This window comes from Blautia sp. MCC283 (assembly GCF_018785565.1).
Taxonomy (GTDB): Bacteria; Bacillota; Clostridia; order Lachnospirales; family Lachnospiraceae; genus Blautia_A.
The window spans coordinates 1-57,671 of sequence record NZ_WQQB01000004.1 but is presented as its reverse complement, the minus strand read 5'-3'; the positions used below and the strand labels follow the sequence as shown (position 1 = coordinate 57,671).

The following is a 57,671-nucleotide window of genomic DNA, read 5'->3' as shown; positions in this document are numbered from 1 at the left end:
AGAATAAACTTTAGCAGTCTCTGTAAGGATCTTTACTGTTTCCGGGTCACGTCTGGTAAATACTGCAACCAGCTCTGTATCCGGATTGTGTTTGATCGCGCACTCTACACCGCGTCCAAGATTTCCATAACCTAAGATACCAATTCTTATACTCATAACGATTTCCTCCTCTTTTTCCCGGCAGATACATTGATGCAAAACATTCTGCTCCGCTGCACGCTCATGAGCGCAGCCACTTCGCGGTTTGCCTTACAAACATGTTCTGCCCTATCTATCGCAAAACGGATCTGCAGGATCCGCCTTACAAACATACTCAAAACGGATAGTTATCCTCCGCATCAGCAGCAGAAAATACCACCCGGCCAGCACATGGCACAGGCCATAGTCCGGCAGCAGGCATCACACATATCTCCACCTGCTGTCGGCATTCCTCCAAAAGGATCCTGTTGCTGCTGGTACCAGCCACCGCCGCCCTCCATTCTCTGAAGGATCATGCGGTACTGCACATTATCAGGCTCCTGTCGGACTGCTTCCCGGATCTGATCTAGAGCCGTCACATTATTGCCAAGTCCCATATTGGCCATGGCAGCCAGATAATACCACTCGCCATTTTTCTGGCCAAGAGAATTCAGGACATTCATAGCCTCCTGATAATGGCCGCTCTGCACATAATTGGAAGCAGCACGTCTTCGCATGCTCTCTTCATCCTGATAGGTACTGGAACCTGCACTTCCATAGCCGCCAAAACCGCCGTAATTTCCATAGCTGCCATACCCATTTCCCGAAGCACTTCCGCCATACTCCCGCTCTTTCATGATCTGTTCGTACGCCTGCTGTACTTCCTTGAATTTCTCTTCTGCCTGATCTTTATTCGGATTATTGATATTGGCATCCGGATGATATTTTCGGCTGAGCTTCCGGTATGCCTTCTTTATTTCATCATCAGATGCGTTTCTGGGAACTCCCAGCACACTGTATGGATCTAACATTTCTTTTCTTTCTCCCGTTCTTCCCTGCGTTTCTGTCCGATGGCTGTGAAGCGGCACCAGACGCCGGAATATAAAATATTTCGAAGGATATCACCATATCGGATCACGGGCATTCTTTCAAATTCCCTGCAGCTTTCTGCCAGCATCATTGTAAGCATCCGGCGTATCTCTTCCTCGAACCCTTCCATCTTATATTTTTTAAGGAACGGATTGTAATTTCCGTTTTCTGCATCTTTTTCCACATCGTCATAAGCATCCAGGATATAAATAAACTTCCCGAGATAAAATCCCATCCGCCGCAGTGAAGATTCCCACACATCCTTACGGAACGCAAAGACCTCCTCCATGATCCTTCCGGAACACCCGGCAACACGGTCCACATCGGTTTCTCCCTGTTTTTCCAGACTGGAAAGTTCCATAAGAGCTTCCTTTATCCTGCGGATCTTCTCCGGATAATGAGCCATATGTTTCTCTCCGCCGGTCTTAAGAAGTCTGGCGTATGCGTAACGCAAAGGTTTATGCTCATCCTGCCAGTCATCCATGCATTTATAATATGAAAGGATCACATTCATATCCGCACAGTATTCCGTAATTGCATTCCGGCGCACAGGCTGTGGTTTCAGAGGATGGACCGCACACCTTGAAGTTCCCTTCTGTGTAGGTGGTTCATATACTCCACTCAGCAGAAGGACCACAAAGGTCATATCATAAGTCAGTGAGATCTGTCCTGGTATGCCATATCTTTCCCTCAGTTCTCTGCAAAGTCCGCAGTAAAAAGAACGGTACATATCAAAATCTTTAAATTTGATCTCCGGTTTATTAACTGTCACATATCCGAACATTTCAGCTCCTCTTTACGAATTTCGTGTGGCATTTCGGACATTCGATCTCTATCTTGCCTTTCCCCCTGGGAATACGGACCTTCTGTCCACAGCCCGGGCAACTGTAAATATGGTGCGTTTTTCTTTGTTTCATCAGATTTTTTTCTTTATTGAAACGAAGCCGGAACTTCGATGTCATCTGAAGATATTTCTGGTTCTCCGCATAACGCTGCTGAATATTTCTGGAAAAAATACGAAAATACGCATACACGATCGCCGCAATTCCCAGAAAATCAAAAATACTGCCCAGATTTCTGTTGAACATGGTGATAAACATAGTCAGAATGATCAGCACCAGTGCGGCTCCCATGGTAAACCTGGAAAGTTCATCCACTCCGTAGCGTCCCTGCATAAACTTGTTAAATTTGTCTCTCATAGAATCTGCATCTCCTTTTTACTGCCGGTATTACTGTTTCCGCCTCTTCAAAAAGAATGCGCCGAAGCTGTTACCGGTCATTACATACCTGGAAAATGTAGAATTTAAGATAATAGGACTCATCTGCCGACCAGAGGATCGGATGATCCGGTGCCTGTGTACGATACTCTACCTGGCGAAGTCTCTTGTGTACATTCTTCGCAGCCTGACCGATCGTCTGTGTAAACAGCTCATAGGTCATGAAGTGAGAGCAGGAACAGGTTGCAAGAAAACCGCCATCTTTTACAAGACGCATAGCTCTTAAGTTGATCTCACGATAACCTTTTACCGCATTTTTTACGGAACTTCTGGATTTCGTAAATGCCGGAGGATCCAGGATCACCACATCAAATTTCTCTCCCTTCTCCTCAAGTTCCGGGAGAAGTTCAAATACATCTTCACAGAGAAACTTCACAGTTCCGTCCAGTCCGTTAAGTTCTGCATTGCGTCTTGCCTGATTTACCGCAGTTTCAGATGCATCCACACCCAGAACACTCTGTGCTCCTGCAATTCCCGCATTCAGTGCAAATGATCCGGTATGTGTAAAGCAGTCCAGCACTTTCGCATTTTTGCAAAGTCGCTGGATTGCCAGACGGTTGTATTTCTGATCCAGGAAAAATCCGGTCTTCTGTCCGTCCTTGATGTCCACTTCATATTTTACACCATTCTCTTCAATCTGAACGATCGTCGGAAATTCTTCTCCGATAAATCCCTTGGTAAGTTCCATTCCTTCCTGGCGGCGGACCTTTGCATCACTTCTCTCATAGACACCCCGGATCTGGATCCCGTCCTCTGCAAGAATATCCTTCAGCGCCTCAATGATCGTTCCCTTAAGGCGGTCGATTCCAAGTGCCAGAGACTGTACTACCAGCACGTCAGAAAACTTATCCACAACAAGGCCAGGAAGAAAATCTGCCTCCCCGAAGATCACGCGGCAGCTTCCGGTGTCTACGACTTTTTTGCGGTATTCCCAGGCATCACGGACACGTTGCCTCAAAAAGTCCTCATTGATCTCTCTGTGCTCATCTCTGGTGAGCATACGCACAGCAATCTTGGAATTGGTGTTGATAAACCCTCTTCCCATCGGATAACCGTCAAAATCGTGGACCAGCACAATATCTCCGTTCACGAAGCTTCCCATGATCGTTGCGATCTCATTATCATATACCCAGAGGCCTCCTGATTTCAGGAATCTGCCTTCGCCTTTTTTCAATGTTACTACTGCCAGGCTCATAAATTCTACCTTTTCCCTTTCTCATTTCCCTGTAACGGTTTCCAGTGTATGAATTCCATAAAACCGATTTATGGTCAATTTTAGCACAGAAGAAAATATTTTTCCAGTGCTTCCCCAAATCCTTCATATAAAACACACAAAAAGCCGCCGCAGAAACTGAAATTCCAGTCTCTGCGGCGGCAGGCTTTATTTCCTGATCATGGAAACTGTTCAAAAATCTCTTTACTGTGCTGACTCTTCCTCAGAAGTATCGGTATTCTCACCGTAAAGTCCTGCAAGATATTTCATCGTCTCCTTATAAAGAGTCTGTTTATCTTCTTCTGTTACATCTGCAAGAAGAGCAGCAGCCTCATCTGTAGTATCTGAATTTTCTTCCGTGATCTCAATTCCAAAAAGTTTCTTGAGGTTCTGATCCATCATGTTCAGCTCCGGTGTGAGATATGTCTCAGTTCCGTCTGCCACATAAGATCCTGTACCGTCTTTCAGGATATCATAATACTGCTTCTCAACAGTCTCGGCAACGCTCTTCGCTGTCTGCTGGTCCAGAGTTACTGTTGCCACAGCTTCCGTATTCTCAGTTGCTGCCAGAAGGGCATCCGCATCACCTTCATACTCTCCTTTTACAAAGAGTTCAAACTTGTCGTAGTATGTCTTATTCTCTTCGCTGAGTACGGAAGTGTCAATCTGGGAAGCATCCGCTTCTGCACCTGAAGTCTCTGACTGATCAGAGGACTCCTCAGAAGAATCCGTATTCTCCTCTGTTGCCTCCGGGATTCCCGTTTCATCTGCTGAAGTTCCCTCTGCTGTATCCTCTGTGGAATCTTCCTCTGTGTAAGTTCCGTCCTCGGTCGCATCCGGGATTTCTGTCTCACTGCTATCTGCAGAATCCTCCGCCGGCGCTTCTTCCTGATCGTTCTCCTCTGTGGAGCTTTCGATCACATTATCTCCCAGCACATCGGAATTTACGTTATTCATAATATCGTCATCATCTTCGGTACTCTGATCCACGTCTACGGTATCATCCGGGTTCTCTTCATCCATGGAATCCCCTGTCTCTGCCGCAGAAGTTGTACTTGCGCCTGTTGTATTGGCATCTACCTGTTCCAGTGTCTGTTTCACGTCATCATAGTTATAACCCTGCTGAGCGATCTGCTGAAGCAGAGAAACAATTTTATCAATGTCATCCTGGCTTACTGAAATATTATTCTGGTTCGCCACATTGATAACAATATTCTGGATCTCATCCGCATTCTGCACATCGTTCTGGATCACGTCCATCTTGGACTGGTTCACTACTGTTGTCGCCTGGTCTTTACCAACCTTATCCGCAAGCTCTCCGGTTGTCACGATCTCCTGGTTGGCAAGTTTGGTCTTGGTCGCATCCAGTTTCTCTCCACTGGCTTTCTCATAGGCCATCTGAATACCTGTCAGTGCACCGGTTCCGGATACTTCCATCGGGCATGCGGCAATGACTTCACAGTTCTTGACACCGGATGTGGAAAGAGAAGTGGCGATCATATTACCGGTTACCCAGTTAAGGTTGGCAGTACGGACTTTAATTCCGCCGGACTGGGTTGGTTTTACATAAGCACAGCTTAATGTATGGGAACCGATCTGCTCCTGTGGTGCAATATTATCCAGATGATTGTGCTCATCCTGGTTGGTAACAGTTAAAATCTGAACCTGATCTGCACTTACATTAAAATATTTCATCATTGTCTGTTTCTGGGCATCGGAAAGATCTGCTCCAAGTGTTACAACCTTGGTTGCATCCGCAAATACAAGATTTACGCTTCCTGCCACAAGGCATGCGCTGCAAAGCAGGGCTGCGATCATATTTCTTTTTTTCATTGAACTTTCCCTCCTGATATATTTCTTATAAATTGGCTGTATCTGTTTACATTTTTACAGTGTAAAGCGAACATTCACCTTCTGCTTTACCATGTGTTCATGAACATGACCGTTTCATGATTTGTCGTTCATATTATATCACAGATACGATCATATTTGTAATTTATATTATATGAAAAAGCCGCTTTTGACAGCGGCTTTCTGTTTAGACCTGTTTTAATTTTCCGGATTTTTCTGCTTTTTTAAATAATTCCAGATTTTTTTTATTCATGGTCCCGAAATCTTTCAGCGGGCAGTAAACTTCTCTGCATTTTTCCATGATTTCCAATGCTCCCTGAAAAGACTCCTGGGAAATGCATTCAAATGGTTTCTCCGTGATCACTCTGGCGGCCAGTTCTTTTGCCACCTGATAATCTGCGTCGTTGGTATGGAGAACTCCCGTTGCAAAAGGAATTCCCTGGCGCTGCAGTTTCCGGTACACCGGAATTCCGCTTCCGTTTCCACCGATCACAAACACCCGAGGTTCTCCTGCCGGCGGTTCCATTTCCACGCAGCCAAATTCCGCGTTATAACTTCCCCGGGTAATTCCATAAAGCTTTCGAATATAATCGGAGGTAAAAATCTCCTCCGGTGCACCGTATTTTTCGATATGATCTCCATGAACACAGATTACCTGGTCAGAAATTTTCTGTGCAAGATCCAGCTCATGAAGGGACATGATCACAGTCATCTGTTTTTCCAGCACCATTTTTTTCAGAATGGCAAGCAATTCCAGTTTATGACGGATATCCAGAAAAGATGTCGGTTCATCCAGGATGATAATCTCCGGTTCCTGGCAGATGGCGCGCGCCAGAAGAATACGCTGACGCTGTCCGTCACTGATAGCTGTGAAATCCCGATCTTTCAGATCCCAGGCATGAACCATCTCCATGGCATTTTTCACTTTTTTCTTATCCTCCGGGGAAAGGATTCCCAGAGTTCCGGTATACGGATAACGTCCGGTGGATACCACATCTTCACAGGTCATAAGTTCCGGACGCATGCGCTCAGTAAGCACTACAGCCAGCTTCCTGGAAACTTCTTTGTTTGTCATGCGGCTCATCTGTTCCTGTTCCAGATATACGGTTCCACTGATCAGGGAAAGCTGTCTTGTGATACTCTTCAGGATTGTGGATTTTCCGGCACCGTTGGGACCGATCAGAGTCAGGATCTCTCCTTTGTTCAGCTGAATATTAATCTCTTTGATCAGCGGTTTTCCGTCATAGCCTACGGTCAGCTGATCCGTATAAAAAAAATATGATTTCATCGTTTATATCCTCTGCTGTCTGCGAATCATGATATAGATAACTACCGGTGCTCCGAAAACTGCCGTCACAGAACTGATGCTCAGCTCCGTCGGTGCAAATACGGTTCTTGCGATCAGGTCACAGAACAGGCAGAACACCGCACCACCCAGGAAGCAGGCCGGAATCACAAGCAGTGGCTTTGCAGTCTTTAAGAGACTTTTTGCAATGTGAGGTACGGCAATTCCCACGAAGGAGATCGGTCCGGCAAATGCAGTGACACAGGCAGAAAGAATACTGGAAAGCAGGATCAAAAGTATGCGGAATACTTTGATATTGACGCCCATATTCTGTGCGTAAGTCTCACCCAGCTGATAGGCACTGATGGGTTTTGACATAAAAAATACGATCACCATGGTAAGTAATACCACCACAGCCATAGTCCGCACATTCCCCCAGGTCATACCGGAGAAACTTCCCAGTGACCAGTTGTGAAGATTCACAATATTGGAATCATCTGCAAAAGTTACCACAAAGTCTGTGATGGCCGAACAGATATAGCCGATCATAACTCCACTGATGACCAGCATGGACATGTTGTGGACTTTTTTTGCCACAAGAAGCACAAAGCCCATGGAGATCATGGAACCGGCAAAAGCAGCCAGGATCATGGCTCCGGAACCGATGGATACCGATCTGCTCAAAAGAAAGATCATCAGAAAAGCCACAATCAGCTTGGCTCCGGAAGAAATTCCCAACACGAAAGGTCCCGCGATAGGGTTATTAAAAAAGGTCTGCAGCAGAAATCCGGAAACAGAAAGTGCTCCGCCGAGGATGATAACTGCCAGAATTCTTGGAAGACGGATCTCCCAGACAATATTATAAGAAGTTTCATCTCCCTGATGCCGGAATATGATATTCAGGATCTCCTGCACAGAGAGGTGGATACTTCCGGAATTTACATTCCATATAAATAAAAAGATCAAAAGTACCGCAAGGATCACAAAAGAGATCCCATATCGGACCGCGCGTTTTCTGTCATTCATTTTTTCTGGTACACTCCTCTTCTGTGGTGTAATTCGTGTAAAGTCGTATTTTCGTTTATTTCAGTTTGTGCATGTAAGTCAGGTTATCTAGGGAATCATCATCCGTGGTCAGCATGGTATGGATATCCTCGATCATGGTTCCAAGTCCTGTGGTCTCCTGGAAAAGGTTTTTGCCTGTGCACCAGACATTTCCGTTCTTCACTGCCTTGAAATCCGCAAGGAGCTCGCTTTTGGAAAGAAGTTCATCGATGGTCTGAAGCTCTCCGTCAATGGTACTGTTGTAGATGATATAATCCGCATCTTTTGCCTTGGCATAGAATTCTTCCATCTGCATGTTCATGGTGGAAAGGGCATTGTCACTCTCTCCCGTATCTTCCGGAACGTAATTTCCACCTGCAAGGGAGATCATCTCTGAAACATAGTCGCCGCTTTTTCTTACATTTACCGCGCCTACAGAGTTGATATAAAAGAACGCTACGGTCTTATCTGTTTTATCTGCTGTAAGCACGTTATCCAGTTTGTCTGTCTGCTCTTTGAAAACTTTTTCTGCCACATCTTCTTTTCCAAGAAGGACTGCGTAAAGTTTCATCCACTCAGTTCTTCCAAGGGGATGGCTTTCATAGCTGGAACGTTCCACCATTACAGGGATCCCGAACTGTTCCAGTTTCTCCTGGACTTCCGGATTGTGATGGATCATGGTGGATTCAATGGCAAGGTCACAGCCTTCGTTCAGAATCAGCTCATAATCCGGCGCACTGTACTTGCCGGCATAGATCATCTTTTTCTGCTCCATGGCGTCTTTCGCTTCCTGGATATACCATCCGTCTTCTTTGGTTCCGGAAAGCTTGATACTGTCGATCCCGTCAATGGCCCGGAAAAGATCCATGGCTGAGGTTGCCACCAGATAAATATTGTTTAACGGCTGTTTTAAGACCGCAATATCAGAGTCCAGCCCTTCCGGAGCTTCTTTTCCCTCGGGGACTACAAGAAACTGTCCCTCCTGATCGATGGTGATCAGCGCATAGCCATCGTTGTAATAATCCACATTGAATTCCTTCGCATAGGATAGTTCCATGCTGTGGTCGAAAGTAAGGCCCGGAATATCCGCAGGCTTATGTTCTGTCTCCGCTGCCTGCACGGCAAACGCGCAGCCCAGAACAAGCGTCAATGTCAGAAATATGTATGAAATTATTTTTTTCATTTTTCTGCCTTTTTCATGCTTGAAGAATCAAAATTTAATGTGTAGTCGATCTCATGAGGTGTACTCATGGCTACGGTATCTGCAGTCACTTCCATCTCTGCGTCAAAAACTGTCACCGGGATCTCAAATGTGGAGTTTCCGTCTTTGTTCACCGGCTCGTATTTTTCGCCGTCCACGATCATGTAATCATAATTCGGACTGCTCCAGATGATGGTTGCAGTAGCTTTTTTGTCCTTGATCTCTACTTTTGCCGGGGATTCTACCGTTGCTCTTCCGGTTCCGCCTGTGAGGGTTACATCAAATTCGTAAGTTCCGTCTTCCAGTTTCAGATCTTCCAGCTTTTTTCCCTCATATTTCTTGTCATCGGAAGTTTTCTCATCTTTGGAAGCATCTGCTTTTTCTGCAGTCTCCTTGTCGGAGGAGTCTTCTTTTTTGTCTGTATCATCAGTTGTTTCTTCCACATCACCTGTCTTTACAGGATCTTTGACGCTGACTTTATGGTCATACCATTTACCTTTTTCTCCCAGAAGTGCCACATCAAATTCCTCATCAATGGCAGGTACCGGGATATCAAACCCGTAAACTTCCTCTGTATAACCGTCGCTGTATTTTACTGTATCTGTGGTAGGTTCAATGATCTCGGCGCCATCCTTCTGTGCATCTTCTGCAGTTCCTGCAAACAGATTTACGATCTTCTTGGAAACCAGGCTTACATGGATGGTCATCTTGCCATCTTTGACCGTAAGCTCTCCTTTTTCGTCATTGGCCTCATTTACATGGAACATACTGCTGTCTGTGTCAAACTCTGCTGTATAAACACCATCTTCCAGGGTATCTGTCTTGGCTGCATCTGCCTCTTTCTCATTGGAAGCTTCCGCATCCTCTTTGGAATCGTTTTTGGCAGATTCGGTTTTTGCGGAATCTGTTGCAGCCATCGCAGGCACAGAGCCAAGGGCCATAGCTGATGCACTTACCATTGCAAGGATTAAGTTTACATAACGTTTTTTCATAATAATCTTCTCCCTTCCATAGATACAGCAATCTGCCCGGAAGACAGTCTTCCTGATCTTTCCGGGCAGTTACATGGATTTCTTATAGGTATCTGAGCTCACTCAGATCGTTTCATATTTATTATTCTGCGGAATCCTCAGCGGAATCAGCCTCTGTATCTGCTGCTGCGTCAGAATCTGCGGACTCATCTGTGCTTCCGATGGAGTCGATAGCTGCTTTTGTATGATCTACATAAAGCTGCTCAACAGCCTCGATACGTCCAAGACCTGCGATCTGTGTATCAACATTCTCGAAGTTTCCGGATGCTACAAACTGGCTCTTCCAGGAATCCTCATCATCACCGGCCATATCGTTGTTTGCATGGTCTCCGGCAACAACCATCAGCGGACGAAGAACAACGTTCTTGTATCCTGCCTCTTTTACCTTCTCGATAACCTTGTCGCAGGCTGTATCTTCCGGTTTACCCTCTACAGTACCGATGAATGCGTTCTTGAATCCAAGGTTTTCCATCTGTGTCTGCATCTGATCGTATGTAATGTTAGCTGTATGAGATGTTCCATGTCCCATGAATACGAATGCTGTGCCAGCCTCAGCTGCTGCATCCATGCTGTCAAATCCGGCTTCTTTGCAAGCCTCATCTGTGATTGCCTGAGCAACGGCTTTCTTGTCATCGTTGATCACGGTTGCATCGTCTCCAACCTCACCGAGCATTGGCTCTGCGATAGCTACAGACTCGAATTTATCTTTATAGCCATTGATCGCTTCTGTCATCTCATCGTACTCAGCACCATGCATCAGATGAGTAGGCTGTACAACCAGATTCTTAACACCATTCTCTACTGCACGGTCAAGAGCCTGCTGCATGTTATCGATCACTTCATCATCTCTTGCCTCTACATGGTTGATGATGATCTGTGCTGTAAATGCTCTTCTTACAGACCAGTCCGGATAAGCTTCTGCAAGAGCATCCTCGATTCCTTTGACATCCTCTGCACGGCTGTCATTGAAGGAAGTACCAAAGCTTACTACCAGAAGCTCGTTCTCACCGATCTCATCCTGGTTACGTGGATCGTCTTTGGAAGCGTCTCCTGTGTCACGTCCGAAGTAATCCGGATCAGCGTTCTCGCCCTCTACCAGTTCTTTCTGAGCGTCTGTCAGAGCATCCCATGCTTCTTTAGCTGCCTTGCAGTCCTCATCTGTTGTGTCAGTTCTCTCCTGAACATAGATCTTGTCGATCAGAGCTGCTACATTGTCAGCTGCTTTCTGGTCTTCATCAGAAGCCTCTGTGGTATCAGCTGCCTCAGTACTCTCATCTGCGCTCTCTTCTGTAGCGGAATCATCTGCTGCCATTGCTGTTGTAGCTGCACCCATAGAGCATGTCATGGAAACTGCGAGCATCAGAGCTAACATTGTTTTTCTTTTCATTTCTTATCGTCCTCTTTTCATGTATTTCCAGAATACTGATATGTACAAAAAAACGGCTGCTTTCTGCGGCCGCCTGCTCACACACGATTCTCTCGCAATACACATAAAAAGAAGTTCTGTATTGTTATTGAGAATACAGATTCGTAGACCGCGAATCCTGGATCTCACAATAAGGCAGTTCTCCTGACTTGGTTCCACACTGCTTTCCCTTCCCGGTTTCCCAGTGGTATTTAAAAACAGCTCCCCGTTCACAGTGACGGTATCGTTCCGGATTCTCACCGGATTCTCTTTTGCACATCCGACTGGACGCAACCTTATTGCCATAACATTTGTACATATTCGATTTTACCTGGTTACTTATTCTTTTACCACAAAATCACAAAATTGTCAAGATTGCTGTCGGACGAATCATGGTGCTTCCCCTGCATCTGTCAGTTATTTTCAACATACTCCTTTCAATATTCATGCACATTATGCATGGTTTTATATGATTTATGTTTTTTATTTATGGTACAGTGATTTCCTACAACATAAAAGCAGCCCCTTTCCGCCATCACTGTGACAGCAGAAAAGGGCCGCTCATATTATTTACTGAAGTACTCCTGCTCAAGGTATCTGGCTACATAGATACCGCTGGCGGATGCATGGGAAAGAGAATGTGTCACACCGCTGCAGTCTCCGATAACAAAGAGACCTTTGTGGCAGGTTTCCAGATTCTCATCGATCTCAACTTCCATGTTGTAGAATTTAACCTCAACACCATAAAGCAGAGTATCGTCATCTGCTGTTCCAGGTGCGATCTTATCCAGAGCATAGATCATCTCGATGATTCCATCCAGGATACGCTTCGGCATAACAAGGCTTAAGTCTCCCGGTGTTGCGGAAAGAGTCGGTGTTACGAAGCTCTCCTCAATACGTGCTTTTGTGCTTCGTCTTCCACGGATCAGATCTCCGAAACGCTGTACCATAACACCACCGCCAAGCATGTTGGAAAGTCTTGCGATGCTCTCACCATATCCGTTGCTGTCATGGAACGGCTCTGAGAAATGTTTGGATACCAGAAGCGCAAAATTTGTATTGTTGGTGTGTTTTGCAGGATCTTCATAGCTGTGGCCGTTTACTGTGATGATTCCATTGGTGTTCTCATTAACCACAACACCTCTCGGGTTCATACAGAAAGTACGGACCATATCCTCAAACTTCTCGGTTCTGTAAACGATCTTGCTCTCGTAAAGCTCATCGGTCAGACGGCTGAACACCTCTGCCGGAAGCTCCACACGGACACCGATATCCACACGGTTGGAAAGTGTGGGGATCTTAAGATCTGTACATACAGTCTCCATCCATTTACTTCCGCTTCGTCCCGCGGAGATGATGCAGTAAGTTCCCTCGTAACGCTCATCACCTACAACAACTGCATAGCCGTCTTCTGTTTTCTCCACTTTGTCAACGGACGCGTCAAAATAGAAATCTACATGGGCTTTCATCTTGTCATAGAGATTCTGAAGTACTACATAGTTGATATCCGTTCCCAGGTGGCGGACAGATGCATCCAGAAGATGCAGGCCGTTCTGAAGACAAAGCTTACGGATCTCACTGTTTGTGGTGGAATAAAGCTTGGTTCCCTCTCCACCATGCATCAGATTCAGTTTATCTACATATTCCATCAGTTCTGTGGCTGTATCCTTGCCAATATGCTGATACAGCGTTCCGCCAAACTGATTGGTGATATTATATTTTCCATCGGAGAAAGCGCCTGCACCGCCAAATCCTTTCATGATCGCACATGTTTTACAGTGGATACAAGATTTTACTTTCTTTCCGTCAATAGGACATTTTCTTTTTTCCAGAGGATGGCCGGCTTCAAAAACCGCGATCTTTTTCTCCGGATCATTATTCATCAGCTCATAGGCTGCAAAGATTCCTCCAGGACCTGCTCCTACGATCAGTACGTCATATTTCATAAATAAAAACTCCTTATCTTGTGTTGCCTGTTTTCAATGTTTCGTTTTCGCACAAACCCTGTCTATTCTACAACAAGTGTTTGTAAAAGTCACCTGTTTTTTCGGTTTTGAAAAAAATTTTTCAGTCCTTCCGGAACCTGTGGATCTTAAGCTTTTTCCCATCTGTTTCCACAGTAATGGCACCGCTTTCCATGGTATATTCCACCTGGCTTCCGGCCGCTTCCAGACGCTCTACGGTTTCCGGCGACGGATGCCCGTAAGTGTTGGTGGAAGAACAGGAAATGATCGCCAGTTCCGGCTTTATTTTTTCAAGAAACGCTTCCGTGGTAGAATAACGGGAACCATGATGTCCCACTTTCAGACAGTCCACATCCTTTAATATCCCGGACGCCAGAAGCTTTTTCTCCGTGTCTGCTCCGATATCCCCGGTAAAAAGCATCTGAAATTCTCCAAACGAGAGTTCCATCACCATTGCCTCCTCATTCACATCTTTTCCTGTGGCGTTTTTCTCCGGCCACAAGATGGAAAAAGATACCAGACCACAATGCAGCTCATCTCCCTTTTTTCCTGTCACAATTTTTATTCCGGCTTTTTGTGCCGCATCCGAGAGTTCCTCCCAGGCCTCCGGCTTTTCCGCCCATGAAGGAAGCACCAGATATCCTGCCCGGATGGTCGTGAGTCCATTTCCCATATATTCCAGAAGTTCCTTCGCCCCGCTGATATGATCCTTGTCTGTATGGGAAATAAAAAGCCCGTCCAAATAAGAAATCCCCTGACTTTTCAGAGCCGGCAGAAGGCAGTATCTTCCAAGGTCCGACTGGCTGCTGCTTCCTCCGTCAATAAGAAAATGGTGATTATCCGGAGTCTCTACAAGGATGCCATCTCCCTGCCCCACATCCAGGCAGGTCACTTTCAGGTCTCCTGCCGGATGAAACCCGAGGATCAGAATTCCTGTTATCATCAATGCGCCGGCTGCTGCCCGGACTGTCCGGAGTTTCCTTTGGATCTTTCCCGGGATTCTTTTATCCCGGCTGGATAACTCTGATTTCATACCCGCTTCCTGTTCCCGCCTCATCGGTTCTTTTATATACTGTCCCATAAACAGGATTGTAATCAAAAAAACATAATATACCAGAATCTGCCAGATTTCCGGTTCCCCTCCGATCCAGGTGCTCCACCTTAATTTTCCTGCAAGGCTACATAGATATTCATAAAAAAGCAGCAATCCTCTTGCCGGCAAAATTACCAGTTTTGCAGCAGAAATACTGAAAATTCCAAGCAACAGTGCCGCCATTCCTCCCATCAGCACAAAGCCCACACTTGGAAGCACCAGAAGATTCAGAAAAAATCCGGCAAGGGATACTTCTCCAAAAAATTTCAGCATCACAGGCAGTGTCACCAGCTGAAGGGCCATGGAACTTACCAGTGCCTTCGTCCATTTTTTCTCCGCACCTGCAAGAGCACAGATTTTTTCCGCTGCAACACCGATCCCAAGAACACAGCCAAAGGACAGAAGAAAACCGCTGTCCAGAAGATACGCCGGGGATTCCAGAAGAATCATCATAGCTGTTACCGAAAGAGCAGTCATCATGTCATAAATCCGGCCGGTGATCCTGGCGCCCATGGCAATGAGAAACATGGTCACCGCCCGCATGGTGGAAATACTCCCTCCGGTCATGATCCCGTACTGCAGCATTACCCCCAGCGAAAAAATTCCCGCAGGCCAGATTCCAAGACCGATTTTTTTCAGAAGGTTATAAAGCCCCATTCCCAGAATGCTGATATGAAGCCCGCTGATGGCAAGGATATGGACAATCCCGGCCAGCTGATAACGCATCCTCATTTCCGGCTCCAGATCCTGTTTGTCCCCAAGCACCATAGCGCAGAAAAGTGGTGCGTCTTCTCCTGCCGATGCCGTAAGAATCTGCCTGCATTTTTCTTTTACCTTAAAAAGCTGCTGTCTGTATCCGGAATAAGATTCTGTTTTTTTCCGGACCACAGCTTTCTTCATAAAATAATAGATATGACGGCAGGCATAGTAATGCTGACTGTCAAAGCCACCGGGATTTGAGGGTTCCTCCACTCTTTTTAAGGTTCCTTTTACCAGAATTTTCATTCCCGGTTTCAGGTCTTCTTCTTTTTTCAAAAATACTCTTACATTTTCAATGGAAAATTTTTTTGACTGATAAATCAGATATGTTTTTTTCAGATAAACAGACTGGGAGAATTCTGTATTTTCATACTGCTCCACCTCCCCGCAGATCACAGAGCCAGGATGTGCTTCGATCCAGTCCTGTACGGTTACAGGAAGGGGATTCCCCCCAAGAAGAGGAATCCCCGCAAAATTCATAATACCTAAACCAAGCACCATGAGAAAACACAGAAAACATAATGGCCGTTTTGTCATACATGTTCTCCCGTTTATGTAGATATTTTATTATGATTCAGTTTTGTTCTTTTTTGGCTTTTGTGCTGGCCAGCAGACTGTCATTCCATTCATAGAACTTATAAAGCTGCATATTCTGGCCAAAAGTGACTTCTTTGTTTCCCTCAATGGAAATCTCCACTTTATCCACATCCGTTGCCGCAATCAGTGTATTTACAACAGAATAAATCGGAATCTGTTCGGAAACATTTAACGCATAGTCCTGAAATACAGAGTTGTAATCCACATAGCAGATTCCGTTGGCTTTTGTCAGAGAAAGCACTTCGGAATTTTCCGGAATGGTCGGATAATGATCTTTTTCCAGAGGTCCCCTTGCCAGCTGTTCCAGTACTACGGTTGCCTTTGGAAGATTCCGCCTGTAACGGACACTTCTCTGTTCTTCTACCAGCTTGTCACCGTTCTTATTTGTAAAATACAGGGTAAAAGTGTCATAGCTGTAGACGTCCCCGTCAGATCCGGAAAACTCCACAAAAGTATCACTGTTCATGGCTCCGACTTCTTCTCCTTTGGAATTCGTGAGAGGCTTTTTTCCCACATAGATTTCCACAGAATCAATTCCCGGGATCTGGATGAAAATCTTCACCACGCCGGTACGGACCAGAAGTTCCCTGGTGCGGGACATCTTACTGTAGGCCTCGTTAAATTCCAGACGCAGAATTCCATCCTTTATAGAATAGGAAGAAATTTTTACGCCTTCCGGAAACAGTGAAATTCCATCTTCCCTTGTCTCGCAGTTGTTCAGGCTCTCCGAAAAATCCCGGAGCATCACCTCTGCAGTTTCTTTTTCCGGTGTATACTTCTCTTCTTTCAGTTTTGTTTCTTCACTGTTGATATAGTAAAAGCTGTACTGCTGTTCTGCATTTTTCTCTTTTCTTCCCGCAAAACCGATATAGGCAATCAGCCCAAGAAAGATACAGGCAGCAGTCACGCAGATAATCTTTATCGTTTTTTTCATGCTGTACCTCCTAGGACGGAATATAGGACAGAGGAATCTTCACGGTAAATGTGGTTCCCTCTCCTTCTTTGCTGGATACTTTGATAATTCCGTGATGCATGGCTATGGAACTTCTGGTAATGGCAAGTCCGAGACCGGTTCCTCCAATTTCCCTGGAATGAGATTTGTCCACACGGTAAAAACGCTCAAAAATCCTTTCTATGGATTCTTCAGGAATTCCAAGGCCGGAATCTTCAACAGTTACAAAGAAATCTTTATGATCCGCATCCAGTGTTACACGGACCCATCCTTCATCTACATTATATTTAATTCCATTCTCTACCAGATTACTGATGGCAAGCGTAAACTTCACTTCGTCCACATCTGCATTGACTGGACGGAAAGAATCCAGGATCAGGGAAATACTTCTCTGATCTGCAATCGGCCGCAGACGTTTCAGGATATTTTCCAGCAGTTCATTGATATTCATATTGGTAATATTCATATCTGCTGCCTTTTTGTCCATTTTCACAAGGGAGAGCAGATCTGTGATAATCTTGTTCTCTCTGTCAATCTCTTCTGTAATATCCGAAAGGAATTCCTGATACAGTTCCTCCGGAACCCCCTGCTGTCCTACAAGAGAGTCTGCCAGAACTTTCATGGAAGTCATCGGTGTTTTCAGCTCATGAGACACATTGGATACAAATTCCTGTCTGGATTCATCCAGGGTTTTCATTCTGGAAAGCATCTTATTAAATGCATCCGTAATCAGCGCTGTCTCTGTATAATCCGGTACGGAGATTTCTTCGTTCTGATATCCGTCTGTCAGATCTTCGATGGCTTTTGTTACCCTGGCAAAAGGTTTTACCAGTACTGTGGAAAGAATATATCCCAGGAATATGGCCAGAACTACAATAATTCCAATAATCAGGATTCCTTTCTGCTCCAGTTCCCGGATGGTTGACGTCACTTCACTGGAAGAAGCCATAATCATCATGGCACCCTGCACCTGATTTACTTCCGGGCTTTTTACCGGAACAGCCAGGATCAGCTTCTGGCTGTCGGAATCATAACGGTAGGCATCTTCCCCTTTAAAACAGTTTACTACTTTCTGGGATACCAGAGTTTTTCCCTCATCCACGCCATAGGTATCCTTAATAATCCTGAAATCCCTGTCTACAATGAGAATTCTTCCTCCATAGATATTAGACAACAACTCCAGCTTGCTGTTTACTGTCTGCGAGCTGGAGTCATTCAGATAATTCTCTTTGATAAGCAGGTCGCACATGATGTCACAGATATTTTCCATGCTCTGCACACGGTTGGCAATGGCACGGTCTTCATAGTTGGCAATGACCATTTCCGTTACAATGACACTTGGTACGATTCCCAGTATGATCAGGATGATCAGAATACGAAAGCGGAGACTTTTAAAAAACTTGCCGCTTTTTTTGATCTTCACAGCTTATGCCTGGAAATAGTAGCCCACACCCCATTTGGTGTGTACATATTTCGGCTCACTGGGATTGGCCTCAATTTTTTCTCTTAAACGACGGATATGTACGTCTACTGTACGGACATCTCCCGGATACTCATATCCCCATACGATATTCAGAAGATTTTCTCTGCTGTATACCTTGTTCGGATTGAATACCAGAAGTTCCAGCACATCAAATTCCTTGGCTGTAAGGTTAATCTCTTTTCCGGAAATAAATACACGGCGTCCTTCGCAGTCCAGCTTCAGTTCTCCGACTTCCACGGTCTTGGCTTTCTCCTGTTTGTTCTGGTTGCTGCCTGCACGGCGGATGATCGCCTTGATACGGGCCTTGACTTCCAGAATATTAAACGGTTTGGTCACATAATCGTCTGCTCCGTATTCCAGGCCCAGAATCTTATCCATATCCTCACCTTTTGCTGTAAGCATGATAATCGGGACATTGGAAAATTCACGGATCTGCTGGCATACCTCAAGACCATCCATCTTTGGAAGCATCAGGTCCAGAAGAATTATATCGTACTCTCCTGCCTTGGCTTTTTCCAGAGCTTCCTCTCCGTCATAGGCACAGTCCACTTCCATTCCATCCTGCTCCAGACTGAAACGAAGTCCCTTGACAATCAGTTTCTCATCATCTACTACCAATACTTTCCTGCTCATTTAACGCTCCTTACTTTATTGCTATTTTATCCTTTATCTTCTCATAGGTTCCTTCCTTGATACCAGGCACGCTCATAATGTCTTCTGTGGAAGTAAAAGGGCCGTTTTCTTCCCTGTAAGCGATGATCGCCAGGGCTTTGGACTCCCCTACACCTGTGAGAGTGGTAAGCTGGGATACATCAGCGGTGTTCAGATTGATTTTCTGGTCTGTACCGGTATTTTCTCCGGCAGATTCCTCTCCGTTGTTATTTCCGGGGACGGTTTCTGATGTGGCTTCCTGTCCATTCTCAGTAACCTGGATCATCTGGCTGTCCACTTCTGCCTGGGTGGGCACATAGATCTGCTGTCCGTCGGAAAGTCCCTTCGCACGGTTGAGATAACTTGCCGCAGCTTCCGGAAGATATCCGCCGGCTTTCTCAATAGCTTGGAAAACACGGCTGCCGGATGGAAGTTCATAGACTCCGGGGCTGGTTACTGCTCCGCAGATGTCTACGTAGATCGTTTCTGGAATCTCTGAGGTCTCCGGCTGCTGTTTCGCAGCTGCCGTTTCCTGTCCTGTATCCACTTGCATCTGTGCAGACTTCTTCTCAGATACTCCATTTTCCGTGTCCGTAGGATCTTCTTGTTCCGCATCCCTCCCGGATGTCTCCACACTTTCTTCCTGCACCAGTTCTTTTTCCAGAAACTCTGCTCCATCATCCTTACAACCTGTCAGTCCTGCAAAGATCAGAAACATAAATATGGAAAAAATAAGCTGAACACTTCTGATATGTGATTTTATTTTCATGGGTCAGGGGTTCACTCCTTTTTGCCGATGTGATGGCAGGTGCCCCGTTACTCATACAAAACCATACCTTATTTTAACGAAGTATTACAAATATTACAATACTTTTATTTCTATTTCCATTTGAAAATGACCACGCCTGCAATGCAGATCAGCATTCCAAACAGCTTTCTCCACTGAAAATCCGCTCTTTCCACTCCAAAAAGTCCCATCAGTTCTATGAGATAAGCCACTGCAAGCTGGGAGATCACAATGAGCATAACTGACCGCGCTGGCCCCAAACTGCCCATACTCTGGATCACGGTAATGGTAATGAACGCACCGATCACGCCTCCAAGCAGCGTATATTTATTCTCCACCTGCCACAGTGCACCGATACTTTCCCTACCTGTAAAAAGCCATGCAGCCACACAGACCAGAAATGCGGAAAACTGCACCCATCCGGTGGAAACCCACAGACTTGTCTGTTTTGTTACATTTGTGTTAAATACTCCCTGAATGCTCATCAGTGCGCCCGAGATCAGCGCCGACAGAAATCCCCACATAAAAATCCCTCCATATAAGATCCGTTCACCAGTTTTACCGTCATAAAAAGGCGCTGCTATTTCTGCAACGCCTTTCCGGTTTCTTATAGTTTATGTGGTTTTTCTGAAATTATACAAATTTTTGAGATAGATTCTTCCGGAGAATGCAATATGCGGCATCTCATAAAAAGTGGCACTTTCCGGGCAGATCGGGCGGTAGAGAGGATCTGCCACAATGATCCTGGCAGTTTTCAGTTTTTCTTCCATGGCTTCTTCCCCGCGGATGGCTTCATCTCCCCGGCGGAGGAGTCCTTCTGTGATCTCCAGCGGGCAGAGAAGCTGAACTTTTTTTCCACACTTCTGCTCTATGGCTGCTCCCAGGGAGCCCATGGTAACCGGTTCCCCGATGAGGGTGATGTCCGGAGTGGGGATAAATCCTGACAATGGGCTGTCTTTTTTTCTCAGATAGATCACCTGGTCCGGAGTTACTTTCCACAGCTCTTCCTGTCTGCCAGAAATCTGCGTTCCATTTTTCTCCGCAGGATTTTCTTTTTTATACTCAAACGCTTCATAAAAGCTCTCCGCTGCCTTCTCAAGTGCGTCCGAAATCTCTCCCTCATAGCCTTCCACCGGAGTTCCCACAAGAAATGGTGTCCCGAATTTCTCTCTCAGAACATTGGCAGCCGGGATTCCCACGGAAGATACCACAAGGTTTACCTCCGCCTCACCGGCATGGGACAGATCTTCCAGCGTATCGCCCATAGCCCAGGTGGAAAGGATCTCCCACCCATATTTTTCCAGACGTCTTTTCATGGCATCTACCATCGGCTGGGGGCCAAAATCCAGGGGTGTTACTCCAAGAAGATTTAATTTCCGTTTTCTCTTCTCTGCAGCGCCGGTAAAATGTCTGGCAATCTCAGAGAGTGCCAGCCCTGCTCCATACACATAATCATGCATACCACTGGTTGGAACCGAAAACGCCGGAATCCCTGTCTCGGCCGTAAGTGCACGGGCAAGTCCAGGAAAATCTGTTCCGTTCATAAAGGGAATCGGGGAACTTGCAAGAGCAATAAATTTCGGTTTCAGTTCCTCCGCCACATCTTCGATATCCCGGAGAAATTTCTCATCATTTCCCATGATCGCATCGATATCCGTAAGGCCTGAGATAAAAATCAGGCTGTCCTGGTCATACCAACGGATCTCATCGTGGGTATTATAGGTAGAATTACAGCCAGAAGGATCATGCATCACCGTCATTCCTCCAAGCTCATACAAAGCGGAACAGACACCGGACACGTCTGCCGTATAAATCGGTATAATTCGATATGCCTGTCTCATATGCAGCTTTCGCACCCCCATCCTTTTCGAACGATCAGATCTTCCGGATCTTTTTCTTCATGAAATGCTTCCACCATCAGCTGCGCGGTATGTCTGATTCCGTCGAATCCCCAGAGCCCGCCGCCCTGTACCATATTGACAAAATTTCGGCTTCCGGTAAACCAGGCTGCTTTCTGGCCGATGGCAAGGATTTTTTCGGACTGCTGCCGTGTCCGCACCCTCATCTCCGGACGGACAGTGGAAATCAACTTCAGCTCCGGATAATTCTCCTTCAGCCAGAAAAATACCTCTTTTTCTTCCGGGCTGATACTGTCCAGAAAAACGGACTGTACCTGAAATCCATGGGTAAGGAGAAGTTTTGTAAGTCCCAGGGGCCTTGGATGAAAAAGATAATCCACTGCTATGGGAGTGTCACCGATGATCTGGTGTGCATGAGAAAGAGCCTCCTCACATTCCCGGATCTCTTTTTCGATATCCAGGCCGTTGATTTTTCCTGTTTTCCTGTTGTTTTGCTGTCCCAGCATTCCCAGCAGCTTCTCTTCCTGTTCCTGTATCTCCCCATAATCAAAACTTCCCGGCAGATACAAAAAAGGCCTTCCCAGTCTTTCGGCCTGTTTTTCTGCCCCGAATTTTCCGGCAGGGTAACAGTTCAGAATCAGACTTCCCTCTCCCAGGTTCTGATAATCCTCCCAGGTTTCACAGGTCGGTATCTCTCGGAGCAGGATTTCGTTTTTCTTCAGGATCCGGCAGATATCCGAACCTTCATCCAGCGCAAAATCACTGCCCAGAACCGTCACGCATTTTGGATCTGCCTTTCTCTCCTGCACGGCATCATACATGGCCAGGCGAAGCTTCTGATCCGGTGTGGGGCCTGTTTTCTGCATGATGGGATCCATGAAGCACCGCATAAAAAAGATCTCCGGAAATCTTTTTTCCAGCTCTCCATAGATCCGGTCCAGATCACTGCCCAGAAAATGATGGAGACATACGGTAAAAAGCAGCACTGCCTTTGGCTTCTTATCCAGACGCTTCAGGACATCTGTCACCCCTTCAATGGTCACATCCTCCAGATTTCCACTCAGAAGATCTTTTTCCTCCACGATCACAAAGGAAAAACGGTCTGCTGCATTCATTTCCGCCGCAGTCAGCACAACGCCTCGCATACAGTTGTCTGCACAGACGTAGATCTGCTGCGCTTCCGGAACCAGCATTCCCGTATGTACGATATTCCAGTTTCCGTGGGCCGGGGAATTAAATTCCAGCCCCGGCTGAAAGGGCACCGGAAAAGAAGCTTCTTTTATAAATACTTCTGTTTTTCCCGGAAACTCCCGATCGCCAACTCTTTTTAACATGTGCCATCCTCCCTGCATGCATTCAGGATCTGTTCTGCCAGCGTCCGGTATTCTCCTGCCATCTCGCTTTCCGGATAAGCTTCCAGAAGCGTTTTTCCCTGCTCCTCTGCCGCAAGAACCAGGTCACTTCTGGAAAGAGTTCCTACTACCTGGGTGTGAAAATCCTCTGCCAGCTCCCGGACTTTTTCTTCTTCTCTTGGCACATTCCGCCGGTTCAGGATCAGCCCTCCCAGAGATGCATAGCCTCTGTTTCTGAAATTTTCCACCGCCATGGCAATATTCGCCCCTGCATGGATGGCCATGTTTTCTCCGGAGGTGATGATAAATACTTTATCTGCATACCCTTTTCGCATGGGCATGGAAAAACCGCCGCAGACAACATCTCCCAGTACATCGTAGAGAACAATGTCCGGTTTATAGGTCTCATAGGCTCCGGTTTCTTTCAGTTTTTCCAGCGCAGTGATAATACCTCTTCCCGCACATCCAAGTCCAGGTGTAGGGCCGCCGGCTTCTACACAGACTACACCCCCGTATCCGATCTGCACCATATCTGCAAGTTTCAGGTCCTGGCGCTTTTCGTTGTAAAGATCCAGCACTGTGGGGACTTTTTTCCCATGCCGGAGAAGAATGGTGGAATCTGCCTTGGGATCACAGCCGATCTGCATCACTTTCATTCCTTTTTCCGCAAGGGCGGCTGCCACATTGGAAACTGTGGTGGATTTTCCGATGCCGCCCTTTCCGTATACCGCAACTCTTATCATTTCCTGTCCTCCGCTTTTGTGATCACATTGGAATATGCCGTTTTTGCGGAAACTCCCCTGAGACGGCCAATCTTTCCGGATAAAGAGCTGATCACATCCTGTGGCGCATCAATGGCAATGCTGATAATGTTGATACCTTTTTCCCGGTAGGGGATTCCCATTCTCCCGATAATATATTTTCCCGCTTCGTGAAGAAAACGGTTGATGTCATCGATCACCTCATTGTTTTCCACAATGATCGAGATCAGTGCCACTCTTGTATCCATAAGATCCGCCTCTCCTTTCCAGTGTCTGTTTTACTGCCCGTTTTATCGGACTCTGTTTTGTTACTGATAATTTTCCAGGCTGAAATCGTTTTTTCTTTCCGCTCACCTTCTGTTTCCTATGCTGTCTGTATCTGTCAGCAGATCCTCGGCAGAAGTTCCCCGCCTGGCTGCGGAAGTAATGCCTGAGTTCCGATTTCCGTAGTCATGACAACTTTTCCAGGCTGGTCCTCGGTAACCTCACCAATAATGGCAGCGTCTTTGGAATACGGACATTTACGCAGTGCTTCCACGATCTTTTCCGCCTCTTCTTTTGGCGCCATGATCACCATACGTCCCTCACATGCCAGATAAAGTGGCTCCAGGCCCAGCATACCGCAGACACCTTTTACTTCCGGAGCTACCGGAACAGACGACGCATCCAGACGGATTCCCACGTTACTCTGGCCTGCAATCTCATAGAGAACGGTTCCCACGCCGCCTCTTGTGGCATCGCGGATCACATGAAGGTTATGGGTGGCATCCATCACTTCTTTTACAGTTCCCCAAAGCGGTGCACAGTCACTTGTCACATCCGCATCGATGCCAAAATCCTCTCTTGCCAGAAGAATGGTGCATCCATGTCTTCCCACATCACCGGTCACAATGATGGCATCTCCCGGTTTTGCCAGCTCACCGCCTACCTTCACGCCATCCTGGATCTCACCCATTCCGGTTGTTGTGATAAACACACCGTCAACCTGTCCTTTTCCTGCCACCTTGGTATCTCCGGAAACAATACGCACGCCGGCTTCTTTCGCTGTTTTTTCCATGGCTGCGGCAATTTCTTCCAGCTTCTCCATGGGAAAACCTTCCTCGATCACAAAAGCACAGGTGAGATACATCGGTTTCGCTCCCATGCAGGCAAGGTCATTAACTGTTCCACAGATGGAAAGCTTGCCGATATTTCCTCCCGGGAAAAATGCCGGAGAAACAATAAATCCATCGGTGGATACGGCCATTTTTCCTGCCGGCGGGACCAGCACTGCCGCATCATCGGCTGTAAGATCCGGGTTTGCAAAATGTGCTTTAAATACTTCATCGATCAGTTCTGAGGTCTGACGGCCTCCGGCACCGTGTGCCATGGTTACTGTTTTATTATCCATAATTTTCATCTTCTTTCTACGATCGTTCAAACGGATATCAGATCTGTATCATATAGTCCGATCTTCCAGATGTGATCCTTCGTTTGTATGACATGTATTCCTGTATTATAGTCCATTAAACCGGACAGTTGATCAATCAGTTCCCATACATAAAATATGCGGAACAGGCTCCTTCATTGGATACCATACAGGCTCCTACCGGATGCTGCGGGGTACAGACTTTTCCAAATACCCTGCAGTCCGACGGTTTGCATTTTCCCTGAAGCACATCGCCACAGCGACAGGCCGGATTTGGTTTGCCTTTGATCGGCGGCACCGCATATTTTTTTCTGGCATCAAAAGCTTCCCATTCTTTCCGGAGCACCAGGCCGGATCCCGGGATCACACCCAGTCCACGCCATTCGGAATCGCAGGGTTCCATCAGTTCCTCGATCAGTGTCTGTGCCTCCGGGCTTCCTTCGCTTTTTACCACGCGCGGATAACAGTTTACAAAGAAAGGTTTTCCCTCCTGGAAACGGACCAGTGCAACTGCCAGCGCCGTAAGCAGCTCCTTCGCTGTAAATCCTGCCACTACACCACTGACGCCTTGCTCTGCCAGACGTTCGCAGAGTGCAGTCCCTGTAATGGCGTTGACATGTCCCGGGTAAAGGAACACATCCGCACTGCCTTTTAATGCCTGATAAGCCTGTGGCATGGTCTTGTTTGCCACAAGGAGAGAGTAGTTGGAAAGGCCATCTTCTCTGGCTTTTTTCACGGAAAGACAGCCTGCAGGTGTCGTCGTCTCAAAACCAACAGAAAGAAATACCACCTGCTCCTTTGGATGTTCTTTCGCATATTTTTCCGCATCTGCCGGTGAATAGACGATACGTATCCTGGCTCCTTCTGCCCTGGCATCTGCAAGGCTTTTCTTTGTCCCCGGTACACGGACAAGGTCACCGAAGGTACAGATGGTCGCCTGTTTTTCCAGAGCCAGATAAACCGCCTCGTCAATAAAGCCTACCGGTGTTACACAGACCGGGCAGCCCGGGCCTGAAATCAGCTCCACCTGCGGTGGCAGAAGCTTGCGGATCCCCAGACGGAAAATCTCGTGAGTATGGGTTCCGCAGACTTCCATGATCCGCACCGGCGGCCCCTGATATCCTTCTATGATCTCTCTTGCTGTTTTTTTCTTCTCTTCCATCACAGCAGTTCCTCCATCAGCTGGTCTGTCTCTTCCTCGTCATCGTCAGTGATCTTTGCAATGGCAACACCAGCATGTACCATCACATAATCTCCCGGCTCCAGATCTCCCAGAAGCTGGGCGGAAACTTCTCTCTTTGCGCCGCCAGCATCTACCACTGCGGTTCCGTCACTGATCTTTACTACTTTTGCTGATAATCCTACACACATATCTATGCCTCCATCCCGCATTTCTGCTGTATACTCCATACATCGTAAAATATTTCATCAGGCGGATATCTGCGATCCGCATCTGCATGATCTATCACCTTTATACTTGTCTGTGCCGCTGCACATAAGCCATTCCATATGCTGCCTGACCCAGCGCGATCCCTCCGTCATTTGGCGGGATCAGACTATGTTTCAGAACTTCAAAGCCTTTTTCTGCAAGCCCGTCATCTACCAGTTCCAGAAGAAGCCGGTTCTGGAATACACCGCCGCTTAATGCCACTTTCCGGATACCAGTTTCCTGCTCTGCTTCCTCACAGGCTGCAAGGATCTCATCCGCCAGCGCCCGGTGGAATTCGTAAGCCAGTTTCCCGGAATCTTCTCCTTCCAGCTTTTCCCGGACCAGATGTGCAACGATGTCACCTGTATTTAAAATAATCTTCCTGTTCCCGGTTTCCGGCTTTTCATCTGCACCGGTTGTTTCTACATTTCTTTTTATATCTGTTCTTTCTCCAGAAACAGTATCCACATTTTTCTTCTGTATCTCCTGCGCTCTCCACGCTTCCGCAGCAAACTCCAGCGCCGTGGAAGCTTCCCCTTCAAAAGTAGACGCCCTTCGGATTCCCAGGATCGCACTGACTCCGTCAAAAAGCCGTCCAGCACTGGTGGAAGTCACTGCATTGAGCTTTCTCTGAGCCATGGTCACCAGCACTTTTGCTTCCTGCTCTGTGCAAAGTCCCAGTTTTTGGACAGTATCAAGAGTTTTCTCCAAATCTCCTGTATTCTGCCAGATCAGGGAAACGGCGATCCGCCAGCCTTCTTTTGCGGAAACATCTCCTCCCACCTGTACAAAAGGTTGGATACTTCCAAGCCTTGTAAATCCCTGATAATCTGCGATCAGGATCTCACCGCCCCAGATCGTCCCGTCTGTTCCATATCCGGTTCCGTCAAAGGAAACACCGATCACTTTTTCCTCGCAGTCATTTTCTGCCATGCAGGATAAAATATGTGCGTAATGATGCTGCACTTTCAGAACGGGAAGCCCCAGTTCCTGGGCCACCACTGTGGAATTATATTTTGGATGAAGGTCACAGACCACCACTTCCGGCTGTACTTCCAGAAGTGTTTCCAGCCGGCCTATGGTTTCCTTCAGGGCTTTTACCGTTCGAAGATCCTCCAGATCACCCACATAAGGGGACGGATAAAAACGGTTATCCACACCAATGCAGAATGTATTCTTAAGCTCTCCACCTGCCGCGATCACCTGTCCCTTCCAGGGTGTGGAAACCATAAACGGAAGAGGTGCATATCCACGGGAGCGCCGGATCATATATGGCTCTCCCTTATAAAAATCCATCACCGAATCATCGGCCCGGATGCGGATCTTCCTGTCATGGGAAAGAATGCAGTCACATAAATAAGAAAGTTCTTCCACAGCTTCATGATCGTCTCTGCAGATCGGTGCGCCGGATGTGTTTCCACTGGTCATCACCAGAAGCTTCGGCATCTCAATTCCATCGTCATAATGAAAAAGAAGAAGCTGCACCGGTGCGTAGGGAAGCATCACACCGACTTTTGGATTCCCGGGAGCGATACTCTCACAGAGTTCCGCTGGTTTTCCGCATTCTGCCTCTGATCTGCCCTGGTCTTTCCCGATGTTCTTTCCATATTTTATGAGTTTCGCATCTGTTTTCTGTCCACAGGACATCTCAGTAAGCTTATCCAGCAACAGGATCGGTTTCTGATGCCCGGTAAGGATCTTCTCCTGCTCCTCACTGACCTGACAGACTTCTTTCACGGTTTCCAGATCCTGTGCCATCACCGCAAAAGGCTTCACCGGACGCCGTTTCAGTTTCCGGAGCCGCTGTACGGCCTCCTCACTGGTGGCATTACAACAGAGATGAAAACCACCGATTCCCTTGATGGCCACTATCCCGCCGGAAGCAATGGTCTTCCTCGTATAAGTGATCGCCTCCCGGCCACGTTCCTCTCTTCCAATGAGATAGACCTCCGGCCCGCAGTCATTGCAGCACACCGGCTGGGCGTCATAACGTCTGGTATCCGGATTATGGTACTCATCCGCACAGGACGGACACATGGGAAATTCTTTCATGCTGGTACGCTCCCGGTCATAGGGAAGGGAATCGAGGATCGTCAGCCTCGGGCCACAACAGGTACAGTTGATAAACGGATGCAGATACCGCCTGTTTTTCGGATCAAACATCTCTTCCTTACATTCGTCGCAGATGGCAATATCCGGAGAAACAAAGATCTCACCCTTTGTCTTCTCGCTTTCAATGATATCAAACTGCGTAAATTCCTCCGGCTCCTCCACCGGTTCCACCAGAAGCTTCAGGATGGCCGCACGCTTCGGCGGCCTGTTCTCGATATCTCCGATAAAACCGTCCACATCCTGCTGCCTGCCCTGGGCAAAAATCTCCACATAGGGTCCTTTATTGGACACACTGCCACGGATTCCCCTTGCCATGGCATGACGGCTGACCGTAGGGCGGAAGCCCACACCCTGGACGATTCCGTAAACACGGATCATTTTTGTAATTTCGCACTCCATATGTTCTCCATTCCCTGTAACCAGCTCCCCTGATCCGGTTACAGTATGTATGTAACTTTATGCCCTGCTCTTAAGTCTACCTGCACTTTCCGGATACCGCAAAATGCACCGCATCCACAAACACACCGGAAAACGTCTTTGCCATCCGCTTCATACAGGGATCTGCAAAGATCACATCATATCTGCCTTTTTCCACCAGATCCATGTAATCTTCCTCATCTTTCAATGGCACATCCCCCTCTTCCAGGAGATCTTTTTCCATGGAAAACCAGCTTGCCACTGTGATCTCTCCATCTGCGCCACGTTTCTGAAGTTCCTCTCTTATGGAACCGGCCATTACCTGCTGCTGCACGATGAGAATTTTTTTCCCTGCATACTCCATATCCGGCACCAGTTCCTCCACCAGCGGATATCCCACCTCATAAGGCGTTCCGAAAGTTTTCTCAAGATATCTGGCACATTCCAGTGCCGCTGGAGAAACCACGATATTTTTTTCCACAGAGGAGGCTTTTTTTACTTCATCAAGCCCATCTCCCATTCCGTAGCAGACTGCCTGGTGCCCCTGAGACTTAAATTTTTCCCGGAGCTTATCTGCCGCCTTCAGGTCACTGACATCCTGTGGCGTCATTCCAAGGATGCCCACCCTGCCCGTCTCCACCGGCAGTTTTTCCCGGGCAAAAACTTTAAAAAGTTCCAGATAAGCCTTCCGTTCTCCCCCGTCATAAAGCTCCATTCCATCGGTATTTACCGCAAGTACCGGAAGGTCTGTTTTTTTCTCGCACATCCGCTTCAGTGCCTGATAATCCGTTCCGATCACGGCGGGCACCGGCGTTCCGATCACTGCCGCAAAGCCTGCCTCCACCTTTTCTGCCGCATCCACAAGTTTGGCAACCAGGCGGTCATCCCGTCCCAGGATGGCATCCATGTCCCGAAGTCCCGCACTGAACACGGCACTTTTGCGCTCAAACCATCTTGGCTCATCAAAGCCGCAGACATTTCCCGTACAGCCTCCGGCATCACAGATCACGATGATCCCGCCCAGCTCATACAGAACCGACACTGCTCCTGACTGATCCGGGGCAAAGGGTGTCAGATATTTCCGAAGTCCTCTCATGCTCTCTCCCCCTTCCTCTTATCCTGCTCCGCCGCAGTCTCAAGGAGTGCCTCAAATAATCTACGTACCCCTGCATACCCATAAGGCTGACGGTCCTGATTCCAGACTACATTAGGCTGATCCGGATGATAATATCCCGCATCCTTACCAATCGTAAGATTTACGCCACTCTCTGCTGGATCATAATACAGCATGGTAGGTTCCATATTGGAAAAAATCTTCGTGCCCGGGCTCAACTTAGCCAAATGTCGTATGTATACAAAATTCTCAGCTGTAATAGTTCCATAGATCTCCGGCACCTGAAATCCATAGCGCACCAGCGCAAGTGCCAGCTCAAAAGGATCTCCGTTCATGCACTCCCCTACTGCAAAGGAGGCATCCGGACAGACTTTTCGGAACTGTTCCACCGCCCTGGAAGCCTCATCCTTATACTGCTCCTGGTCAAAAGCCACCCCAAGGACCTGTCCCAGAGCCCGATACTGATTTTCGATCTTATCCATCTGATAGAGCCTTCGAAGCTCAATAAACGGGATCTTCAGCCGGTTATGAAAATCCTCTGCCGCAAACCTTGCTTCCGGATGAAGCACCAGATTGAAATTAGCCTGGGACATGGTCCGGTATTCCTCATAATCCTTACATCTGGAAATCTCATGGATGGTTTTTACACCAGCCTGATGTAGCAGATCATAAAGCTCACAGTCATCCACCAGCGGCGAAAAAAATCCCAGAAGATTGACCACATTTCCTTTTTTCTTCTGTGGTTCCAGAAGAGAATATAAGGACTGGCGCACATGGACCATGGGCGGCTTCCTGCCCTCACGTGTCAGCGCATACATGTAACAGGGACGCACCGGAATGTCCACTTTTTCCTCTGCTTTCCGACAGACACGTTCCATATCCGTTCCCAGAAGCGCATCCACACAGGTGATGCAGATCATCACCACCGACGGCTTCTTCTCACAGCAGTCGCAGATCTCTTTTACCGCTTTGGGGATCTTTTTCAGATGACGGCCTGTGACAATATCTGTCTCGTCCATCATCAGGTAAAAAAAACGGTCATTATACTCCGGCATGGAACTGATAAGAGAAGTATTTCTTCCACAGCATCCGGGCGCCACGATCAGCATAATGGAATCCGGCACTGCAAGCCCCGCACGTTTTACCCCGAAGCCTTCCGCTCCCGGAGAATTAAATGCCAGCGTTGCCGGAGAACTGTAGATCAGATGTTTCCCGGAGATCATCTGCGGCGGGATCGCTTCCGGTCCAAGCCGTTCCAGTTCTTCTGCTGTTGCAAAATATGCTTTCTTTTTCATACGTCCTCCTTCTCCTGCACAGTCCCTTCACTCTCCAGCAGCTTCCGCGCCAGCGCAAAAAATTTCTCACTGATCTCAGAATTCTCATCACCCTCGATCACCGTTTTTCCCTGGTCTTCCCAGCGGATGATCTCATCACTCCTGGGAATCTCACCAACAATAGGAATATTACTTTTTTCTGCAAAAGCCTGCACCTTCTCGGTCTCATTCTCCACATTCCTGTGGTTCAGCACGATTCCAAAGATCCTCGCATAGCTGCGGTCCTCAAAATTCCGAACAGCACTGGAAATATTATTGGCTGCATAGAGCGCCATCTTCTCCCCGGATGTGACAATGAGGACTTTTTCCGCATAGCCCTCCCGGATCGGCGCCGCAAAACCACCGCACACCACATCTCCAAGCACATCGTAAAGTACTACATCCGGCTTCCAGGTCTCAAAAAGCTTCAGATCCTCCAGAAGCTGAAACGTTGCGATAATTCCTCTTCCCGCACAGCCAAGTCCCGGTGTGGGACCTCCGGTCTCAATACAGAGAACGCCGCCAAAACCCTCTTTCGATATATCTTCCAGTTTCTCCGGCTCCTCATCTTCTTCCCTCATATAATTCATCACCGGCCGGAGAGGTTCTCCACCAAGAAGATTGATGGTGGAATCCGCTTTTGGATCGCACCCGATCTGGATCACTCTTTTTCCCATGGCCGCAAACGCCGCCGCCAGGTTGGAAGTCACTGTGGACTTTCCGATACCGCCCTTTCCATATACTGCTACCTTCAGCATAAAATCCTCCCTTACTGAATGCGCCTGCTCCTGCAGGCATTTTACATAAAAAAAGCTCCTTCACCACACAAGGTGAAAGAGTCCCGTATTCCGCTCACAAAGCAGCTAAAGCCACGCTAAATGAACAACAATTCCCGCTCGGATCATACCTTGCTGTCAAAGTCTGTTACCTCTCTATTTGGCTTTCATGACACATCATTCGGATAGAAAGAAAATTTGTAATAATATTTTTCATTCCGTCTGATTTTTCTGTTTTTATTATACAATAGCAGCTATTAGTGAGTCAATTGCAACTCTGACTTCTTACACAAAAAAAGACTTCTTATCGAAATATTTTTAAGCATTTCGACGAGAAGTCTTTTCTCTGCTCTGCCGGATGGGAAGCTCCGGCAAACGTATTATTCTGATGGATCCTTACTGAATAGAAACTACGTGATATCCACGATCTTCAACAACTTTTTTCAGTTCTTCGTTGGAAATCTCTCTGTCATAGGAAACCACTGCCTCACCTTTTTTCAGGCTGACTTTGGCTGCCGCTCCGTCAATACGGTTGATGGCTCTAGTGACGCTGGCTACACAGTTCTCACAGTGCATTCCTGTGATCTTCATAGTTTTCTCACCAAGCTTCGTTCCGTCCAGTTTCTTCTTCGGGATTTCCGGTTTGCTGCCGCCTCCACAGCAGGCACCCTCACCTTTCAGATGTTTATATGCGCCTTTTCCGGCAAACAACATAATGATGATAACAACGATGACAACGATTGCATTTGCCATAATGATCTACCTCCTGGTTACTTCTGCATTCCGCTGCATCCTGAGCATCCGGAGCAATGACCGGAGCATCCGCCGCCACAGCCGTTGGTACGTGTATTACCGGCACAGCCAACACAGCTGAGCCCCTGTTTCTTTCTTGAATAAAGATAACTGATCACAAATATACCATATGCGATCACAAGCGCCAGTACAATAATATCCGCTACTATACTCATATCTGTCACCCTTTCTTTCGCTGCACAGCAGTTAAGACGCTGTCAGCTTCTGATGAATAATTTTGTAAAAAATTCCTATGTTTCTTCAGGCTTATTATAACACAGAAGACCAGGTATTTACATACCCGGCCTCCTTATGTTTCTTATCATTTCCGCTGTTTTCACAGCATCATTTCAAAGTTATCATATGTACCGGATCTTAACTGTATGACCGGTTTACGATTACTCTGCTGCCTGAACAGATTTCTTTGTAACATCGTTCTGGTTCTTGTACGGATCTGGTCTGAACAGAAGGAAGAGAATGATTGCCACAAGGATCAGAGCAACGATCGTTCCAATTCCGAAGGATCCGGCACCTGTAACAACAAGACCAATCTGGTATACACAAAGTGTTACAACATAAGCAAAGATGTTCTGGAAGAGAATTGCAAACCAGAACCATTTTCTGGACTGCATCTCATGTGCCATTGTAGAAATAGCTGCAAGACACGGAGAGTCAAGCAGGTTGAACAGCAGGAAGGAGAATGCTGCTACTGCTGACGGGAACCATGCTTTGATCGCTGCACCAACGATCATGGTATCTTCTGCATCATCACCAGCTACGTTTGCAAGAACACCCATTGTACTAACGATGGACTCTTTTGCGGAAAATCCGGAGATGGATGCTGCAACCGGCTGCCATTTACCGAATCCAAGAGGAGCAAAGATCGGAGCAAGGATACCACCAAGGATAGCCATGATACTGTCGTTGCTGTCCTCAACAAATCCGATTCCGCTTCCTGTGCTGCCAATGCTGGAAAGAACCCACATGATAACAGTTGCAAGGAAAAGAATTGTTCCGGCTTTGATGATGAAGCCTTTCAGTCTCTCCCAAACGTGAAGCAGAACTGTCTTTGCAGACGGAATATGGTACTGTGGAAGCTCCATTACAAACGGAGCAGGTTTACCGGAGAACGGTTTTGTTTTCTTCAGGATGATGGCAGATACAAGAACTGCTACAACACCGATGAAGTACATCAGTGGTGTGATGAAACCAGCTGCTACATAGTCACCAGTTACATATGCTGTCATGATACCACCCATAAGAGCGATAACAGGAAGCTTAGCACCACAAGGAATAAATGTTGCTGTCATGATTGTTAATCGACGGTCGTTATCAGCCTCGATTGTTTTGGAAGCCATGATTCCAGGGATTCCACAACCAGAGGAGATAAGGAGCGGGATAAAGCTCTTTCCGGAAAGTCCGAAATGACGGAATACACGGTCCATGACGAATGCGATACGAACCATGTAACCGCAGTCCTCAAGGATGGACAGGAACAGGAACAGGATCGCCATCTGCGGAACGAATCCAAGTACTGCACCAAGACCACCGATGATACCATCAGATACAAGGCTTACCAGCCAGTCAGCAACGCCGACACCGCTGAGGCCATCAGCTACAACACCCTGGATAGTTCCGACGAAGCTGTCGTTTGTCCAGTCTGTTACCATGGTACCAACTGTTGTTACAGATACATAATAAACGATGAACATGGTAAGGATAAAGATCGGAAGACCGAGGATACGGTTTGTTACGATACGGTCGATCTTATCGGAAACAGTCATCTTATTTCCGCTTCTCTTAACGTTTGCGGAAACAACTTTCTGGATGTACTGATATCTTCCATCTGTTACGATACTCTCTGTATCATCATCTTCTGCCTTCTCAAGGTTGGAAGCGATCTCCTCGATCTTGGACTGAGCAGAAGCCGGAAGGTTAAGACCTTCTTTTACCTTGCTGTCTCTCTCGAGAAGTTTTACTGCATACCATCTCTTGTTCTCCTCAGAGATGTTTGCAGGAACAAGGCTCTCGATCTCGTTTACAGCTTTCTCAACTGCCTTCGGGAACTCCATCTGTTTGGATGGTACTCTGTGCTGGTTTGCACATTTGATTGCCTCATCAACAACCTCTTTAAGTCCTGTTCCCTTAAGGGCGGATGTCTCAACGATCGGGCATCCAAGTGCGGAGCTTAAACCTTTTACATTGATGTGGATGTTGTTCTTCTTCAGAAGATCCACCATGTTAAGAGCGATAACAACCGGGATACCGATCTCAAGAAGCTGTGTTGCAAGATACAGGTTTCTCTCGATGTTTGTTGCATCCACAAGGTCGATAATCACATCCGGTTTTTCTTTCAGAAGGTAATCACGGCTGACAACCTCCTCAAGTGTATACGGGGAAAGTGAATAGATACCTGGAAGGTCTGTTACAGTTACATCCTTCTGGTTTTTCAGTTTACCCTCTTTTTTCTCTACAGTAACACCTGGCCAGTTACCAACGTACTGATTAGCGCCTGTAAGAGCGTTGAACATTGTAGTCTTACCACAGTTCGGGTTTCCGGCAAGAGCTATTGTTACAGACATTTTTCATCCTCCTTTTTTCAGATCAGAGCCTTATGCTCTGTCATTTTTTCGAAGTTTATTTCTGCTTTACTTCCACACATGCTGCGTCATGCTTACGCAGGGAAAGCTCATAGCCTCTGATGGTGATCTCAACCGGATCTCCAAGAGGAGCTACCTTGCGGATATAAACCTCGCTGCCTTTTGTGATTCCCATGTCCATGATACGGCGCTTGTAAGCCGGGTCGCCGGTGATCTTGGAAACAACTACTGTAGAACCTACTGCTGCATCACGTAAAGTCATTTCTCTTTTCCTCCCTGTTTATATTCCAAATCCATATGATGATCTCCGTCTGCTTTCGCTTCCAGAGACCATAAAAACTGCTCATCTCCCGGAGCAGTTACAGTAAAACAGGCCCCTCCGGTCTGTCTGCTGTTCATTTTACGGAACGTGCCGCGTTCATCTTACGGCACTTCACATCCATAATCTATCCTCAACTGTACTTCATACAGTCTTGGGCAAATCTATTACCGGGCGCTGCCGCACACAGTCCGGTTACACCATTATGTGTCTGGCCATTTCCTTATTAACCGCAACTCTGGAATCCTTGATATTTACGATCAGATTGCCGTCAAACTGGGAAATAACGGTTACTTCCGCGTTCTCAACAAAGCCAAGACCTGCAAGAAATCTTCTTGTGTCTTCCGCTCCGGAAATACGCTTGATTGTACCGGTATCGCCTGACTGCAAAAATAAAATCGGCTGCATGGAATCCCCTCCGTTTCCTTCTATTAATTAACTCAGTCTAATTAGTTAACCCTAACTCATAGGTTAGTGTATACTAAGTTTTTTCGAATGTCAATCCCCAAAATGAAAAAAGTTAATCAAGATTAAATTTTTTATAAAAAAAGCATAAAAAGAATTCCTGTATTTTGAGATATTTCTACCTGCCGGACAGGCACTTCTCTTTTTACAGGAATTCTTTTATAATTTTCTGATATTATCTTTTAATGGATCTGATCATCCAGCAGCTTCAGGATCAGATTTTCTGTCTCATTGATTCCATAACTTGCACTGTTGATACACAGGTCATAGTTATCCGGCTTGCCCCAGTGGGCTCCACCATAGAAGTTATAATACTTTCTGTGCTGGCTGTCCATCTTCTTTAGGAAGCGGACCGCCTGCTTCATATTCATCTTTCTTACATCCATGACATGCTGGACACGGATGGCAAAAGGCGCCGTGATAAACAGGCTGATATGTGGAATGTGATTGTTCTTCAGGATCGCATCCGCACATCGTCCCATGATGATGCAGTCCTCTTTTGATGCCAGGTCACAGATCAGGTCACTCATGTTAAAAAATACTGCGTCCTGTTTCGGAAGTCCGTGATATCTGTTAAATTCCCGGAACCATTCCCGTGGATCAAACTTATGCTTCTTCTCATATTTATTGAAATCCGCAAAATATTCCGCATCATTGACCGCACCTTTTTCCGCCTCAAGACGTCTTAATACCTGGTCAAAGATCTCCACGTCATAATAGTTGATCCGAAGTTTATCTGCCAGACCGAAACCGATATCATTGCCGGCGCTTCCCTGTGTACGGCTGATACAGATGACCAGATGATCGTCCTCGGAAATTTTTTCCCTGCGCTTGATCATATGATTCAGCGCCACACGTTCCTTATCCATGATATCCGTAGCAACAAAGGTCTCCGGCAGCGTAAGGATCTCCTGAAAGATCTCATCATATTTCTTCATCAGACGGCTTTTTTCGTCTTTATCCTTGATGGTTCTGGCCATGTTACTGATCAGGGCCATCTCGCTTCGAAGAAGATGCCCGTCCGGTTTGGTATACATCAGGGCACTTAAGTTACGGATGGTACCTTCTCTGTCACCGGTAAAGGTACGTCCAAGGGAAGATCCTACGCTTTTATAAACCTCGCCATCCAGTTCATAAAGTCTGGTAGCAAGTTCTCTGCATTTCTCTCGAATGTTATTATCCTGCATATTGATCCTCCTCCCTTATAAAAAGAATACCAGCATATCGATGATGAACACCGGTACCAGGAAACAAATGGACCATCCCATGTATCCAAAGAAGGACGGCATGTTGATACCATTTTCGTCAGAAAGTGTCTTGACCATAAAGTTCGGAGCATTGCCGATATATGTATTGGCACCCATAAATACGGCACCACAGGAAATCGCGGAAAGAAGTTTTACAGGAACCGTTCCCAGTGTGGTTGCGATTCCACTTGTAAATCCAAGGGTTCCCGCTGTAGTCAGAAATACCAGATAGGTCGGTGTATTATCCAGGAAACTGGACAGTGCTCCTGTGGCCCAGAACATCTGGTACGGCTCGGTAATTCCAAGGTTCGGTCCCACTGCTTTCAGGAGCATCAGAGCCGGCTGCATGGTGATAAAGATACCGATGAAAAGTACTGCAACCTCTTTGATCGCGCCCCAGGTAAAATGGTTCCGCACACGGATCTTTTTGTCTGTTGTTTTAAAGGACAGAAATGCAGCTACCAGGATCAGGACGATCTCAATGATTGACGGGAAGCTTAATGTAACCTCACCGAAAATATGGATTCCTCTTACATTGCCTGCCGCATCCTGAAATGCCGGCATACCCGGAAGCATACCACTTAAGATAACACCTACAACGATCATTACAAGGAAAATGATGTTGTGAAGTCCATCGATCTTGAACTCGGTTCCCGGTTTGCTGATGTCCGGTTTACGTCCGTCTGCAATATCTCTCTTATAAGAGCGCATATCCAGATGATAGAACACAAACAGAAGGATCACCATATTAAAGAGCAGAACCGGAAGAAGGTGCAGGCTCCAGAAGAACGGAACCCCTCGCATGAATCCCATCAGAAGTGGCGGATCACCGATCGGTGTCAGGCAGCCACCCATGTTGGACACCATAAAGATGAAAAAGATCATAATGTGACCCTTTCTCTTTCTCCAGGAATTCATTTTGATCACCGGACGGACCATCAGCATGCTGGCTCCGGTGGTTCCAATACAGCTGGAAAGCAGCGTTCCCAGTGCAAGAAGTCCTACATTTACCCGCGGCGAACCCGCAAAATCGCCCTCAACCGTAATGTTACCGGATACACAGAACAATCCGAATAACAGGATGATAAATGTAAGATAGTCATTAATCACGCACTCAAGTACTGTTTCTGCAGTTTTTCCGGCACCGTAAACAACAGCAAACGGAATAATCATGAGAACGATCCAGAATGCAACCACGATCGGCTGATGTGACTCCCACCACTCACCTTTTACCAGAGGCATCACTGCAACACACAGAAGAAGGCCTGCAAAAGGAATACAAAGCCACACCGGCATGCTTGATACTGTCTCGCCATTTCCAGCTGCCCATACACCCACAGGACACGCCAGGATTACTGTCAGAAAAGTACACATGACGGTTAATAATTTTTTCAAAATATTCACCCCTCACATAAATTTTTTAACCAGTGAAATTATAACATATAACATTTTAAAATCAACTGTGTGGATGTGCAATTTATACTCATATCTGCTCATTTTTTTGTGCATTTTGTTGGTGTATCCTGACTGGTTTTGTTTATTTTTTAACACACAACCAGATTTTTGGGTACTGTTTGATATGTCTGTTATATATTTTATATATATTGATGCTGTGATGTGTTTACGTTTCGGCAGGCATGACTCCTCATATCCGAAATCCTGTTTTTACTGCAGGACACCATTTTCTGTGGAACAAAAAAACAGCAGTATCTTTCCCTGGCCGGTTATCTGCCAACCAAAAAATACTGCTGTCCTGTATCAGGATTTCCCTGAACTATGATCTTTCGTTTTTCTGCTCCTGAAGCCTGCTTTGGGCTTCCCTCGCCAGAAGATCTCTGTTATTTATTCCATGCACTCGTCAAGGATCTCGGCCATTTTGTCAATATCCTCTTTTGTGATCACAAGGGGAGGAACAAGACGGAGAACGTCGCTTCCTGCTGAGATCACAAGGAGACCTTTTGCAAGAGCTTTTTTCACTACATCTCCTACCGGGCGTCCTTTGATCACGATACCCTGCATGAAGCCTTTGCCTCTTCTTACTTCCGCACATTCATGTTTTGCAACCAGTTCGTCCAGTTTTTCCTCCAGATACGGGGTCAGGCCCTGTACATGAGAAAGGATCTGATCTTTTTCGAAGATATCAAATACCTTGCTGACCGCCGCGCATACAAACGGATTTCCACCGTAAGTGGTTCCATGATCGCCTGGCTTCAGGGATGCTGCCGCTGCTTTCTTATTCAGAACAAAAGCACCTACCGGAACACCGCAGCCAAGAGCTTTGGCACAGGTCATGATATCCGGCTGTACGCCGTATGCCTGCCATGCGAAATAATGTCCTGTACGTCCCATACCACACTGGATCTCGTCCAGGATCAGGATGATATCTTTCTCATCACAGAGCTTACGCAAGCCTTCCAGGAACTCTTTGGTAGCCGGGTAAATACCTCCCTCGCCCTGTACAGTCTCGGCGATGATGGCACAGGTCTTGTCTGTAACCTGAGCTTTTACGCTCTCAAGGTCATTGAAATCCGCAAATTTTACGCCACCCATCAAAGGCTCAAAAGGCTCTCTGTAGTGTGCAGTACCTGTCACGGAAAGTGCACCGATGCTGCGGCCGTGGAAAGAATGGTTCATGGCAATGATCTCATGATCTGCATGGCCATCTCTCTCGTAGGCATATTTCTTGGCAGCTTTCAGAGCACCCTCGATAGCCTCTGTACCACTGTTTGTGAAGAATGCTTTTTCCATATGGCTTGCCTGTACAAGCTTGGCACCTGCATCAATGATCGGCTCATTGTAATACAGGTTGGAAATGTGCATCAGTTTGTCGATCTGGGCTTTCAGCGCTTCGTCATAGCCCGGATAATGATAACCCAGGGCATTTACAGCGATACCTGCCGCAAAATCCAGATATTCCTTTCCTTCGGAATCATAGAGGTGACAGCCCTGGCCTTTTTCAAAAACTACCGGAAAACGGTTATATGTATGAAGAATACTGGCTTCTGATTCTTCCATCAGTTCATTCATGCTCATTGTAATATTTCTCCCCATCATCTTTTAAAATTGCGGTACCAATACCTTTGTTTGTAAAGATCTCAAGCAGTAAGCTGTGCGGGATCCTTCCATCCAGGATATGGACTCTGTTTACACCATGCTCGATGGCATCGATGCAGTTTTTCAGTTTCGGGATCATTCCGCCGCCGACAGTACCATCGGAGATCAGGTTCTCAGCCTCATCTACACGAAGTTCGGAGATCAGAGTGGACGGATCGGAAGCGTCTCTGTATACACCTTCAATATCGGAAAGGAAGGCAAGTTTCTCTGCATTGACCGCCTCTGCAATAGCGCAGGCTGCATCATCTGCGTTAATGTTGTAGGAATCAAAATTCTCGTCAAAACCGATTGGGAATACGATCGGAAGGAAGTCTCTTTCCAGAAGGTCCTGGAGGATCTTTGGATTGACTTTTGTGACTTCACCTACGTAGCCGATGTCCTCGCCTTTGGAAAGTTTCTTTTTGCACTGGAGAAGACCACCGTCTTTACCGCTGACACCTACAGCCTGAACGCCGAGAGATTCTACAAGCGTAACAAGTTCTTTGTTTACTTTGGCAAGAACCATCTCTGCGATCTCCATGGTGTCTTTGTCTGTTACACGGAGACCGTTTACGAAACGAGGCTCCATGCCGACTTTACCCACCCAGCGGCTGATCTCCTTGCCACCGCCGTGAACGATGATCGGTTTGAATCCGACCAGCTTCAGGAGGACTGCGTCCTTGATGACGTTACGTTTTAATTCTTCATCAAGCATGGCACTTCCGCCGTATTTGATGACTACAATTTTGCGGTTAAACCGCTGAATGTATGGCAGGGCTTCTATGAGAACCTCTGCTTTGTCAAGATATTTCTGATTCACCATATGGGTATCTCCTTTTTTTGAAAAATGATATGGGTTGAAAAAGGTTTTTTTGTTGTATGTTGGACGTTTTTTCTTTATAAATTATAGTTTTGTCTCAGCTGATAGCTGTGGGATTTGCGAGGAGGGGAAGCACTCGGAGTTCCGAAGGCCGTTTCCCCTCCTCGCGCTCCTCCCCTCCGGCCACGGAGAACGGGCTGTTGCCCGCACCGCGGGCAAAGCGCCTGCTGCGGATAGGCTGCCGCAGGCAGCCACCTCCGACGCGCTTTCGCCGAAGGCGAACAGCCCGTCAGTCTGCCTTTGGCGACTGACGGGCAAACTGTCACGATTTTCCAAGGCTTCCGCCTGGAAAATCTCTTCCGTTTGCCAATTGGTCTTCATCAACTAAACTTCCACACGCCTCAACTTCCAGGCTCCCGCCCTGAAGTTCCTCACGTTCGTCACTCAGTCTTCGTCAACTAACGTTCAACACACCACAACCAAGCGTGCCCAACGGAGGGGGTTCTTAGGGGGAGCGTGCGGGCTTCGCAACTCCGAGCTCGCTCCCCCTAAGGGTTTTCTCAGCTTACAAACTGAAACAAAATTACATATAAAATCCACCATAAAAAACCATTCTACAGAGCTCTTACATCAAGAACGATAATCCGCATTGATTTTTACATAATCATAAGTAAGGTCGCATCCCCATGCGGTTGCACTGGCCTCGCCCATCTTCATATCAGCAATGGCTGTCACAGCGTCTTCAGAGAGGATCTTTGTAGCTTCCTCTTCACTGTATCCTGTAGAAACTCCATTTTCAATGATCTTTATTTTTCCTGCTTTGCTCTCAAAGTAGAGATCTACTTTCTCCGGGTCGAACTGGACTCCGGAGTAGCCGAGGGCGCAGAGGATTCTTCCCCAGTTTGCGTCGTGGCCGTAGATGGCTGCTTTTGTCAGGGAAGAGGTTACTACGGATTTACTTAAGGTTACGGCTTCTGCCTTGGTGGCTGCGCCGATAACTTTGACCTCGAAGAGTGCGGTTGCGCCTTCTCCGTCGCCTGCAATCTTTTTGGCAAGGGTTGTGTTTACATAGTTGAGCGCTTTTTTGAACTCTTCATAATCTGCATTTTTCTCTGTGATCTTTGGATTGCCGGCCTGACCGTTTGCCAGGAGGAGGACGGTGTCGTTTGTGGAGGTGTCTCCGTCAACGGATACCATGTTGTAGGTGTCCTTGATGTCCTCGCTGAGTGCTTCCTGAAGAAGTTCCTTGGAGATGTCCACATCGCTGGTGATAAATCCAAGCATTGTGCACATGTTCGGGTGGATCATTCCAGAACCTTTGCACATACCGCCTACAGTTACGGTTTTTCCGCCGATCTCGATCTCTACAGCTGCCTCTTTCTTCTCGGTGTCGGTTGTCATGATGGCTTTTGCTGCCTCAAGGCCTGCCTCGCGGCTTCCCTCAAGTTTCGGAGCCATGGCTTTTACTCCGTTTGCGATACGGTCGATCGGAAGCTGCATTCCGATGACACCTGTGGATGCTACCAGCACACTGTCTTCCGGGATCCCAAGGCTTTCGGATGCTGCTTTGGCTGTTTCCTTACAGTAGCCAAAACCTTCCTCACCGGTACATGCGTTGGCGATTCCGCTGTTGCAGATCACGGCTCTTGCGCCCTGATGATTGTATACAATGTCCTGATCCCATCTTACAGGAGCTGCTTTTACCACATTGGTCGTGAATGTTCCTGCAGCCACACAGGGAACTTCACTGAATACCATGGCCATATCGGTACGGCCTTTATATTTGATCTCTGCTGCAGTTGACGCTGCCTTAAAACCTTTTGCGGCTGTTACGCCGCCGTCGATGATCTTCATATTCTATGTCTCCTCTCGTCTGAAATCCTCTGTGTTTTACGGGCACATCGGGATCTGTTTCAGTCCTTCGTTCTCGTCGAATCCAAACATCAGGTTCATGTTCTGAACGGCCTGTCCTGCGGCACCTTTTACCAGGTTGTCGATGGCACCCATCATGATCACTCTCTTAGTTCTCGGATCGATCTTGAAGTTTACATCTACAAAGTTGCTGCCTTCCACGTTTCTTGTCTGCGGGCATACATCTTTATTCAGCACACGTACAAAGAACTCATCTTTATAATATTTGTCATAGGCCGCTTTTACTTCCTCATAGGTAACATCCTTTGTCAGGGAAGCATATGCAGTTACCAGGATTCCTCTGTTCATCGGAACAAGATGCGGGGTAAAGTTGATCAGCACTTCCTGTCCGCATGCGTATCCAAGCTGGTCCTCGATCTCCGGTGTATGTCTGTGTGTGGCAACGCCGTAAGCTTTAATACTCTCGTTTACTTCACAGTAAAGATTCGGAACTTTAGCTCCTCTTCCTGCTCCGGATGTTCCGGACTTTGCATCAATGATAATAGTGTTCGGATCAATGAGGCCTTCTTTTAACAGCGGATAAATAGACAGTGTGGAGCATGTCGGATAGCATCCCGGGTTGGCGATCAGCCGTGCCTTTTTGATATCCTCACGGTTGATCTCGCAGAGACCGTAAACTGCTTCATCAATAAACTGCGGTGCTTTGTGCTCGATTCCGTACCATTTTTCATATTTCTTCACATCTTTAATACGGAAGTCCGCGCTTAAGTCGATCACCTTACACTTGGAAAGGATTTCTTCATTAATAAGGGATGCACAAAGGCCCTGCGGAGTTGCGGTAAAGATCACGTCCACCTCATCTGCAAGTGCCGCCATATTGTCATCCATACATTTGGCATCCACCAGTTTGAAAAAGTTCTGATAAATATCTGCATACTGCTGATCTATGTAGCTTCGGGAACCAAACCATTTGATCTCAACATCCTTGTGTCCAAGAAGAAGTCTTACGATCTCATTTCCTGCGTACCCTGTCGCACCGATAATTCCTGCTTTAATCATCTTTCACATTCCTCCTCTGCCGTATCTCTTACGGCTTAAGTAAAAAGGCGTTCCTCATATGTCCGCCTTGTCAATGGATAGATTATACATCTTCTCTGCATATTATGCAATAGTCATTTTCTTTGATTTTTCACTGTCTTTTCTGTTTTTCATGTATTTTCTTATAATATTACCCGTTTTTCGATGCATTTTTATGCAAAAAATTTTTCATATTTTTCAAATTATCTCTTGCATATTTATAAAATCTGGTGTATATTAAGCCATGTCGACAGGACAGCCGAAAATTTTGTTTTGTCACGCATGAATATTTATTCACTCTGGTAAAGTTATAAAACAGCATAATTTTTCCAGATAACGTAAAAAAATTCACCGTCCCGGAAATGTCCGGAGCGATACAAAATTTCAAAAAATCCCAGGAGGACATATATTATGAAAGAAAAAGTTGTTTTAGCGTATTCCGGTGGTCTTGATACCACAGCCCTGATCCCGTGGCTGAAAGAAACATTTGATTATGACGTTGTCTGCTGCTGTGTAAACTGCGGACAGGGAAACGAGCTGGACGGTCTTGAAGAGAGAGCAAAAATGTCCGGTGCTTCCAAATTATATATTGAAGATATTGTTGATGAGTTCTGCGATGATTTCATCATGCCATGTGTAGAGGCCGGTGCTGTATATGAGCATTCCTATCTTCTCGGAACTTCCATGGCTCGTCCGGTTATCGCCAAGAAACTGGTTGAGATTGCACGTAAAGAAGGCGCTGTTGCAATCTGCCACGGTGCTACAGGTAAAGGAAATGACCAGATCCGTTTCGAGCTTGGCATCAAGGCTCTCGCTCCGGACATCAAGATCATTGCTCCATGGCGTATGACAGATCTGTGGACCATGCAGTCCCGTGAAGATGAGATCGAGTTCTGTAAAGCTCACGGCATCACTCTTCCGTTCGATGCAAGCCACAGCTACAGCCGTGACAGAAACCTCTGGCACATCAGCCACGAGGGACTGGAACTTGAGGATCCTTCCCAGGCTCCGAACTACGATGACATGCTTGTATTAAGCGTAACACCGGAGAAAGCTCCTGATAAAGAAACAGAAGTTACCATGACATTTGAGCAGGGTGTTCCGAAAACTCTCAACGGAAAGGCAATGAAAGTTTCCGAGATCATCACTGAGCTGAACAAACTTGGCGGCGAGAACGGTATCGGTATCGTTGACATCGTTGAGAACCGTGTTGTTGGTATGAAATCCCGTGGTGTTTATGAGACTCCTGGCGGAACAATCCTGATGGCAGCTCATGACCAGCTTGAGGAGCTGATCCTTGACCGTGAGACAATGGAAGCCAAGAAGAAACTGGGCAGCCAGTTTGCACAGGTTGTTTACGAGGGAAAATGGTACACACCACTCCGTGAGGCTATCCAGGCATTTGTTGAATCCACTCAGAAATATGTTACCGGTGAAGTTAAATTCAAACTTTACAAAGGAAACATCATCAAGAATGGTACAACTTCTCCATACAGCCTTTACAATGAGTCCCTTGCTTCCTTCACAACCGGTGATATGTATGACCACCACGACGCTGACGGATTCATCACTCTGTTCGGTCTGCCGCTGAAAGTTCGTGCTATGAAGCTTGCAGAAGTTAAGAACAACCAGAATCAGAACTAATTTTGCCGGACACGGTTCCGACAGATCATAAAAATGCCCCGGGAAGCTATCTGAAGTTCCCCGGGGTCTTTTCTTATATATCGCTTTGACCACATAATACGCGAAAGGATTCTTTTATCATGAACACACAGAAAATGCCTCTGAAAAATTCTCTCTGCCTGCTTCTGGCCGCTACCATCTGGGGAATCGCCTTTGTCGCCCAGAGTGTAGGCATGGAATATGTAGGTCCTTTTACTTTTAACGGCGTCCGTTCCCTGATCGGTGCTGCTGTTCTGGTGCCGGTGATCTTTCTCTTAAACCGCTCCAAAGATACAGCTTCTGCCGCGGCAGATTCCCCGGCAGCAGAATTTCCAGCAACAGGCGCCAAAAATGCGGATACCTCTTCTCCATACAACTCCCGTGACCTCTGGATTGGAGGAATCGCCTGCGGAATTGCTCTCTTTGCAGCCAGCAACTTCCAGCAGTTCGGCATCAAATATACAACGGTGGGAAAAGCCGGTTTTATCACTGCCTGCTATATTGTCATTGTCCCGATTATCGGACTTTTCCTGAAAAAGAAATGCAGTCCCTTTATCTGGACAGCTGTTGTCATGGCACTGATCGGACTTTATCTTCTCTGCATCACGGACGGTTTTTCCATTGGTCTCGGAGACGTCCTGGTGCTGGTGTGTGCGTTCCTGTTTTCTCTGCACATTCTGGTCATTGACTATTTTTCCCCGAAAGCAGACGGAGTAAAACTTTCCTGTATCCAGTTCCTGGTCTGCGGGATCCTGTCCATGATCCCGGCTCTTGTCCTGGAACATCCGCAGATTTCTTCTATCCTCACTGCATGGCTCCCCATCCTGTATGCCGGCATTATGTCCTGCGGCGTTGCCTACACTTTGCAGATCGTAGGCCAGAAAAATGTCAATCCAACGGTAGCTTCTCTGATTCTTTCCCTGGAATCCTGTATCTCCGTACTTGCAGGCTGGGTCATCCTTGGACAGAAGCTTTCCGCAAAAGAGCTTCTTGGATGCGTCATCATGTTCGCGGCTATCATCCTGGCACAGCTGCCGGAGAAATCTTCTGCGAAATAGGCAGATAAACAATAAAGTGCATGAAAAGTTATCACGCTTCTCATGCACTTCTTTTTTATCTTTCATTGGCTTTCACTGCCGCCCCGTGTGGATACTGGCCGGTCACTTCATTTACTCCGCTGCTGCTTCGTCTCTCTTAATAAAGTTATTATAATGCGCCTTGATCTTCTCAAAGCTCTCCTGGCTGATATCGTGCTCCATCTTGCAGGCATCCTCCAGTGCGATCTCCGCAGGAACTCCAAGTCCCTCCAGCATCTTGGCAAGTACGGTGTGTCTCTCATAGATCTGGTTGGCGATCTCTGCGCCCTTCTCCAGAAGTGTCACAGTACCGTAACGGTCCATGGCAATATATCCGTCCTCACGGAGAAGCTTCATCGCATGGCTGACACTTGGCTTGGAAACGCCAAGTCTGGTAGCAATATCAATGGAACGAACCCCGCCGCCCTTCTTCGATAAAACCAGAATTGATTCCAGGTAATCCTCTGCTGACTGTCTGATTTCCATATAAAATCCTCCCTACAAAAATTAAACTCTATATAGACCCTCTAAAGGGATCTGAATCGCATTCTCGCCCCTATTTCACAGGTGAATATTAACTTTTAATATACCGCTTAAATGATGTTATGTCAAGTATTTCACACATATTTGTCTTGACATTAAAAATATTTTACCTGATAATAGTATCTGAACAATACATCTGTTCTGTAGCAGCCCGGAACTTTTTTCCAGGGGTGCTATCTTTTTGAACAGTAAAAGAAAGGAGATTTTTTATGCTCAAAACCCTTCTGGCACAGGTCAGGGAGTTTAAAAAGGCCTCGTTTCTCACGCCTTTTTTCATGATCCTGGAAGTTCTCTTTGAGACTCTGATCCCCCTGGCCATGGCTTCCATCATTGATAAGGGTGTGGAAGCCGGAAATATCGGCCATATCTATCGGATGGGTGGAGTTATGGTAGTTCTTGCCCTGTGCGGACTCTGGTCCGGCGTCATGGGCGGAAAATACGGAGCACTGGCCTCCACAGGCTTTGCCAGAAACCTCCGAAAAGCCATGTACACCAACATCCAGACCTTTTCTTTTTCCAACATCGACAAATACAGCACTGCCGGCCTGATCACCCGTCTTACCACAGATGTGACCAACCTGCAGAATGCCTATCAGATGATCCTGCGTATGTGTACCCGTGCACCGGCCAGCCTGATCTGTGCCATGGTCATGGCATTTCTCATCAACGCCAAACTTGCAAGCATTTATCTGATCGCGGTGATCTTCCTCGGTGCCTGTCTGATCTTTATCATGCGGAAAGCAACGAAATATTTCCAGACTGTGTTCCGCAAATACGATGACCTGAACGCAAGTGTCCAGGAAAATATCGGTGCCGTCCGTGTTGTCAAAGCCTATGTCCGTGAAGACTACGAGATCAGCAAATTTCAGAAAGCCTGTAACAAAGTATACGAAATGTTCTTAAGTGCCGAGAAGATCGTTGTTATGAACATGCCTCTGATGCAGTTTACCGTTTACGCCTGCATCCTTGGAATCAGCTGGCTTGGCGCAAAAATGATCGTGGGCAGCACGCTTACTACCGGTGAGCTTATGAGCCTTCTCACTTACTGCATGAACATTCTCATGAGCCTGATGATGCTCTCCATGGTTTTTGTTATGGTGACCATGAGTATTGCCAGTGCCGAGCGTGTTACGGAAGTCATCAACGATACTGCTGATATCACTGACCCGGAGAACCCGGTAACAAAAGTTCCGGACGGAAGCATCGTCTTCGACCACGTAAACTTCAGTTATAAGAAAGACAGCAAAGAACCGGTCTTAAAAGACATCAACCTTTCCATCCGCTCCGGCGAGACCATCGGAATCATCGGCGGTACCGGAAGTGCCAAATCCAGTCTTGTCAACCTGATCAGCCGTCTTTATGACGTAACGGACGGTTCTGTTCTGGTGGGAGGCATCGATGTCCGCAAATACCACCTGGAATCTCTCAGGAACCAGGTTTCCGTTGTCCTTCAGAAGAATGTCCTCTTCTCAGGAACCATTCTGGAAAATCTCCGCTGGGGTGACAAAAACGCCACGGAAGAAGAATGCCGCCGTGCATGCCAGCTTGCCTGCGCTGATGATTTCATCGAAAAAATGCCGGATAAATACAATACTTTCATTGAACAGGGCGGTTCCAACGTTTCCGGAGGTCAGAAACAGCGTCTCTGTATCGCCCGTGCTCTTCTGAAGAAACCGAAGATACTGATCCTGGACGATTCCACCAGTGCGGTAGATACTGCCACAGACGCAAAAATCCGCCGTGCTTTTGCAGAAGAGATCCCGGATACCACCAAGCTGATCATCGCCCAGCGTGTTTCCAGTATCCAGAATGCAGACCGCATCATCGTTATGGACAACGGCGAGATCAACGGATTTGGTACCCATGAGGAACTTCTTAAGACCAACGCCATTTATCAGGATGTATTCAATTCACAGACCGGCGGTGCCGGTGATTTTGACGAGGGAGGTGATCCGGCTTGAAAAAACAGAACATGAAAGGTCCGGGTGGTCCTGGACCGAAAGGCATGGGAGCGCCGGAACAGCCAGGAAAACTTCTGGGACGCCTTTCCCGTTATATTTTTAAGAACTACAGTATCCATATCGTGATCGTGGTGATCTGCATTTTTGTCAGCGTTCTTGCCAATGTACAGGGAACCATGTTCATGAAAACCCTGATTGACCAGTATATCACGCCTCTTCTTAAGGCAGATACACCGGACTTCGGGCCTTTAACTGCTGCAATCGCACGTGTGGCATGTTTTTACGCCATCGGTGTTATTGCCACCTATACTTATAACCGTATCATGATCAATGTTTCCCAGGGAACTTTACGTAACCTCCGAAACGACATGTTTGCAAAAATGGAAACACTTCCCATCAAATATTTTGATACCCACGCACACGGTGATATCATGTCCATCTACACCAACGACATTGATACCCTGCGCCAGATGATCAGCCAGAGTTTCCCACAGCTGCTTTCCAGTGTGATCACCATTGTCAGTGCTCTTGTAAGTATGCTGATCCTCAACGTTCCGCTTACTTTCGTGACTCTGCTTATGGTTGCCATTATGCTGACTGCCAGCCGGAAACTTGCGGGCCTGAGCGGAAAATATTTCCTGGAACAGCAGACAAACCTTGGTATTGTCAACGGCTATATCGAAGAGATGATGGAAGGACAGAAAGTTGTCAAAGTCTTCTGCCATGAGGACGAAAGCATCCAGAAATTCGATGAGCTGAACGACCAGCTTTTTGCCAGCGCAGACAACGCCAACCGTTTTGCCAACATCCTGATGCCTGTAGTTGCCCAGCTTGGAAACGTCAGCTACGTGATCTGTGCCATGGTTGGCGGTATCCTTGCCATCAATGGCATCGGAAACTTCACTCTTGGCGGACTTGCCAGCTTCCTGACTTTCAACAAGAGTTTTAACATGCCCATCAACCAGGTCAGCCAGCAGTTCAACAGTATTGTTATGGCCCTTGCAGGTGCCAAACGTATCTTTGATCTTCTGGATGAGAAATCCGAAGTGGACGAAGGCTACGTTACTCTTGTCAACGCAAAAGAGGAAAACGGCGTTCTCACCGAATCCGAGAAACGTACCGGCCGCTGGGCATGGAAACATTTCCATAAAGCTGAGGGTACCACGGATTATATCGAGCTGAAAGGTGACATGGTTCTGGAGGATGTGGATTTTGGTTATAACTCCAACAAGATCGTTCTTCATGACATCAACATGTATGCACAGCCGGGCCAGAAGATCGCTTTTGTAGGATCTACCGGCGCCGGAAAAACCACCATCACCAACCTTCTGAACCGTTTTTACGACATTCAGAAAGGTAAGATCCGTTACGACGGCATCAATATCACCAAGATCAAAAAAGACGATCTTCGCCGTTCCATGGGCATCGTTCTTCAGGATACCAACCTGTTCACGGCAACCGTTATGGAAAACATCCGCTACGGAAAACTGGATGCCACAGATGAAGAGGTCATCGCCGCAGCAAAACTTGCCAACGCTGACGGTTTTATCCGCAGGCTTCCACAGGGTTATAACACCCTTCTCCGTGGAAACGGTGCAAACTTGAGCCAGGGCCAGAGACAGCTTCTCTCCATCGCCCGTGCAGCTGTTGCAGATCCGCCTGTCCTGATCCTGGACGAAGCCACCAGTTCCATTGATACCCGTACCGAAAAACTGGTACAGGATGGTATGGATAAGCTGATGGAAGGCAGGACAACCTTCGTGATCGCCCACAGACTTTCCACAGTACGCAACAGTGACTGTATCATGGTCCTGGAGCAGGGACGTATCATCGAGCGTGGTTCCCATGAGGAGCTGCTTGCTCAGAAGGGCCGGTATTATCAGCTGTATAATGGCTGATCCTGGCCTCCCGGTTATTTCCGGGCAAAAATATTTCAAGGCAGAAAAAACATGCAGGGTACATCTTTGTGGGATGGCTCTGCATGTTTTATTTTTCCGTAATCTTTCTTCCATTTTATCTCTGCACTTCTTCTGATGATTCTTTTATGATATAATTTTTTCGTTGATTTTTTAGAAAGGGGTTTCTGCTGAATTCTGAATTACAACAAAATTTCAGAACTACGGCGGATTAAATTCAAATATATGAAACAGGCTGAAGAATATTATTACGGCAGAATGCCAAAAGATAAACAGAACGTGTACCGCGCAATGCTTCACGGACTTATGGAACTTTCCGATGAGTTTCTGATCCCACAGGTTCCCACTACCGACGGAAACTGGCTCTATGATGTGTTTTTCCAGCTGAGACTGGATCATCCGGAGATCTTCTGGGCCGTGGGGTTCAAATACCGCTATTACAAAGATTCTCCAAATCTGATCCTGATCCCGGAATATATCTTTGACAAGAATAAGATCCGGGAACACCAGAAAGCTCTGGGCGCCCGCGTAGACAAGCTTGTACGCCCTGCCATGAAGCTTTCCGAGTGGGATAAGGAAAAATATGTCCACGACTTTATCTGCGAAAATATCCGCTACGACAAGCTGAAAAAGCCATACTCCCACGAGATCATCGGGCCTCTTGGACACGGCGTAGGCGTCTGTGAGGGAATCGCCAAATCTGTAAAAGTGCTCTGCGATGCCCTTGGTGTCTGGTGCATCATCGCCATCTGCGGAAACAATCCGGAAAAAGGGATCAAGTACCGCCACACCTGGAATATTGTCCGGATTAACGGACAGTACTACCATCTGGACGCCACCTTTGACAATACTCTTGGCAAAAACGAGGACGGCTCTGTCAGCATCCGCTACGATTATTTTAATCTGGATGACAAAAACATCTTTCGTGACCATGAACCACTGATCGCTCCTGCCCCCACCTGCCCGGACGGAAGCCACTTCTACTACCGCGAGAAAAAGCTGTCCTTTACCAAGCTGGAAGACGTCTACAAACGCGCCCTCCAGGCCGCCAAAAAAGGCCGAGAATTCACGTTCCACTGGAGAGGCGGTTATCTCACCCGTGAGATCCTCTCCGACCTCGTAGACCAGATCCAGGCCGCCGGAAAGACCCGGGAGAAAAAAGCCATCATCACCCTCAACTGGCCCCAGGCTGTGCTCCGTTTTCACTTTGTGGAGCAGCAGGCGGAAGGGAAAGTATTTATTGAGGAAGTGAATGAGGGAGAGAAATTGTAATTTGATTTAAAAAATTTTATAGAGCCCAAATGCCACAGATCATTACCGATACATCTGTGGCATTTTATTATGAGTATTATTCTGAAAATACAAAAGACCTTCTATAAATCAAATTTACAGAAGATCTCTTAATAAGTGCGGATAACAGGACTTGAACCTGCACGATTGCTCACTGGTACCTAAAACCAGCGCGTCTGCCAATTCCGCCATATCCGCATATTCAATTGTTGCCATCACTCTGTCTGATGGTAAAAAAATAACGGAAAGCAAATGCTTTCCGCTAATGAGGCATCGGGGATTCGAACCCCGGACAACTTGATTAAAAGTCAAGTGCTCTACCGACTGAGCTAATACCCCATAAAAAAGGACTGGGCTAGCTGGATTCGAACCAGCGAATGCAGCAGTCAAAGTGCTGTGCCTTACCGCTTGGCGATAGCCCAATGGGCGAAGGGTGGATACAGGGATTCGAACCCTGGGCCTCCAGAGCCACAATCTGGCGCGCTAACCAACTGCGCTATACCCACCACAACGTGCCTGAAGGGATTCGAACCCCCGACCCACGGCTTAGAAGGCCGTTGCTCTATCCAGCTGAGCTACAGACACATGCTCTCTTTTCAGAGAAGCGGGTGATGGGAATCGAACCCACGTATCCAGCTTGGAAGGCTGGTGTTCTACCATTGAACTACACCCGCATGCTTGCGGTAATAAGTTTACAGCAGTCGGGGTGACAGGATTCGAACCTGCGGCCTCCTGGTCCCAAACCAGGCGCTCTAGCCAAACTGAGCCACACCCCGATATACCATTTACTTATGGTCTTTATTAAGTTTTTGTCGCTGTTGCTTTTCTCTTGCCTGACGACAAGTGATATTATATTATAGCTTTTTACAAATGTCAACACCTTTTTTGAATTTTTTTAAAAAAACTTTTTTTCACGTTTTTTCCGTCTATTCAAAGGTTTTCCTGTCATTTGCGACTTGCTTATGGTATCATAATCCTGATAATAAAGTCAAGAAGAAAATCTGGAAAATTAAGGAGATGTTTTTATGGATATAAAGTTATTTCAGCAGAAGCTCAATGAAATCTGCACCATCGCAGAGGAGAACGGCAAACAGCTCTCCCAGCAGCAGATCCGTGAGCATTTCGATGAATCTGATCTGAGCACTTCACAGCTTGTAAAGATCCTGCAGTATCTCAAATTAAAAGGTATCACTATCGAAGGTGCCGAGGAAGCAGCCAGCGCTGCGGCGGCAGCAAATACCTCCTCTGAATCCGGAAGCGAAGAAGAACTTCCAGGTACCCGCGCTGCCCTTACCGCTGAGGAACAGGCTTACCTCAACGATTATATGGAAAGTTTTTCCCCGGAAGGGCTTGATTCCGACGATCTTGCTTCCCTCTTCCAGGCCTTTGCAAAGGGTGACACCGCTGCCGAAGGTGCTCTGACCCAGTTCTACATGGCCCAGGCAGCCCAGATGGCCGCTGAACTGAACTGTGAGGAGATTTACCTGGCTGACCTCATTCAGGAGGCGAATCTGGCCCTTCTGGCGGCTCTTAAGGAAACAGAACCCCAGCAGAAGAACGACGCCTGGATGCGCGGCCGTATCCGCAGCGGAATCCTTCATGCCATCGAGGAACAGACCCAGCAGAAGTTCCGTGACGACTATCTGGTATCCAAGGTAGAAAACCTGGAATCCGCAGTAAAAGAGCTCACAGACGATGACGACACCACCAAATTCACCATCGATGAACTCGCCGTAATCCTGGATATGAATGTGGACGAGATCCGGGATGTGCTTCGGCTTACCGGGGATGATAAATAAGATCTTATATTATAACGAAAAAGCCTCAGTACATGCATAGCACCAACAACTTACCTGCTGCCTGTGTTATACCTGTCCTGAGGCATTATCATTCTATAGCAATTCTGAAAATTATTTTTTCTCATACTGCTCGATCATACATTGATGTTCTTTTTTATCCTTATCATAATTAATCGCTACAAGTAAAATATCTCCTGTGTACTCCAAAACAGAATCTGGATACTTCCTGTCTTTAATCTGCTGCATTGCAGTCTGAGCGTTCTGATTCCACTTCAATTCAACTACAAGCGCCGGATAATCACTTTTATATTCCGGCTTCGGAATAAATACAAAATCTGCAAATCCACGTCCTGATGGCAGTTCCCGAACCGGCTTGAAATAATACTGCATAGCGCTTAAATATGCAATCGCCAGCACACTGCTTAATGAATTTTCGTTATGATACTGAATAACGGAAACATATTCATTATGGATTTTTTCTATCTGTGCAGATACCACCGGACAATCCATTTCCAATGTTGCATCCAACAGCTTCTCCGATTCCTGCTGAAAAAGGATCATTTCATTCCAGGCTTTACTTTCTACCGCAGTTGTCAGCTCCTGCCTGATCTCTTCATTGGGCACAAATGCCGTTTTTCTGGTCTGGTCATAACCAAGATATCCCAAATGGATCATATAGGTCAGTACATCATCTCTGCTCTTTATATTCTCTGTATCATTTTTGAATGTCGCTGTATTGACTTTCACAGATGCACCGGACAACATTTCTATGATCGATGTTTTCAATCCATCATAATTCATATTAATAAGAGGCACGATCGCTTCATAGGACGCTGTTTCCGACCAGTAACTCTTAAATTCACCTTTAAGCATCACGCTGACTACTGCTCTCGGATTATAAACCTGACAGTCCTTCAAAAGATATCCATCATACCATCGCTTCACTTCATGAAAATCCTGTTGATATTCTTCCGAAAGATTCCGCACCTCATCTTCTGTAAATCCGATATACGGTGCAAGATTGCCCGCACTTAACATTGTAAATTCATCAAAATTATTAAGCGCTGACTGTGTTGTTTCTTTTTTTACCGGGAGAATACCTGTAAGATATGCAAGTTGGATATATCTGGTTGGTTCCGTCCCTTTGAACATTCCTCTGAGAAAATTAATATACTCTTTCTGCACTTTGGAATTCGCCGCTGCATCTCGGATCAGAACATCCCACTCATCAATGATCACAACGAATTTCTGCCCTGTTTTCTCCCGGATTCTTGAAAGCGCATCTGGCAAAGATATCTCTTTTGATGGTAACACACATGGATAAATCGTTCTCAGCTCATCCAGTATACTCTCTGTGATAAATGCAACAACGTCATCTGCCTTTGCACAATTTGCCAGAAACCACTGAACATCTATATGGATTAAATCATATTTATTGAGATGTTTTCGGAAATCTGCTGCCTTACTGATCTCCAGTCCTGAAAACATTTTTTCGGAATCCGCTCCCTTGCTGTAATACGCAGTAAGCATATTCGCCGTATAGGATTTCCCGAATCTGCGCGGACGACTGTTACAGATATAGGCATCCATAGTATCCAGAACAGTATTTGTGTACTCCAACAATCCTGTTTTATCCACATATATCCTGGAATTCAGTGCTACCTGAAATGCGCTGTTATCCGGATTTACAAATCTTCCCATTTATGTCCGCCCCTTTCTGAAACTATATACTATATCCCCGTACTTCTTGCTTTACAGTATATCGTAATCTATTCTGCATCGTCAATGGCTGTTGTCACAGAGTGTGACATCCTCTCCTTCTGCCTTATAAAAAAGAGGCTTCGATCCAATGTAAACATTCAAAGTATACATTGAACCTGGCCTCTTTTGTATGATATAAATTATCTGATTGTACTTACTGGACAATGAAATAATACGGAACTTCCATAACTGTTCGCTGATCTTTTGTTACGGTGATAACAAGCCGGTGGCTGCCGGAGCCTGTAATTCCTCCGAGGGAAAATTTATTCTTGCCCTGGCTTACTGCGGCCTGCAACAGAACGCCCTCATATCCCTGGGATGTTTTTTTCTGGATGTTGGCACTAACCGTATAGCTTCTGTCAATGTTCTTCCACTGTACATCAAGATCCAGGGTACTGTCCTTCGTTGTGAGAAGTCTGTGTGTACCTGTTGTGTCTGTGATCTTCAGGGACGGATTTGTATTTTCTGCCACTGTAAGCGACAGACTTTCAGCTGTTACGCCTGTGTCCGTCTCACCAGCTGCGATCAGAGCCTGTCCGTCCTTTGCTCCGGCGTATAATTTTGCCTGGAATTGATAAGCCTTTCCTTTTGCTTCCGCAACATCCGAATTTAATGTCAGGTTTACATCCTGAGACGTTGCCCATGTAAGCGTAATTACAAAATTACCGTTGGAATCCGGCCAGTACTGCTGGTTTTTATCTCCGGTTGTTACTGTCAGGCTGACATCTCCCGGAAGTGTTTTATCTGTGGAAGATAATTCCAGTACCAGTGATTTATTGTTCCATTTGTTATAGGATTGCATCGATGGGGCAGTAACTGTAATACTGCTGCCCGCCTTCGCTGTCAGACCGAAGCTTTCTGCATTTACAATTCCAATGTTTACTGAATTTGTAAGAGGATTATCTGTATAGGCATAAATCAGACCACAGTTCAGATTTCCTGCAGAATATCCTGCCTTTACTTTCGAGAAGTCTACAATAAAACGATAGGTCTGATTTTCCTGGTTCTTTATGTCCTCATAATTAAACTCAGTACTTTTTGTTCCCATTTCTTTGAAACTGCTCAGTCCGATCTCTGTCGTGGAAGAATTCTCCCCTATCTTTTTCCAGTAATATTTATTGTGTATGTATAGAAGATTTGGATATGAAAGCAATGTCACAGTCGCTGAATTTTGGAAAATCTGTTTCAGATAACGGC

The 57,671-nt window shown here is 46.6% G+C and carries 50 protein-coding genes, 7 tRNA genes and 1 riboswitch (1 of these 58 running past the window's edge); of the genes, 6 read left to right on the top strand and 51 right to left on the bottom strand.

What is annotated here, in order from left to right:
- From GPK81_RS01155 to argC, 41 genes are all read right to left on the bottom strand, one after another.
- Positions 1-156, bottom strand: partial view of a diaminopimelate dehydrogenase gene (locus GPK81_RS01155; RefSeq protein ID WP_021977493.1) — the 5' portion only. The gene continues 831 nt to the left of window position 1, outside the view; 156 of the gene's 987 nt are visible here — the first part of the coding sequence; it begins with the start codon at positions 154-156; the stop codon falls past the left edge of the window.
- Between the two features lie 182 nt (positions 157-338).
- Positions 339-989: a J domain-containing protein gene (locus tag GPK81_RS01150; protein WP_021977494.1), complete on the bottom strand. Its 651-nt coding sequence runs from the start codon at positions 987-989 to the stop codon at positions 339-341.
- Positions 983-1,831: a DUF5685 family protein gene (locus GPK81_RS01145; protein ID WP_021977495.1), complete on the bottom strand. Its 849-nt coding sequence runs from the start codon at positions 1,829-1,831 to the stop codon at positions 983-985. Before GPK81_RS01145 ends, GPK81_RS01150 begins: the two co-directional genes overlap by 7 nt.
- A gap of 1 nt (position 1,832) precedes the next feature.
- A complete protein-coding gene (locus GPK81_RS01140) occupies positions 1,833-2,246 on the bottom strand; it encodes a hypothetical protein (RefSeq protein ID WP_021977496.1) in 414 nt (137 codons plus the stop codon).
- Between the two features lie 70 nt (positions 2,247-2,316).
- Complete coding sequence (locus tag GPK81_RS01135) at positions 2,317-3,519, bottom strand: class I SAM-dependent rRNA methyltransferase (RefSeq protein WP_021977497.1); 1,203 nt, start codon at positions 3,517-3,519, stop codon at positions 2,317-2,319.
- Positions 3,520-3,741: 222 nt separating this feature from the next.
- Entirely contained in the window at positions 3,742-5,370 is a 1,629-nt protein-coding gene (locus tag GPK81_RS01130; protein ID WP_178745985.1) for a DUF1002 domain-containing protein, read from the bottom strand.
- Between the two features lie 205 nt (positions 5,371-5,575).
- Positions 5,576-6,676 (bottom strand): ABC transporter ATP-binding protein, encoded by a 1,101-nt coding sequence (locus GPK81_RS01125; protein WP_178745988.1) that lies wholly within the window; start codon positions 6,674-6,676, stop codon positions 5,576-5,578.
- A gap of 3 nt (positions 6,677-6,679) precedes the next feature.
- Complete coding sequence (locus tag GPK81_RS01120) at positions 6,680-7,699, bottom strand: FecCD family ABC transporter permease (protein ID WP_173762632.1); 1,020 nt, start codon at positions 7,697-7,699, stop codon at positions 6,680-6,682.
- Positions 7,700-7,754: 55 nt separating this feature from the next.
- Positions 7,755-8,900, bottom strand: a complete 1,146-nt coding sequence (locus tag GPK81_RS01115; RefSeq protein WP_148448441.1) for an ABC transporter substrate-binding protein — start codon at positions 8,898-8,900, stop codon at positions 7,755-7,757.
- Positions 8,897-9,910, bottom strand: a complete 1,014-nt coding sequence (locus tag GPK81_RS01110) for a hypothetical protein (protein ID WP_178745991.1) — start codon at positions 9,908-9,910, stop codon at positions 8,897-8,899. Before GPK81_RS01110 ends, GPK81_RS01115 begins: the two co-directional genes overlap by 4 nt.
- Before the next feature lie 121 nt (positions 9,911-10,031).
- Complete coding sequence (locus GPK81_RS01105; protein WP_021977503.1) at positions 10,032-11,336, bottom strand: sirohydrochlorin cobaltochelatase; 1,305 nt, start codon at positions 11,334-11,336, stop codon at positions 10,032-10,034.
- Between the two features lie 156 nt (positions 11,337-11,492).
- Positions 11,493-11,668: riboswitch (cobalamin riboswitch) on the bottom strand.
- A 252-nt stretch (positions 11,669-11,920) separates the two neighbouring features.
- On the bottom strand, positions 11,921-13,300 hold the full coding sequence (locus tag GPK81_RS01100) for an NAD(P)/FAD-dependent oxidoreductase (RefSeq protein WP_021977504.1): 1,380 nt from the start codon (positions 13,298-13,300) through the stop codon (positions 11,921-11,923).
- 121 nt (positions 13,301-13,421) lie between these two features.
- Positions 13,422-15,707, bottom strand: coding sequence for a DNA internalization-related competence protein ComEC/Rec2 (locus GPK81_RS01095; protein ID WP_215706383.1), 2,286 nt, complete (start codon positions 15,705-15,707; stop codon positions 13,422-13,424).
- A gap of 37 nt (positions 15,708-15,744) precedes the next feature.
- On the bottom strand, positions 15,745-16,701 hold the full coding sequence (locus tag GPK81_RS01090; protein ID WP_174088129.1) for a GerMN domain-containing protein: 957 nt from the start codon (positions 16,699-16,701) through the stop codon (positions 15,745-15,747).
- Between the two features lie 10 nt (positions 16,702-16,711).
- Complete coding sequence (locus GPK81_RS01085; protein ID WP_021977507.1) at positions 16,712-18,142, bottom strand: sensor histidine kinase; 1,431 nt, start codon at positions 18,140-18,142, stop codon at positions 16,712-16,714.
- A 3-nt stretch (positions 18,143-18,145) separates the two neighbouring features.
- On the bottom strand, positions 18,146-18,835 hold the full coding sequence (locus tag GPK81_RS01080) for a response regulator transcription factor (protein ID WP_021977508.1): 690 nt from the start codon (positions 18,833-18,835) through the stop codon (positions 18,146-18,148).
- A gap of 10 nt (positions 18,836-18,845) precedes the next feature.
- Complete coding sequence (locus tag GPK81_RS01075; RefSeq protein ID WP_244096080.1) at positions 18,846-19,622, bottom strand: ComEA family DNA-binding protein; 777 nt, start codon at positions 19,620-19,622, stop codon at positions 18,846-18,848.
- A gap of 110 nt (positions 19,623-19,732) precedes the next feature.
- On the bottom strand, positions 19,733-20,164 hold the full coding sequence (locus GPK81_RS01070) for a DMT family transporter (RefSeq protein WP_021977510.1): 432 nt from the start codon (positions 20,162-20,164) through the stop codon (positions 19,733-19,735).
- 90 nt (positions 20,165-20,254) lie between these two features.
- Positions 20,255-21,481: a nitrogenase component 1 gene (locus GPK81_RS01065; protein WP_215706382.1), complete on the bottom strand. Its 1,227-nt coding sequence runs from the start codon at positions 21,479-21,481 to the stop codon at positions 20,255-20,257.
- Positions 21,478-22,833, bottom strand: a complete 1,356-nt coding sequence (locus GPK81_RS01060; RefSeq protein WP_215706381.1) for a nitrogenase component 1 — start codon at positions 22,831-22,833, stop codon at positions 21,478-21,480. Before GPK81_RS01060 ends, GPK81_RS01065 begins: the two co-directional genes overlap by 4 nt.
- Positions 22,827-23,594: a nitrogenase iron protein NifH gene (locus GPK81_RS01055; protein WP_118070728.1), complete on the bottom strand. Its 768-nt coding sequence runs from the start codon at positions 23,592-23,594 to the stop codon at positions 22,827-22,829. The genes GPK81_RS01060 and GPK81_RS01055 overlap by 7 nt, the downstream gene beginning before the upstream one ends.
- Complete coding sequence (locus tag GPK81_RS01050) at positions 23,591-23,860, bottom strand: TM1266 family iron-only hydrogenase system putative regulator (protein ID WP_118070726.1); 270 nt, start codon at positions 23,858-23,860, stop codon at positions 23,591-23,593. The genes GPK81_RS01055 and GPK81_RS01050 overlap by 4 nt, the downstream gene beginning before the upstream one ends.
- Before the next feature lie 134 nt (positions 23,861-23,994).
- The gene (gene hypE / locus GPK81_RS01045; protein WP_174088132.1) at positions 23,995-25,002 is read right to left on the bottom strand and encodes a hydrogenase expression/formation protein HypE; all 1,008 of its coding nucleotides are present in this window, start codon (positions 25,000-25,002) and stop codon (positions 23,995-23,997) included.
- Positions 25,003-25,138: 136 nt separating this feature from the next.
- Entirely contained in the window at positions 25,139-26,182 is a 1,044-nt protein-coding gene (hypD, locus tag GPK81_RS01040) for a hydrogenase formation protein HypD (protein WP_119247808.1), read from the bottom strand.
- Positions 26,182-26,391: a HypC/HybG/HupF family hydrogenase formation chaperone gene (locus tag GPK81_RS01035; RefSeq protein ID WP_022426401.1), complete on the bottom strand. Its 210-nt coding sequence runs from the start codon at positions 26,389-26,391 to the stop codon at positions 26,182-26,184. Before GPK81_RS01035 ends, hypD begins: the two co-directional genes overlap by 1 nt.
- Before the next feature lie 100 nt (positions 26,392-26,491).
- The gene (locus GPK81_RS01030) at positions 26,492-28,960 is read right to left on the bottom strand and encodes a carbamoyltransferase HypF (RefSeq protein WP_148448458.1); all 2,469 of its coding nucleotides are present in this window, start codon (positions 28,958-28,960) and stop codon (positions 26,492-26,494) included.
- 76 nt (positions 28,961-29,036) lie between these two features.
- Positions 29,037-30,074 (bottom strand): nitrogenase component 1, encoded by a 1,038-nt coding sequence (locus GPK81_RS01025; RefSeq protein ID WP_021977519.1) that lies wholly within the window; start codon positions 30,072-30,074, stop codon positions 29,037-29,039.
- A complete protein-coding gene (locus tag GPK81_RS01020) occupies positions 30,071-31,387 on the bottom strand; it encodes a nitrogenase component 1 (RefSeq protein WP_215706380.1) in 1,317 nt (438 codons plus the stop codon). The genes GPK81_RS01025 and GPK81_RS01020 overlap by 4 nt, the downstream gene beginning before the upstream one ends.
- Positions 31,384-32,163 (bottom strand): nucleotide-binding protein, encoded by a 780-nt coding sequence (locus tag GPK81_RS01015; RefSeq protein ID WP_118062705.1) that lies wholly within the window; start codon positions 32,161-32,163, stop codon positions 31,384-31,386. The genes GPK81_RS01020 and GPK81_RS01015 overlap by 4 nt, the downstream gene beginning before the upstream one ends.
- A gap of 414 nt (positions 32,164-32,577) precedes the next feature.
- The gene (locus GPK81_RS01010; protein WP_021651583.1) at positions 32,578-32,934 is read right to left on the bottom strand and encodes a heavy-metal-associated domain-containing protein; all 357 of its coding nucleotides are present in this window, start codon (positions 32,932-32,934) and stop codon (positions 32,578-32,580) included.
- Positions 32,935-32,951: 17 nt separating this feature from the next.
- A complete protein-coding gene (locus tag GPK81_RS01005; protein ID WP_021977522.1) occupies positions 32,952-33,149 on the bottom strand; it encodes a FeoB-associated Cys-rich membrane protein in 198 nt (65 codons plus the stop codon).
- A 222-nt stretch (positions 33,150-33,371) separates the two neighbouring features.
- The gene (feoB, locus tag GPK81_RS01000; RefSeq protein ID WP_215706379.1) at positions 33,372-35,555 is read right to left on the bottom strand and encodes a ferrous iron transport protein B; all 2,184 of its coding nucleotides are present in this window, start codon (positions 35,553-35,555) and stop codon (positions 33,372-33,374) included.
- A gap of 55 nt (positions 35,556-35,610) precedes the next feature.
- Positions 35,611-35,835, bottom strand: coding sequence for a FeoA family protein (locus GPK81_RS00995; RefSeq protein WP_118062707.1), 225 nt, complete (start codon positions 35,833-35,835; stop codon positions 35,611-35,613).
- Entirely contained in the window at positions 35,832-35,972 is a 141-nt protein-coding gene (locus GPK81_RS00990; RefSeq protein ID WP_173762644.1) for a hypothetical protein, read from the bottom strand. Before GPK81_RS00990 ends, GPK81_RS00995 begins: the two co-directional genes overlap by 4 nt.
- 115 nt (positions 35,973-36,087) lie before the next feature.
- Entirely contained in the window at positions 36,088-36,300 is a 213-nt protein-coding gene (locus tag GPK81_RS00985; RefSeq protein WP_118169814.1) for a FeoA family protein, read from the bottom strand.
- 239 nt (positions 36,301-36,539) lie between these two features.
- Positions 36,540-37,544 (bottom strand): cytidylate kinase-like family protein, encoded by a 1,005-nt coding sequence (locus GPK81_RS00980; protein WP_118062709.1) that lies wholly within the window; start codon positions 37,542-37,544, stop codon positions 36,540-36,542.
- A 15-nt stretch (positions 37,545-37,559) separates the two neighbouring features.
- The gene (locus GPK81_RS00975; RefSeq protein ID WP_174088135.1) at positions 37,560-38,999 is read right to left on the bottom strand and encodes a sodium:proton antiporter; all 1,440 of its coding nucleotides are present in this window, start codon (positions 38,997-38,999) and stop codon (positions 37,560-37,562) included.
- A gap of 447 nt (positions 39,000-39,446) precedes the next feature.
- Entirely contained in the window at positions 39,447-40,637 is a 1,191-nt protein-coding gene (locus GPK81_RS00970; protein WP_118062711.1) for an aspartate aminotransferase family protein, read from the bottom strand.
- On the bottom strand, positions 40,624-41,520 hold the full coding sequence (gene argB, locus GPK81_RS00965; protein ID WP_118062712.1) for an acetylglutamate kinase: 897 nt from the start codon (positions 41,518-41,520) through the stop codon (positions 40,624-40,626). The genes GPK81_RS00970 and argB overlap by 14 nt, the downstream gene beginning before the upstream one ends.
- 627 nt (positions 41,521-42,147) lie before the next feature.
- The gene (argJ, locus tag GPK81_RS00960; protein WP_021976395.1) at positions 42,148-43,371 is read right to left on the bottom strand and encodes a bifunctional glutamate N-acetyltransferase/amino-acid acetyltransferase ArgJ; all 1,224 of its coding nucleotides are present in this window, start codon (positions 43,369-43,371) and stop codon (positions 42,148-42,150) included.
- Between the two features lie 36 nt (positions 43,372-43,407).
- Positions 43,408-44,448, bottom strand: a complete 1,041-nt coding sequence (gene argC / locus GPK81_RS00955; RefSeq protein ID WP_021976394.1) for an N-acetyl-gamma-glutamyl-phosphate reductase — start codon at positions 44,446-44,448, stop codon at positions 43,408-43,410.
- A 429-nt stretch (positions 44,449-44,877) separates the two neighbouring features.
- Here argC and GPK81_RS00950 point away from each other — a divergent pair, with 429 nt between their 5' ends.
- Both GPK81_RS00950 and GPK81_RS00945 read left to right on the top strand, forming a co-directional pair.
- A complete protein-coding gene (locus tag GPK81_RS00950) occupies positions 44,878-46,110 on the top strand; it encodes an argininosuccinate synthase (RefSeq protein WP_021976393.1) in 1,233 nt (410 codons plus the stop codon).
- Positions 46,111-46,244: 134 nt separating this feature from the next.
- On the top strand, positions 46,245-47,186 hold the full coding sequence (locus GPK81_RS00945) for a DMT family transporter (protein WP_442859962.1): 942 nt from the start codon (positions 46,245-46,247) through the stop codon (positions 47,184-47,186).
- A 111-nt stretch (positions 47,187-47,297) separates the two neighbouring features.
- On the opposite strand, the gene GPK81_RS00940 is transcribed toward GPK81_RS00945, so the two are convergent.
- Positions 47,298-47,690 carry a metal-dependent transcriptional regulator gene (locus tag GPK81_RS00940; protein WP_021976391.1) on the bottom strand — a complete coding sequence of 131 codons (393 nt, stop codon included), beginning with the start codon at positions 47,688-47,690 and terminating at the stop codon, positions 47,298-47,300.
- A gap of 266 nt (positions 47,691-47,956) precedes the next feature.
- Between GPK81_RS00940 and GPK81_RS00935 the strand changes: the two genes are divergently transcribed.
- The 3 genes from GPK81_RS00935 to GPK81_RS00925 all read left to right on the top strand — a co-directional run bounded on the left by GPK81_RS00935 (position 47,957) and on the right by GPK81_RS00925 (position 52,896).
- Positions 47,957-49,708, top strand: a complete 1,752-nt coding sequence (locus GPK81_RS00935) for an ABC transporter ATP-binding protein (RefSeq protein ID WP_021976390.1) — start codon at positions 47,957-47,959, stop codon at positions 49,706-49,708.
- Positions 49,709-49,719: 11 nt separating this feature from the next.
- Positions 49,720-51,606, top strand: coding sequence for an ABC transporter ATP-binding protein (locus tag GPK81_RS00930; protein WP_215706390.1), 1,887 nt, complete (start codon positions 49,720-49,722; stop codon positions 51,604-51,606).
- A gap of 243 nt (positions 51,607-51,849) precedes the next feature.
- Complete coding sequence (locus GPK81_RS00925; protein ID WP_021976388.1) at positions 51,850-52,896, top strand: transglutaminase domain-containing protein; 1,047 nt, start codon at positions 51,850-51,852, stop codon at positions 52,894-52,896.
- A gap of 136 nt (positions 52,897-53,032) precedes the next feature.
- Here the strand turns inward: GPK81_RS00925 and GPK81_RS00920 are convergent.
- The 7 genes from GPK81_RS00920 to GPK81_RS00890 all read right to left on the bottom strand — a co-directional run bounded on the left by GPK81_RS00920 (position 53,033) and on the right by GPK81_RS00890 (position 53,690).
- Positions 53,033-53,112: transfer RNA gene (locus tag GPK81_RS00920), tRNA-Leu, on the bottom strand.
- A 68-nt stretch (positions 53,113-53,180) separates the two neighbouring features.
- Positions 53,181-53,253 (bottom strand) — tRNA-Lys (locus GPK81_RS00915).
- 11 nt (positions 53,254-53,264) lie between these two features.
- A tRNA-Gln gene (locus GPK81_RS00910) sits at positions 53,265-53,336 on the bottom strand.
- Positions 53,337-53,346: 10 nt separating this feature from the next.
- Positions 53,347-53,420 (bottom strand) — tRNA-His (locus GPK81_RS00905).
- Between the two features lie 5 nt (positions 53,421-53,425).
- Positions 53,426-53,499, bottom strand: a tRNA-Arg gene (locus GPK81_RS00900).
- Positions 53,500-53,517: 18 nt separating this feature from the next.
- Positions 53,518-53,588 (bottom strand) — tRNA-Gly (locus GPK81_RS00895).
- 27 nt (positions 53,589-53,615) lie between these two features.
- A tRNA-Pro gene (locus GPK81_RS00890) sits at positions 53,616-53,690 on the bottom strand.
- Between the two features lie 249 nt (positions 53,691-53,939).
- Between GPK81_RS00890 and GPK81_RS00885 the strand changes: the two genes are divergently transcribed.
- A complete protein-coding gene (locus tag GPK81_RS00885; protein WP_215706378.1) occupies positions 53,940-54,713 on the top strand; it encodes an RNA polymerase sigma factor region1.1 domain-containing protein in 774 nt (257 codons plus the stop codon).
- Between the two features lie 111 nt (positions 54,714-54,824).
- Here the strand turns inward: GPK81_RS00885 and GPK81_RS00880 are convergent, their stop codons facing one another.
- Together GPK81_RS00880 and GPK81_RS00875 are read right to left on the bottom strand one after the other, a co-directional pair.
- Positions 54,825-56,414 (bottom strand): AAA family ATPase, encoded by a 1,590-nt coding sequence (locus tag GPK81_RS00880; protein WP_215706377.1) that lies wholly within the window; start codon positions 56,412-56,414, stop codon positions 54,825-54,827.
- A gap of 214 nt (positions 56,415-56,628) precedes the next feature.
- A partial coding sequence (locus GPK81_RS00875) for a hypothetical protein (RefSeq protein ID WP_215706376.1) occupies positions 56,629-57,671 on the bottom strand: 1,043 nt, incomplete at its 5' end.

Bases quoted from the DNA above. Each gene is read 5' to 3' on its own strand.
- GPK81_RS01050 (WP_118070726.1), bottom strand. From the start codon at position 23,860: ATGGATACAAGAGTGGCACTGATCTCGATCATTGTGGAAAACAATGAG.
- GPK81_RS01100 (WP_021977504.1), bottom strand. From the start codon at position 13,300: ATGAAATATGACGTACTGATCGTAGGAGCAGGTCCTGGAGGAATCTTT.
- GPK81_RS01125 (WP_178745988.1), bottom strand. From the start codon at position 6,676: ATGAAATCATATTTTTTTTATACGGATCAGCTGACCGTAGGCTATGAC.
- GPK81_RS01080 (WP_021977508.1), bottom strand. From the start codon at position 18,835: ATGAGCAGGAAAGTATTGGTAGTAGATGATGAGAAACTGATTGTCAAG.
- argB (WP_118062712.1), bottom strand. From the start codon at position 41,520: ATGGTGAATCAGAAATATCTTGACAAAGCAGAGGTTCTCATAGAAGCC.
- GPK81_RS01020 (WP_215706380.1), bottom strand. From the start codon at position 31,387: ATGAAAAAGAAAGCATATTTTGCAACAGCAGAAGAACTGGAACGGCTT.
- GPK81_RS01005 (WP_021977522.1), bottom strand. From the start codon at position 33,149: ATGAGTATAGTAGCGGATATTATTGTACTGGCGCTTGTGATCGCATAT.
- GPK81_RS01025 (WP_021977519.1), bottom strand. From the start codon at position 30,074: ATGAGAGGACTTCGGAAATATCTGACACCCTTTGCCCCGGATCAGTCA.
- GPK81_RS01135 (WP_021977497.1), bottom strand. From the start codon at position 3,519: ATGAGCCTGGCAGTAGTAACATTGAAAAAAGGCGAAGGCAGATTCCTG.
- GPK81_RS01015 (WP_118062705.1), bottom strand. From the start codon at position 32,163: ATGCTGAAGGTAGCAGTATATGGAAAGGGCGGTATCGGAAAGTCCACA.
- GPK81_RS01140 (WP_021977496.1), bottom strand. From the start codon at position 2,246: ATGAGAGACAAATTTAACAAGTTTATGCAGGGACGCTACGGAGTGGAT.
- GPK81_RS00990 (WP_173762644.1), bottom strand. From the start codon at position 35,972: ATGAACAGCAGACAGACCGGAGGGGCCTGTTTTACTGTAACTGCTCCG.
- GPK81_RS01065 (WP_215706382.1), bottom strand. From the start codon at position 21,481: ATGAGACAGGCATATCGAATTATACCGATTTATACGGCAGACGTGTCC.
- GPK81_RS01055 (WP_118070728.1), bottom strand. From the start codon at position 23,594: ATGATAAGAGTTGCGGTATACGGAAAGGGCGGCATCGGAAAATCCACC.
- feoB (WP_215706379.1), bottom strand. From the start codon at position 35,555: ATGTCTGTAACAATAGCTCTTGCCGGAAACCCGAACTGTGGTAAGACT.
- hypE (WP_174088132.1), bottom strand. From the start codon at position 25,002: ATGGATAATAAAACAGTAACCATGGCACACGGTGCCGGAGGCCGTCAG.
- argC (WP_021976394.1), bottom strand. From the start codon at position 44,448: ATGATTAAAGCAGGAATTATCGGTGCGACAGGGTACGCAGGAAATGAG.
- GPK81_RS01010 (WP_021651583.1), bottom strand. From the start codon at position 32,934: ATGGCAAATGCAATCGTTGTCATCGTTGTTATCATCATTATGTTGTTT.
- GPK81_RS01030 (WP_148448458.1), bottom strand. From the start codon at position 28,960: ATGGAGTGCGAAATTACAAAAATGATCCGTGTTTACGGAATCGTCCAG.
- GPK81_RS00985 (WP_118169814.1), bottom strand. From the start codon at position 36,300: ATGCAGCCGATTTTATTTTTGCAGTCAGGCGATACCGGTACAATCAAG.
- GPK81_RS00995 (WP_118062707.1), bottom strand. From the start codon at position 35,835: ATGACTTTACGTGATGCAGCAGTAGGTTCTACAGTAGTTGTTTCCAAG.
- GPK81_RS00885 (WP_215706378.1), top strand. From the start codon at position 53,940: ATGGATATAAAGTTATTTCAGCAGAAGCTCAATGAAATCTGCACCATC.
- GPK81_RS00980 (WP_118062709.1), bottom strand. From the start codon at position 37,544: ATGCAGGATAATAACATTCGAGAGAAATGCAGAGAACTTGCTACCAGA.
- GPK81_RS00945 (WP_442859962.1), top strand. From the start codon at position 46,245: ATGCCTCTGAAAAATTCTCTCTGCCTGCTTCTGGCCGCTACCATCTGG.
- argJ (WP_021976395.1), bottom strand. From the start codon at position 43,371: ATGAAGATCATCGACGGCGGCGTAACAGCCGCAAAAGGTTTTAAGGCA.
- GPK81_RS00935 (WP_021976390.1), top strand. From the start codon at position 47,957: ATGCTCAAAACCCTTCTGGCACAGGTCAGGGAGTTTAAAAAGGCCTCG.
- GPK81_RS01120 (WP_173762632.1), bottom strand. From the start codon at position 7,699: ATGAATGACAGAAAACGCGCGGTCCGATATGGGATCTCTTTTGTGATC.
- GPK81_RS00950 (WP_021976393.1), top strand. From the start codon at position 44,878: ATGAAAGAAAAAGTTGTTTTAGCGTATTCCGGTGGTCTTGATACCACA.
- GPK81_RS01115 (WP_148448441.1), bottom strand. From the start codon at position 8,900: ATGAAAAAAATAATTTCATACATATTTCTGACATTGACGCTTGTTCTG.
- GPK81_RS00970 (WP_118062711.1), bottom strand. From the start codon at position 40,637: ATGAGCATGAATGAACTGATGGAAGAATCAGAAGCCAGTATTCTTCAT.
- GPK81_RS01090 (WP_174088129.1), bottom strand. From the start codon at position 16,701: ATGAAAAAAACGATAAAGATTATCTGCGTGACTGCTGCCTGTATCTTT.
- GPK81_RS00940 (WP_021976391.1), bottom strand. From the start codon at position 47,690: ATGGAAATCAGACAGTCAGCAGAGGATTACCTGGAATCAATTCTGGTT.
- GPK81_RS01130 (WP_178745985.1), bottom strand. From the start codon at position 5,370: ATGAAAAAAAGAAATATGATCGCAGCCCTGCTTTGCAGCGCATGCCTT.
- GPK81_RS01075 (WP_244096080.1), bottom strand. From the start codon at position 19,622: ATGAAAATAAAATCACATATCAGAAGTGTTCAGCTTATTTTTTCCATA.
- GPK81_RS01070 (WP_021977510.1), bottom strand. From the start codon at position 20,164: ATGTGGGGATTTCTGTCGGCGCTGATCTCGGGCGCACTGATGAGCATT.
- GPK81_RS00930 (WP_215706390.1), top strand. From the start codon at position 49,720: ATGAAAGGTCCGGGTGGTCCTGGACCGAAAGGCATGGGAGCGCCGGAA.
- GPK81_RS01035 (WP_022426401.1), bottom strand. From the start codon at position 26,391: ATGTGTGTAGGATTATCAGCAAAAGTAGTAAAGATCAGTGACGGAACC.
- hypD (WP_119247808.1), bottom strand. From the start codon at position 26,182: ATGGAAGAGAAGAAAAAAACAGCAAGAGAGATCATAGAAGGATATCAG.
- GPK81_RS01145 (WP_021977495.1), bottom strand. From the start codon at position 1,831: ATGTTCGGATATGTGACAGTTAATAAACCGGAGATCAAATTTAAAGAT.
- GPK81_RS01095 (WP_215706383.1), bottom strand. From the start codon at position 15,707: ATGACAAAACGGCCATTATGTTTTCTGTGTTTTCTCATGGTGCTTGGT.
- GPK81_RS01105 (WP_021977503.1), bottom strand. From the start codon at position 11,336: ATGAAAAGAAAAACAATGTTAGCTCTGATGCTCGCAGTTTCCATGACA.
- GPK81_RS00880 (WP_215706377.1), bottom strand. From the start codon at position 56,414: ATGGGAAGATTTGTAAATCCGGATAACAGCGCATTTCAGGTAGCACTG.
- GPK81_RS00925 (WP_021976388.1), top strand. From the start codon at position 51,850: ATGAAACAGGCTGAAGAATATTATTACGGCAGAATGCCAAAAGATAAA.
- GPK81_RS01060 (WP_215706381.1), bottom strand. From the start codon at position 22,833: ATGTTAAAAAGAGTTGGCGATCGGGAGTTTCCGGGAAAAACAGAAGTA.
- GPK81_RS01110 (WP_178745991.1), bottom strand. From the start codon at position 9,910: ATGAAAAAACGTTATGTAAACTTAATCCTTGCAATGGTAAGTGCATCA.
- GPK81_RS01150 (WP_021977494.1), bottom strand. From the start codon at position 989: ATGTTAGATCCATACAGTGTGCTGGGAGTTCCCAGAAACGCATCTGAT.